The following is a 56,340-nucleotide window of genomic DNA, read 5'->3' on the forward strand; positions in this document are numbered from 1 at the left end:
GGAGACCTCCTCCGACTACGATCGCGAGAAGCTCCAGGAGCGTCTCGCCAAGCTCGCCGGTGGCGTGGCCGTCATCAACGTCGGCGCCGCGACCGAGGCCGAGATGAAGGAAAAGAAGGCCCGCGTGGAAGACGCCCTGCACGCCACCCGCGCTGCGGTGGAAGAAGGTATCGTCCCCGGTGGTGGCGTCGCGCTCCTGCGCACCGCCAAGGCCATCGACGACGTTGCCCTCGAAGGCGACGAGAAGATCGGTTCCACCATCGTGCGTCGCGCCATCGAGGCTCCCCTCAAGCAGCTCTGCGCCAACGCCGGTGTCGACGGTGGCGTGGTCGTTCAGACCGTGCTCAAGAGCAAGGGCTCCAACGGCTACAACGTCGCGACCGACGAGTATGTCGACCTGCTGAAGGCCGGCGTCGTCGACCCGACCAAGGTCACCCGCACCGCGCTCCAGAACGCTTCCTCCATCTCCGGTCTGCTCCTCACCACCGAGTGCATGATCACCGAGATCCCGGAGAAGAAGGACCCGATGCCCGCCGGCGGCGGTGACATGGGCGGCATGGGCGGCATGTATTGATCGCCCGGTCGTTCGACCAACGTATCCAAAATTATTCTACAAACCCGTCCCGCTCGCGCGGGGCGGGTTTTTTTGTGTGGCGGTCGAGTGGGGAGGCGAGAGGCTCAGCGCAGGCTGTCGGCCGCCGCGGCGACTTCGAGGGGCACGGCGGTATGGGCGATCCAACCGCGTGTGGCGTAGGTGGTGAGCCGATCGATCTCGCCGGGCAGGTGGCGGATCAGGTTTTCTCCCTTGGCGGCGAAGAGGCGGTATTCCTCGTCCCAAGTGGTGAGCGGCGGCACGCAGAAATAGCGGCTGCCGGCACCGGGACCCTGTTCCCGCCAGGTGAGGGCGACACGGCGCATGCGGTAGGGGCTGGCCACGAGCACCACGGAGGTGAGCGGCCACTGCAGGGTCTTGGCCTTGAGCGAAAGGTAGCGGATGTTTTCGCCGGTGTTGGTGGACTCGGTTTCGAGCAGCAGTGCGTCGGCGGGAAACTCCGGCAACATATCGTGCAGGGTGGCGGCAAAGGCCCGGGCTTCAGGTTGGCCGAGGTCGGCGGAGCCGGCGCCCACACCGCCGGTGAAGATGATGCGCGGGGCGACGCCGGCGCGCCACAGCTCGCCACATTGGCGGGCGATGCGTTGGTCGAAATGGCCGAATCCAATGATGGCGTCACAATGCTCCGGCGGCGTGCTGGAGCGTTGGTTGAGGTAGCGGAAGACGACTTCGGGGGCGGTGGGTTTCATTGGCAGGAACGACGGAGCCGATGGGAAACCAAGAGGAGGGAGATCGCGGTCGCGAGGAGAGCGGAGGCGACATAGCCGCCGCCGGGCAGGGCGGAAAACAGACGAACCTCGAAGAGTTGGGCGTATTGCAGATTGACCCACGCGGGCTGACCGACGAGCTGCACCCGTTCGATGTCATTAAGATCCGGATACAGCCAGCGCAGCAGCAGCAGGGACTGCACGCCAAAGTGCAGTAGAATGCCCAAGAGCAGATCGATGGACAGACCCGCCACCAGCAATTGCCGGGGGGCGGTGGAGGTCGGCACTCGGGCGGCGATCCAGGCGATCGCCAGCAGCGCTAGCGGGAGGAGCGAAATGTTGGCGACGCCGTCCGGGTTGGGAGTGCTATGGGTGGCGATCCCCAGCACCAGTGCAGTGAGAATCACCACGGCCCAGAATCGTCCGGTGTCGCGCGGCCAGGGGCGGGGCAGTCGGGCGAGCAGCCAGAGGGCGATCGCGAAGCCAGTCGTGCCGGCGAGCAGGGGAAGATTGGATTGAAAAAGAAAAAAGCAGGCATCGCGAAATCGGCCGAGGGAGTCGTGGGCGAAAACGGTGCCGGCACCGTCGCCGCGCAGGAATGCGGGCAGGAGCGTGCTGCGGAAGTTGACCTCCATGAACTCGAGGCGCTGGGACCACGACATCTCCATGCCCGGCGAGAGACTGGTGTTGGAGCCGAAGGTGGTGGTGACGCCAAGCCGCCAACAGGACCAAATAAACCACGGTGCGCTGACCAGCACGGCCGGCACGGCGTCGACGATCCAGTCACGCCACTGGCGCCATGATTTCGGTAGACGACCGGCGACGGCCAGCGCGAGACCCAACGCGGCGATCCACGGTCCGGCAGAAAAGTGAGTGAGGGCAGCCGCCGCCAGGCAGAGGAAGACGATACGGCTCCGCCACCGAGGAGACGGAAACGTTTGGTGGAGGAGGGCGAAGGCCAGCAGGATGAAGAAGGCGGTTTGCAGCTTGGTCCACAGGAAGGTGGCTTGCTGCACGTAGGAGGGCAGGGCCATGAGCAGCACCGCGCTCCAGATCGGGTTGCTGGCGGTGGCGCCGGCGAAGCGACGTTGCAGAAGCACCAAGGGCCAGAAGACCACGCTGGCGGTGAGCAGCATCAGAAGTTGGTAGGTGCCGAACCCTCCGCCGGTGAGATCGAAATAGGTGGCGATCACCACATTCAGCAAAGGGGGGCGCGCCGCCAGCGGATAGCGGTAGAGAAAGAGGTGATCGACCGGCCAATGCTCGGCGAAGAACAGGGCGCGTTCGTAGTGTTCGACCCAGTCACCTGCCCAGCCCGCCCCGGAGAATACCTGCACGGTCATACCCCAACCGCAGGTCCAGGCGGCGACCGCCAGCCAGAGCAGCATCAGGTGCCGGAGATCGGTTTCGCTCCAGAGGGCGATGAGGACGGTGCACCGACGCACCACCAGTCCGGCCGCGATTGCGACGGTGCCGAACAGCGCGGTCGCGGGTAGCGCCAAGGCGTAGGTGGTAAAGCCCACCAGGTAGGTTAGTAGCAGACTGGCGCCGATTCCCATCGTGACTCGAGTGGCGCCATCGCCGCAACGGGCGGGGATGAGCAGAGGACCCACGGCAAAGGTCAAAAAGCCGAACAGAAGGAGGCAGGACAACAGCTCGAGCATCTTAGCAGGCGGGACGGTGGGATAAGCTCGCGCGCCGCGCAACGGGCATCTGTTAAAGGTGCGCTACGCCCGTTTTTGCCCTTTTCGAAGGCGCGGCGGGAGGATTCCGTGGAGCGACATGGAAGTGATCTTTCTCGGCACCGGCACCTCCCAAGGCGTTCCTATGATCGCCTGCGACTGCGCTGTGTGCACCTCTACGGACCCTCGCAACAAGCGCACTCGCGCGTCCATTCACGTGGTGATGGACGGGCTGCACATTCAGGTGGATGCGCCGTCGGAGTTCCGTCTGCGGTGCGTGGCCGAGAAGGTGAACTGGATCGACTTCTTCATTCTTACCCACGGTCACGCCGATCACATTACCGGTATGGACGACCTGCGTCGCTTCTGCGATCTGCTCGGCGGTGAGGCGCTCAAAGTCTACTCCACCGACGAAGGCATCAGCCGCGTGCTTTCGATCTATCCCTACGCCATTCTCGATCGCCCGGTGGTGAAGGGGTATGCGGCGTTTAAGCTCACCGAGATGCCGGAGCGGCTCGAGCTGGAGCAGGGGACCATCGAATCGACGCTCCTGCCGCATGGCGGTATCAACACCCTCGGACTCGTGTTCACCGAGCGCAGCAGCGGCAAGAAGTTCACCTATTACACCGACTGCAAACGGGTGCCCCGCGACGCCGTCGCGCTCGCACTCGATTCGGATGTGGTGGTGCTGGATGGTCTGCGCCCGCAACCGCATCCGAGCCACATGTCGATCAGTGAAGCGGTGGCCGCCGCCCAGGAAATAGGTGCGCCGCTTACGTATCTCACCCACCTGACACACCTTAGCGATCACGCCGAGACCGAGGCCGAGCTGCCCGAAGGTGTGCGCATCGCTTACGACGGACTGCGATTGAAGCTCTGATCCTGCCCTTCGGATAACACTCCGGAAAAAACACTTGCTGAAATCACATTAAATCAATCAAGATTCAGGGGCTGCACAATGAAGCTCTCCAAAAAAGGCGAATACGGGCTCCGCGCCCTCATCGATCTCGGCATGGCGGCCGAGGTCGGTCCCGGTTTGCTGCAGGTCGCGCAGATCGCCGCCAAGGAGCAGATCCCCGTGAAGTTCCTGGAGCAGATCCTGCAGAGCCTGCGCGAGGGCGGTATTGTTGAAACCCAACGCGGGCGCTTTGGCGGTTACCGACTGGCGAAACCCGCCGACCGCATCGGAATGGGCGAGGTGATTCGTCGCATCGATGGTCCGCTCGCGCCCATCGGCTGCGTGAGCCAGTCGGCCTACGAACCCTGCTCGTGTCCCGACGAGGTCCACTGCGGCCTGCGCATGCTCATGCTCGATGTGCGCAACGCCATCGCCGGGATCCTCGACCGCTACACGCTCGGCGACGTCGTCGAAGTCACGCTGCGCAAGATGCGGCGTGATGGCGTGGTGCCCGACTTCGGGCCCGCTCAACCGCTGCGGCGGCAATCCTCCCTCAAAAAGTCGGCCCGGCTCGAGCCGGTGGAGGGCCTGTTGCATCACCTCTTTTCCGAACCTCAATCCGAAGAATCCTCGTCATGAACGCGTCCGCTCACAATCCGCCTGAGACCGCCGTCCTGCCGGACTGGCTGCTCCTGGTGAAGGAGAAAGTGGAATCGCTGCGCTACGGTGTCGTGCAGCTCACGGTGCACGATGGCCGCGTCACTCAGATCGAGCGCACCGAGAAAACGCGGATCGGCGGCTCCGGCCGCGATTGAGTCCCGCGCGGTGACGCACCGCCCCCCTCCTTTTTCCTACCGGCCACCCGCCGGAGGCCTTTGTTCCCTCCCATCCTCACCATCAACTGACCCGACCACGGGAAGTTCCCATGACCAAGCTCCTCCTTGCCTCCCATGTGGAACTCCACTTCCTCCCGCGCCGCCACGATGGCGGTCGCCCTGCTACTGAGCGCGTCCACGCCGTGGACCGCCGCCGCCGCGACTGACGACGGCGAAATCGCCGCGCTGCGCGAACAGATCCGCCAGCTCGACGCCAAGCTTCGTGCGCTCGAAGCACAGCCCACTCCTGCGCCAGTCCCGGTCGCAACGTCCGCGACAGCGACCGCGACCGTCGACCGCCGCGGGCTGGTCGTCACCTCGGCCGATCGCAGTTATGCGTTGCGCATCCGGCCGCGCATTCAAGTCGACGCCCACTGGTTCCCCGATGCGGCTGACGGCGCCACGGACCTGACGCTGCGGCGCGTGCGTCCAGTCGTCGAGGGCCAGGCCGGCCCGCTCAAGTGGCGCTTCATGCCCGAGCTCGCCGGCACCGTCCGCATCCTCGATGCCTGGGGCGACGTGCAGGTGACGCCGCACAGCTTCGTGCGTATCGGGAAAATCAAGACAGCGGTGGGCTACGAGCGCCTGCAGTCGTTTTCAAAAACGCTCTTTCTGGAGCGCGGCCTGCCGTCGACCCTCACCGCCACGCGCGATCTCGGCCTGCAATGGCACGCCACGAGCGGCGGCGTGCTGGATTGGTCGCTGGGCGTCACCTCGGGGGCGCTCGACGACACGGATCTGTCGGCCAACGCGAACCTGAGTTCCGGGGACTTCGATCTCGAGGCCCGGCTCGCGCTCCAACCCTTTCGCCCGTCCAAGGACCATCCCTTGGCCGGACTGACGCTCGGTCTGGCGGCGCAGACGGGCACCGAGCAGGTGACGATCGCCGACGCCGATCGGGACCGCCGCATTCGCTACCGCACCTCGGGGCGCAACACCTTCTTCCGCTACGCGGACGGCGTGACCATCGACGGCGACCGCACGCGGCTGAACGCCTTTCTGTCCTACTACGCTGGGCCGTTTGGCTTTCTCACCGAGTGGGTGCGCTCGTCCTACGACGTGAGCCGCCTCGGTCCCGCACAGACGATCGACACCGATGCCTGGACCGCGCAGTTCGGCTGGGTGGTGACCGGCGAGTCCGCATCCTACGGCGGCTTCCGCCCGGCGCGCCCGTTTGACCCGGCTCAGGGACAATGGGGCGGACTCGAACTCGGTCTGCGCTTCCACACCCTGCGTGGCGACGAGGCGGCCTTTGCCGGCGACGCGACGGAACGCTTCGCCCGAACCGGCTCGGTGCAAAACGCCACCGCCTGGGGCGCCGCCGCCAACTGGGTGCTCACCGACAACCTGCTCATTGGCCTCAACTGGGAAACCACGTCGTTCTCCGGTGCCGGCACCGCCCGCGCCGACGAGCAGGTCATCCTCTCCCGTCTGCAAATCGATTTCTGAACCCGCCTGAACCCTCCCTCTTCCGAACCATGAAAACGCTCCTCTCGATCCTGCTCGCGGCGGCCCTGCTGCCCGCGCTCTCGGCCAAAACGGTCGAACTCCTCAACGTCTCCTACGACCCGACGCGCGAACTCTACGTGGAGTTCAACCAGGCCTTTGCCGCACACTGGAAGGCGCTCACCGGCGACACGGTGCGCGTGCGCCAGTCCCATGGAGGCGCCGGCAAACAGGCGCGTGCCGTCATCGACGGCCTGGCCGCCGATGTGGTGACGCTGGCGCTGGCCTACGACATCGACGAAATCGCGGCGCGCACCGGCAAGCTGCCCGCCGATTGGCAGGCTCGCCTGCCCAACGGCAGTGCGCCCTACACCTCGACGATCGTGTTTCTGGTGCGCAAAGGAAACCCGCTCGGCATCAAAGATTGGGACGACCTCGTGAAACCGGGCGTCGCCGTGATCACACCCAATCCCAAGACCAGCGGCGGCGCACGCTGGAACTACCTCGCCGCCTGGGCGTATGCAGAATCCCGTTACGGCAGTGCCGACGCCGCGCGCGACTTCGTGGCCCGCCTGTTCAAAAACGTGCCGGTGCTCGACAGCGGCGCGCGTGGGGCGACCATCACCTTCACCCAGCGGGGCATCGGTGACGTGTTTCTCTCTTGGGAAAACGAAGCCTTTCTCGCCCTCAACGAGCTGGGGCAGGGCGAGTTTGAAATCGTCGTGCCTTCACTGAGCATCCTGGCCCAGCCGCCGGTGACCCTGGTCGATGCCAACGCCGAGCGCAAAGGCGTGCGCGCGGTCGCCGAGGCCTACCTCGAATACCTCTACTCGCCCGTCGGGCAACGCATCGCGGCCAAGCACTACTATCGTCCGCTCCATCCCGAACAGGCCGATGCGGCCGACGTGGCGCGGTTCCCGGCGGTGCAACTCGTCACGGTCGATGAGGCCTTTGGCGGTTGGCAGAACGCGCAACGCACGCACTTCGCCGATGGTGGGGTGTTTGACCAGATCTACCTGCCATGAGCACCGCCGCACCCACGCTGTCCACGCGGCGGATCCTGCCGGGCTTTCGGCTCACGCTGGGATTCACCGTCGCTTACCTGAGCCTGATCGTGCTCATCCCGCTGTCGGCAACTTTCCTGCAATCAGCCGGGCTGGGCTGGGCCGATTTCTGGGCGGCGATCAGCTCGCCGCGGGTCGTGGCCTCGTATCGGCTCAGCTTCGGAGCGGCGCTGGTGGCCGCCGCGCTTAATGTCGTCTTCGGCGTGATCGCGGCGTGGGTGCTGGTGCGTTACCCCTTCCCGGGCCGGCGCCTGGTGGACGCCTTGGTCGACCTGCCGTTTGCGCTGCCGACGGCGGTCGCCGGTATCGCGTTGACCACGCTCTATGCGCCCAACGGTTGGCTGGGCGCGCCGCTGGCGCAGCTCGGGATTCCGGTGGCCTACACCGCCACCGGGGTCGGCGTTGCGCTGACGTTCATCGGCCTGCCCTTTGTCATTCGCACCGTGCAACCGGTGCTCGAAGAGCTCGAGCCGGAGTTGGAGGAAGCCGCCGCCAGCCTCGGTGCCACCCGCGCGCAAACCCTGCGACGGGTCGTGCTGCCGGCGCTGCGGCCGGCCATCCTCACGGGCTTTGCCTTGGCCTTCGCCCGGGCGGTCGGCGAATACGGCTCGGTCGTTTTCATCGCGGGCAACATGCCGATGAAGACCGAGATCACGCCGCTGCTCATCATCACCAAACTCGAGCAATACGATACCGCCGGCGCGACCGCGCTCGCTGTGGCCATGCTGCTGCTGTCCTTCGCGCTGCTGCTCGCGATCAACCTCCTCCAGGCCTGGGCGCGTCGCCAGGGCCGCTGAACCGTCGTTCCCCGTTCCTCCTCCTCTATCTGTTATGGCAACCTCACTTGTAACCCGAATGGCGGCGAGCCCCGCGACCGCCCAGCGGCGACCGGCGCTGCAGGATCCTCGCTGGCTGCGCTGGTCGCTGCTCGGCACCACGCTCGTCTTCATCGCGCTGTTCCTGCTGCTCCCGCTGTTGATCGTGTTCTCCGAAGCACTGCGGCTGGGCCTCGGAGCCTACTGGGAAAGTTTTCTTGATCCCGACGCCCTGGCGGCGATCCGGCTCACGCTGACTGCGGCGGCCATCGCGGTGCCGCTCAATCTCGTCTTCGGCGTGTGTGCGGCGTGGGCGGTGACCAAGTTTGAGTTTCCGGGCAAGAGCCTGCTCATCACGCTCATCGACCTGCCGTTTGCCGTTTCGCCGGTGATCTCCGGCCTCGTCTACGTGCTCATGTTCGGGCTGCACGGCTGGATCGGCCCGTGGCTGGTTGAGCACGACATCCAGATCATCTTTGCGGTGCCCGGCATTGTGCTCGCCACCGTCTTCGTGACCTTTCCGTTTGTGGCGCGGGAGCTCATCCCGCTCATGCAGGCGCAGGGGAGCGATGAGGAACTCGCGGCGCTCACGCTCGGCGCGAGCGGCTGGCAGACGTTTTGGCGGGTGACGCTGCCCAACATCCGCTGGGGCCTGCTCTACGGCGTGATCCTGTGCAACGCGCGGGCGATGGGCGAGTTTGGCGCCGTATCCGTGGTCTCAGGACACATTCGCGGCGAGACCAATACCATGCCGCTGCACGTCGAGATCCTCTACAACGAATACAACCTGCAGGCCGCCTTTGCGGTGGCCTCGTTGCTTACTCTGCTGGCGCTCGTGTCGCTCGCCCTGAAGGGCCTGGTCGAGTGGCGGCATCGCTCCCAATCCGTGAATCCCTGAACGCCTCCTCCCATGAGTATCGAAGTCACCCACCTCCGCAAAACATTCGGCGCCTACACCGCGTTGGACGACGTCTCGCTCAGCGTGAAGCCGGGCCAGCTCACCGCGTTGCTCGGTCCCTCGGGATCGGGCAAGACGACCCTGTTGCGCATCATCGCCGGTCTGGAGTTTGCCGATCCCGGCAGCGGGGCGGTGTGCCTCGACGGACAGGACGTCACGGCACTCGGGCCGGGCGAGCGCGGCATCGGTTTTGTGTTTCAGCACTACGCGCTGTTTCGGCACCTCACGGTGTTTGAGAATGTCGCCTTTGGCCTTTCGGTGCGGCCCCGGCGCGAGCGGCCGTCGCGGGCGGAGGTCCGCGATCGGGTGCAGCGGCTCTTGCAACTCGTGCAACTCGACGGATTGGCGCAGCGCCTGCCGACGCAGCTCTCGGGCGGGCAACGTCAGCGGGTGGCCTTGGCGCGGGCGCTCGCCATCGAGCCCAAGGTATTGCTGCTCGACGAGCCGTTTGGCGCGCTCGACGCCAAGGTGCGCAAGGAACTGCGGCGCTGGTTGCGGCAATTCCACGAGGAGGTGAACCTCACGACGCTCTTCGTGACCCACGACCAGGAGGAGGCGCTGGAGATCGCCGACGAGGTGGTCGTCATGAACAACGCCCGTATCGAACAGGTGGGCGCCCCGCAGACCGTTTACGACCAGCCGGCGTCGCCCTTTGTGATCGAGTTCCTCGGCAACGTGAATCGGCTGGCGGCGGGCGTGTCGGTCGGCCCGCGGCCCGCCGGCGCGGACACGCTCTACGTGCGACCGCACGACGTGGATATCCGCCGCGGCGCCGATGCAGCCGGCACCCACGCGCTGCCGGTCAAGGTGCTGCACATCTTCGCCGCCGGCAGCACGGGGCGGGTGGTGTTGCGTCGACTCGACACCGGCGAGGCCTTTGAGGCCGAGCTGTCGCGCGGGCGTCTCGCCGAGCTCGACCTGCGCGCGGGCGAGGCGGCCTGGGTGGTGTTTCGGCATGTCCGACTTTTCCCCGATGGCCGTTACACGGAGGCGGATTTGCGCGGATCCGAGATCGCTGTTTCGTGAACTGCAGGGATTTCGCAAAATTCGTTAGACAATGAATCATGAGTAAGTTTAGTAATTTAATTCTAATTTAAACCTCCCCCTACCATGGCCCGTATCCACAACGACATCACTGAAACCATCGGCAACACGCCCCTCGTGCGTCTCAACCGCACGGCCCAGAAGCACGGCGCGGTGGCCGACGTCCTCCTCAAACTCGAGTTTTTCAACCCGCTCTCCTCGGTGAAGGACCGCATCGGTTTCGCGATGATCGATGACGCGCTCAAGAGCGGTAAGATCAACGAGAACACCGTGCTCATCGAGCCGACCTCGGGTAACACGGGTATCGCGCTGGCCTTCGTGGCCGCAGCCAAGGGCCTGAAGCTCATCCTTACCATGCCGGAGACCATGAGCATGGAGCGCCGCAAACTCCTCAAGGTGCTGGGCGCGCGTCTCATCCTCACCGAGGGGCCGAAGGGCATGAAGGGCGCCATCGCCAAGGCGGAGGAGCTCGCCGCGCAGATCCCGAATGCGGTTATCCTGCAACAGTTTGCCAACCCGTCCAACCCGGCCGTGCACCGTCGCACCACCGCCGAGGAAATCTGGAATGACACCGATGGTGCGGTCGACTTCGTGGTCGCGGGCATCGGCACCGGCGGCACCATCACCGGTGTCGGCGAAGTGCTGAAGGAGAAGAAGGCCGACGTGAAAGTCATCGCAGTCGAGCCGGCCTCTTCGCCGGTATTGTCCGGTGGCAACCCGGGCCCGCACAAGCTGCAGGGCATCGGTGCCGGCTTCGTGCCCGACGTGCTCAACACCAAGGTTTACGACGAGGTCATCACGGTGAAGGAGGAAGACTCCGGTCCGATCTCCAAGGAAGTGTCGCAGCTCGACGGTATCCCGATCGGCATCTCCTCGGGCGCCATCACCTGGGCGGCTTTGGAGCTGGCCAAGAAGCCGGAAAACGCCGGCAAGACGATCGTGGCGATCATCCCGTCCTGCTCGGAGCGTTACCTGTCCACTTGGCTTTTCGCCGATGTGAATACGGACAGTGATTCGCTGGACGACCTCATCAACAGCTGATCTAATTTAAACATCCCCGGTTTCGCCCCAGCGGAATCGGGCTTCCTAACCCCAAGCCGGTCCCGGCTCTCGGTCTGCAAATGGCCGGGAGCCGGGACTCTGCTTTTGGGGGGAGGGACAAAATTGACATGATGTGCCGCCGGACCGGATGTCGGGCGTAAAGCCCGACCCACAAATGAGTTACTTTCCTAGGGTGGGTCGGGCTTTACGCCCGACAGCGTTTCCATCTGTAAACTATGCGCTGTGATGTCCGAACCCTCCGCCGCCAACGCCTATTTGGCCGACCATGTCGCGTTGCTGCGCTCCAGCTTTCGGCAGCTGACCGGGCGGGAGTTGCTCTCGCTCGACGCTGCGGAAGCAGAGGCCTCACCCGCGGCGATTGCGGAGGCTTTGTATCGGGCGCCGTTTGTGGTGCTGTCGCATGGCACCGAGGTCGATCCGGTTTTTAACTACGCCAATCTCACCGCGCAGTGCGTGTTTGAGATGAGCTGGGCGGAGATCACGCAGTTGCCGTCACGTTTTTCGGCCGAGCCAGTGAGCCGAGAGGAGCGGGCCCAACTGCTGGAGCGGGTGAGCAGCCACGGTTTCATCGATGACTATCGCGGTGTGCGCATTTCCGCGACGGGGCGCCGCTTTTGGATCGAGCAAGCCACGGTCTGGAATGTGAGCGACGCCACGGGGGCGGCCTGCGGTCAGGCGGCGACCTTTGCGCAGTGGACGCCGCTGGCGGAGTAAAGCGGTGACGTTGGGCGGCGGACCGGCTCAGCCGTGGAAGGGCCAGATGATCGGCACGACCGTGAGCGCCATGCCAAAACACAGCGCGTTCATGGGCAGACCAATTTTGAGGAAGTCGGTGAAGCGGTAGCCACCGACGCCATACACGTAGGTGTTGGTCTGATACCCGATGGGCGTCGAAAACGCGGCGGAGGCGGCGAAGGTGACGGCCACGATGAAGGGGCGGGCATCCACGCCCATTTCGGCGGCGACGCGCAACGCGATGGGCGCCATAAGGGCGGCGATGGCGTTGTTGGAGAGGATCTCGGTCAGCACCATGGTGGTGAGGTAGATCGCGCCCAAGGCCACGAGCGGACGGTAGTCCAGCGGCGCGAGCCCGTTGACGCCATCGACGAGGTGAGTGGCGAGCCAAGACGCGGCGCCGGTGCGTTCGAGGGCGAGGCCCATGCCCAGCATGCCGAAGATCAGGAAGATGAGGTTCCACTCCACGGCGGCGTAGGCCTCCTTGGACTTGAGCACGCCGGCGACGAGCAGCACGACGCAGCCGGTAACGGCGGCGACTTCGATGGGCGCGATGCCGAAGGTGGCGGCGGCGATGACGGCGGCGATCACGCCGATGACGAGGGCGATTTTACCGCTGGCTGATTTGGCCGGCGTGCGGGCGCGATCAAACAGCATGAGGTCATCGCTGTTGCGCAGGCGATCGATGGCTTGGTCGGTGCCCATCATGAGCAACACGTCACCCGGTTCGATGGGCAGGGTTTCGATGGCCGAGCGGACGTTGCGGCCCTTGCGGTGCATGGCGATGGGCACGATGCGGAAGCGCTGGCGGAAGTTCACGCCGCGCACGGTTTGACCGACGAGGGCGGATTGCGGCGTGACGACGGCTTCGACGAGGGAACCCTCCTGAGCGGCGATCTGTTCGAGACCGAGTTGGAGGTCGGCGACCAAGTCGATGCCCTCGACGCTGCGGGTGTGGGCGATGCCCTTGGGGCGGCAGGAAAGGATCATGCGGTCGCCCGGCTGCAGCTTGGTTTCGGTGGGATCCAGCGGAATGGCGACGCCGTTGCGCACGATTTCGAGCACGCGCACGCCGCGGGCTTTTTTGAGACCGGATTCGTTGATGGTTTTGCCGGCGAGCGGGGAGTTGGCCTGAATGAAGGCCTCGGTGATGTATTCGCGGCGTTCTTCGTCGGTGAGGATGTCGGTCAACATCTCGCGCACCGGCAGGACGCGTTTGCCGACGATGGCGAGGTAGAAGGCGCCGATGATGGCGGTGGGCACGCCGAGCCAGGCGATCTCAAACAGGCTGAAGGCGCGCTCGCCGTGGGAGACCGCGATGCCGTTGACGATGAGGTTGGTGCTGGTGCCGACGAGCGTGCAGGTGCCGCCGAGGACAGCGGCGTAGGAGAGCGGGATGAGCAGCTTCGACGGTGCCAGCTTCATCTTGCGGGCGAGGCCCAGCACGACCGGCAGGAACACCACCACGACCGGGGTGTTGTTGACGAAGGCCGAGAGGGTGGCGACGAAGGCCACCATCACGATGATCACGACTGGGTAGGGCAGGTTGCCGGCGCGATCGACCAAGGTGGAGATGCGATCGATGAGGCCGCATTTCACCAGCGCCGCGCTGAGCACAAACATGGCGCCAACCGTGATGGGCGCGGGATTGGAGAAGACCGTGAGCGCTTCCTGAGCCGGCAGGAGCCCGGTCACCATGAGGGTGGCGAAGAGCGTCAACGCGGTGACGTCGGGCGGGAATTTTTCCCACACGAAGCTCGCGAGGGTCAGCACGAGGAGGACAAAGATGAGAGCAATTTCCCAAGTCATGGGCGCGAAGGGCGGAGACTAGGTGGTGCGAGCGAGACGTCCCAGCCCAATTTTCAGGCTACGGAGGCCGCGCGAGCGGAACCTTCACTCTGGCGATACCAGAGGACGAATACCCAGGTAAGGGCGAGAAAGGTCACGAAGACATTGCTCAGTTTCATGATCGCGCCGGCCAGCAACTGGTCGTCCATCGGGGTGAAGCCATCGATGAGGCGCGGGGCAAATTCGTAGGTCGGATAAAGGATGTCGTTCGAGAAGGTGATGAACGCAAAAAGCGGCGTGAGGCCGACCCCCACCGCGAACAGGTAAATCATCCGGCCGCCTAAGCGCATTGCGGGCCAAACTCGGCCGTTGGCCAATACCGGCCACCAATACAGCACGGCGGTGGCAAAAAAGGTGAGGTGTTCCATCACGTGCACAAAACGGTCCTGCAGGGCCAGGTCGTAGAGCGCAGGCACATGCCAGAGGCTTTGGGTGATCACGTAGAGGATGCCGGCGACGACCGGATGCACCAGAAAGCGTCCGAGGGGTCGCAACACGGCGCGATCGGCCACGCCGTCGACCACCCAGTCCGGCAGGCCGATGAGCCATAGCACGGCGCACGGATAGATGAGCACCACGTGCTGCACCATGTGAGCGGAAAAGAGGAAGCGTTCGCCGAGCTGGTCGAAGGGCGAACCGACCGCGAGGTAGAATAGGACCAGCGACCCGTAATAACAGATCGCGCGCCAGCGGGGGAGCCGAGCGCTGGGCGGGGCGATGCACGCGCGCAGCGGACCGGTGAGCATGGCGTAACCCCAGGCCAGCAGCAGCAGGCCGCCGATGAGGTAGGGTTCGTTGTGCCAGTGACGCCAGTCGATCATGGTGGGGTGCTACGAGAAAGGCGGCCCGCAGGCCGCCTCGTCAAGGAAGGGGGGATGGAGCGGGGCGGGCGGAACCGCTTATTCAACCATCTCGTAGGCGGGGCCGACCGGCTGGGAGTCCTTGGCACCGTGCAGGAGCAGGAGCGCCCAAAGGGTTCCGCCACCCAGCGCCAAACCAATGAAGAACAGGATGGTGCAGAAGGCCTTGTCCCACTTCAGGTGCATGAAGATGAAAATAACGGCGAGGAACTTCACCACGGACAGACCCATGAGGATGCTGATGACCAGCCACTCCGGCATGGGAATGTAAATCACCAGCAGCTCCATACCGGTGATGATCGCGAGGATCATCGCCAGCTGGACGAAAACGTGGAACTTGCCGTCGTGGGCGTGGCTGTCAGAGGCGGAAAGCGTGGAGGCGTCGGCAGTAGCGCTCATGGGAGGACGATGTATTCGAGGAGGTAAACGACCGGGAAAATCACGATCCAGACGATGTCGACGAAGTGCCAGTAGAGGCCCATCGATTCGACGTCGATGGCGTTGGCTTCACCAAAATCCACCGGACCCGGCGAGCGGGCGAACCAGATGAGCGCGCCGATGAGCGCGATGGTGCCGCCGAAGGAGATGAAGTGGTGGCTGAAGTAGTAGGCGAGTCCGTGACCTTCTTCGTAGGCGTGGACGAGGGCGAGCAGGGTATACATGCCCACGACCACGGCGCCGGCGAAGGCGAGGAAGTGCAGGGCACCCTTGGCGATCCAGCCCTGGCCATTGGAGTCATCGGTCGGCTTGAAGGTGCGAATATACATGAGCACCAACCACAGCACGCCGATCGCCACGTGGGTGCCGTGGGTGCCCGTGAGGGTGTAGAAGGTGGAACCGAAGACGCTGTTGGAGAGGGTGAGGCCGCCGACCTTTACGAAGTGGTTAAACTCGTAGACCTGGCCGCCGAGGAAGATGAGACCGAAGATGATCGTGCCGAGCAGCATCTTGCGGGTGGTGGCCACGTTGCCCTTCTGGATAGCGTTCACAGCGAGCGCCATGAGCAGCGAGGACATCAGCAGGATGAAGGTGGAACCCGAGGTGAGCTCGATGGAGAACAGATCGCGCGGATCGGGCGACCCGGCGGGCGGGTGCAGGCGGTAGATGAGGTGGGTCGCGATGAGCGAACCGAAGAACATGCAGTCCGACGCAAGGAAGGCCCACATGAAGAGCTTCTTGTTGGGAATGCCCGTCGACGTGGTCGCGTCGTGATGGTGGTCGATGTGGCCGGCGGTGGCGGCGTGAGAACTCATGACGTTGTTTCGCTAAAGGGGGTTGGCTCAGTGCGAAGCGGAAGAGGCGTCGCCATCGGACTTGGTGGGGTGAAGGTGGTAACCACCGGGGCCTTCGACGGACCACATCCACGCGCCGAAGAACGTGATACCCAGGCCCACGATCGCGCCGGGGATGTAGTGGAAGGCGAAGCAGAGTGAACCGATCAGCATGCCGGCCGCGGTGATGAAGGGGAACCAGGAGTTGCTCGGCATGTGGATGCCGCCATGGGCCTCGTCTTCAGCGGCCTTCTTGGCCTTCTCAGCCGCGATTTCGGCTTGGTGCGTCTTCTCATACCAGAAGGCGTCGCGGGCGTGCACGGTGGGCGTGACGTCGAAGTTGTGGGCCGGCGGCGGGTTGGGGATCGACCACTCGAGGGTGCGGCCATCCCACGGATCGCGACCGACCTTCTCTCCCTTGAAGTAGGTGTAGATCATCACGATGAAGTAGTAGGCGATGCCGATACCGAGGATGTAGGAACCGAGCGTCGCGAGCTGGTTGGCGGAGGTCCAACCCATGTTGCCGTCGTAGGTGAAGGTGCGTCGCGGCATGCCGTTGAGCCCGAGGAAGTGCATCGGGAAGAAGGTCAGGTTGAAGCCCACGAAGATGATCCAGAAGGACCACTTGCCGGCCTTCTCCGAAACCTTGCGGCCAAACATGAGCGGGAACCAGTAGTGGATGCCGGCGAGCAGGGCGAAGATGGAGCCGCCGATCAGCACGTAGTGGAAGTGGGCGACGATGAAGTAGGAGTCCTGCTGCTGCGCGTCGGCCGGGGCGGCCGAGTGCATGATGCCCGACATGCCGCCGGTCATGAACATCCAGACGAAGCCGAGGGCGAACATCATGGGCGTGCGCATCATGAGGTGGCCCTTCCAGAGGGTGCCGATCCAGTTGAAGATCTTTACGCCTGTGGGCACCGCGATGGTCATGGTGGCCATGGAGAAGGCCGCGGTCGCGACCGTGCCCATGCCGGTGGTGAACATGTGGTGAGACCAAACGCCGAAACCGAGGAAGCCGATCACCGCGCCGGAGAACACCACGATGGGGTAACCGAAGAGCGGCTTGCGGGAGAAGCAGGGCAGGATCTCGGAGATGATGCCCATGGCCGGCAGGATGAGGATATACACCTCGGGGTGACCGAAGACCCAGAACAAGTGCTGCCACAGAATCGGCAGGCCGCCGCCGGAGACTTCGAAGAAGTTGGTGCCGAAGTTGCGGTCCATCATGACCTCTACCAACGCGATGGTGATGGCGGGGAAGGAGAGGACGATGAGGAAGGCGGTGAAGAGCGTCATCCAAGTGAACACCGGCAGGCGCATCATGGTGAGGCCCGGGGCGCGCATGTTGATGATCGTCACCAGGAAGTTCAGTGAACCGACCACGGAAGAGACGCCGAGCACCTGCAGACCCATGACCCAGAGGTCAGTGGAATTGTCGCCGACAAACTCACTGGAGAAGGCCTTGGCGGTCATCGGCGCATAACCGAACCAACCGACATCCGGCAGACCGGCCTTGTGGAAGAAACCGACGTTGAGGATGATCGCGCCGGCAAGGAAGACCCAGAAGGCGAAGCCGTTGAGGCGGGGAAAAGCCACGTCGCGCGCCCCGATCTGCAGCGGCATGATGTAATTAAAGAACGCGGCCGAGAGTGGCATGACGGCGAGGAAGATCATCGTCGTCGCGTGCATGGTGAACATCTCGTTGTAGGTCTGTGCCGAGATGAAGGTGTTGTTCGGCACGGCCAACTGGGTGCGGATCATCAGGGCCTCGGCACCACCCACGAGGAAGAAGAAGAGGGCGGTGATTCCGTAGAGGAAACCGATGCGCTTGTGGTCGACGGTCGTGAGCCAACTCACGATGCCGGTCTTATGGTCAGGGCGAGCAAACATCCACGAGCGCTTGGCCGCGGGGGCATGGTCGTCGTGGCCGATGAAGTCGGATTTGGTCAGGGATTGGTCCATGGCGGGTAAGCGGGGCGGGCCGGTGGTTATTTCAAACTGTGCAAGTAGGCGACGAGGGCGTGGGCCTCTTCATCGGTGATCTCGATGTTCACCTCGGCCGGCTCACCGGTCGCGGGGTCCGGCGTGGTGTAACCGGGCATGATGACCATGCCGGGCGGGGGAACCACGCGGGTGTGATACATGAAATTACCGGGCTTAACGCGATGGGGCTCGGTGATCCAACGGTAGAGGTTCATTTCGCTGTTCTCGAGCAGGCCGGCGGCGATGGTGGTGCGGGCGCCGATGCGGGTAAGATCGGGGGCGACGACGCCGGCGCCTTCGTGACCGCGCACCGTGTGACAACCGGCGCACTTGTTTTCCGTGAAAGCGTGGCGACCGGCGGCGATGAGAGCGGTGTTTTCCGCGGCGGGATCGATGACCTGCTGAGCGCGCCAGGCGCCGAGGGGATCGGCGTCGAATTCCTCGGTCCAGCCGGCTTGGTTCTCCTCAAATTCGCCATAGGAGGTGAAGGAGGCCGGCAGTTCAGCGCCTTCCGGGGCTTCGACCACGCGAGCGGTTTGCTTCTGGTTGGCGAGCCAGGCGTTAAATTCATCCTCGGCCAGCGCGATCACACGGAACCGCATCACGGCGTGGGAGTCGCCGCAGTATTCGGCGCATTGACCCCAGAAGTAACCGGGTTCGTCGGCTTGCAGCCAGAGGTGGTTGCCGCGGTTGGGCATCATATCGACCTTGCCGGCGAGCTTCGGCACCCAGAAGGAGTGAATCACATCGACGGTGCGGAGTTCGATGCGCACCGGACGACCGGCGGGAATCACGAGCTCGTTGGCGCTCACCAGCGGGGTCTCGCCGCCGAAGGCATCGGTGGCCATCTCGTTCGGGTATTCGAACTTGAACCACCATTGGTAGCCGGTCGCGTTCACGTGGAAGGCGTTCTCCCGCTCCTCCTCCGGCACGTCGTAGGTATACCAGATGCCTTTGAGCGTCGGCACGGCGATGACCACGAGGGCGAGGATCGAGGCGGCGATGAGGCTCATTTCCACCAGCGGGTTGCCGTGACCCTGGGGCGGCGGCTCGGCGTGTTCGTCGCCCGAGTCGCGGGCCTTGAACTTGATCGTGGCGTAGGCCAGCACGGCCGCGACGATCACAAAGATGATGCCGGTGACCCAGAGGGTGACGTAGAAGAGGCCCGTCTGGGCTTCGGCCACCGGACCTTTCGTGTCCAAGGTCGACTGCGGACCATCCAGCCACCCACCGAGCATGACGGGTAAAAGCGCGGTGAGCAGGAGGGCGAGAGTGCGGCTACGGGTAAGTTTGCCGGAGAAAGCAAGAGATCTCATGAGAACAAAAAGACGCGGTCCGTTGGGTAAGGGACGGGGCCGGGAAGCCGCACAGCGTCCCTATGAGTAGAACCATTTCAAGACATTATATTGTCTGCTAAGGGATAACCTGAGGTCGCTTATCGGCGCGTTAAGGAAAATGCATAGGCCGGACCGCAATTCGTTTTCGCTGGCGAAGCCGCCGAGGTGGCATTCCGTGTGCGGCGATGAAACCCTCAGCAATGCTCCCCCTCCTGGCCCTTGGTTTGACGATTAGCCTCAGCGGCTGCGGCAAAAAAGAGGCTCCGGCCGCCGATCATGCCGCCCATGCGGCCGCTCCTGCCGAAGCCGCGCCAGCCGCGGCGGCAACCGCTGCCAACGAGGCCGTGGTGATCGAAGCCAACGATCAGATGAAGTTCAACGTGACCAAGGTCGAAGCCAAAGCCGGCTCCTCCATCACGCTGACACTCAAGAACGTAGGCAAGTTGCCCAAGACCGCCATGGGGCACAATCTGGTGGTGTTGAAGCAATCCGCCAACGCGACCCAATTCGCCACCGCCGCCATGGGCGCGGCCGCGTCGGAGTATATCCCGGCTAATATGGCCGATCAGGTGATTGCCCACACCAAGCTGTTGGGACCGGGTGAAAGCGACTCGATCACCTTCACCGTGCCCAGCGAGCCTGGTGAGTATGTCTTCCTCTGCAGTTTCCCAGCTCACTTCATGGCCGGCATGAAGGGACTGCTGGTGGTAACGGAATAATTTCCGCCGCTTTAGCCATCTGCTTGCGACTGGGGCCCGGCTAGTGCCGGGCCTTATTTTTGGGACGAAACGCGCGCGTTTCGGCGGCTTAAGTGTTCGCGAGCAACGCGGTGATCCACTTCCGGTGCGGTCCGGAGAGCGTGACGTCGTCGAGTTGATCCCGCGGCACCCACACGAGTTCGGCGTTGGCGTCGACCGTCGCGGGAGCGTCGAGACGGACGATGGTTTCCGTGATGGCGTAGCGGGTGATGCCGCGCTTCTTCACTGCCAGCACCGGCGCGGCGACTACGGCGGCGGTCGGCAGTCCGAGCGTGCTGGCATCCGGCAACTCGTGAAGGTTGGCCAAGCGACGCGATTTGGCCGACGCGCGATGCAGCAGCAGCGCGCCATCGCGTTCGCACCACGCGCGGGTGATGGCGATGCGCTCGATCTTTTTGGGTTCGAGCTTGGGAAACTCCTCGGGGGCGCCCGCGGCACAGGCGGCGCAATGTTTCCGCACCGGGCAAATCGTGCACAGGGGCGAACGCCGATGGCAGACGGTCGCGCCGAGCTCCATCATGGCCTGATTGTGGTCGCCGGGTTCGTCGCGATTGAGCACGGATTCGGCCAGCGGCGTGTAGGCTTTGGCCGCCGTGGCGCTGTCGCGGTAGCTCGTGCCGTCGGCGGTGAGGCGGGCGAGGATGCGCACCACGTTGCCATCCACACAGGCCGCCGGATAACCGAGCGCGATCGAAGTGATGGCGGCGGAGGTGTAGGGGCCGATGCCAGGAAGCGCGCGCCAGGCATCCGGCGTGGTCGGCGGTTCAGGCAGGGCGACGTAGGCCCGCGCGAGGCGCTGCAGGTTGCGGGCGCGCGAGTAGTAGCCGAGGCCTTCCCAGAGTTTGAGCACGGTGGCTTCGTCGGCCGCAGCGAGCGCCGCGAAGTCGGGCAAGGCCTCCATCCAGCGGTGGAAGTAGGGCAGGGCGGTTTTGATCTGCGTCTGCTGCAACATGAACTCGCTCACCACCGTGCGGTAGAGCGACGGCTCCTCGCGCCAGGGCAGTTGGCGACGGTTGGCATGATACCACGCGAGCAGATCACGTTGGAAATCGGCGGGTTGTTGCAGAGCGGTCGCGGTCACAAAATATCCAACAGGTGCAAAAAAACCTCCCTGCGCCACCCTAGATTCGTTTTGTGGATACAAGGCGCATCCGGCGCCGCCTCGCATGGCCAAGAAAAAGACACCCGCTGATCCCAACGCTCCGAAGACGCTCTCCTCCTACACGGTGAAGCTTGATGATGCCCAGATGGAGAAGCTCGAGGCGATCTGCGCCAGCCGCGGTTGGAAGGCCTTCGAGGTCGCCTACGCGCGTTTCGCCTTCAAGGGCGAGACGGACAAAGTGAACGTCACCGCCTACACCAGCGGCAAGGTGGTGATCGCGGGCAAGGGCACGCAGGACTTTGTGACCATGACGCTCGAGCCCGAGGTCACGGGCGAACCGCGCCTCGGCTACGACGAGGTCCACCATCCCGAGTGGTTTGAACCCCACGCCGGTCTCGACGAGAGCGGCAAGGGTGACCTCTTCGGTCCGGTCGTGGCCGCCACCGTCATCGCCGATCGTCGCGCGATCGATGCGCTCATCGCCGCGGGCGTGAAGGACTCCAAGAAGATCGCCGACTCCGTCATCCTCAAACTCGACAAGGTCGTGCGCGAAACCCGCGGCGCCACCGTCGAGGTCGTGACTTGTGGCATGACCCGCTACAACGAGCTCATGTCCCGCCCCCGCGCCAACATGAACAAGCTGCTCGCCTGGCAGCACGGCATGGCGCTGATGAACGCGCTGCAAAAGCAGTCGGTGCCGCGCGGCCTGCTCGACCAGTTCAGCAAAACCCCGCTCGTGCAGAATGAGCTCAAGCGCAAGGGCGTGACCGGCTTCAACCTCGAGATGCGCACCAAGGCCGAGTCCGATCCGGTCGTTGCCGCCGCGTCCATCGTGGCCCGCGCCGAATACGTGCGCATCATGCGCAAACTCTCCGACCGATTTGGTGAACCGCTGCAGAAGGGCGCCAGCGCCTTGGTCAAACAGCAAGCCCACACCATCATTGAAAAGTTTGGCGCCCGCGCGCTCGGCGAGTTCGCCAAACTCCATTTCCGCACCGCCTACGAAGTCGTTAAAGAAGCCGGCAAACTTCACGAATTGCCGCTGCCCGAACCCAAGGAGCGCTTCGAGCGCGACTGATCCGGAGGCCCTTCCGCCGCATGCCCAAACGCCGCCAACTCCGAGGCTTTGACCTGAAGCATATTGCCGAAGTCGAGTGCCTCATCGGCGTCGACGAAGCCGGGCGCGGCGCCCTGGCTGGACCGGTCGCGGCGGGCGCGGTGTTGGTCACGCGCGAGTTTCTCGATAGCAATTGGGTGACGCAAAACGCCCGTCGGATCAACGACTCCAAACAACTCACCGCCGCCGATCGCGACGCGCTGTGGTTGGACTTTGAAGCGTTGATGGCAGAGCGCCGGATTCACGCCCACTTCGGCATGGCCGACGTCGCGGAGATCGAACAACTCAACATCCTCGGCGCGACCAAACTCGCCATGCGCCGCGCGCTCGAAGGCATCTACGCTCCGTCGGCGTTTGAAAGTCGTCGCGAGCCCGACCTCTTTGCGTCGGCCGAGGAGGTGGCCGCCTACCAGCCGCGCGTTTCGGCCAAAATCCTCATCGACGGGCTGCCGTTGAAACACTTCCCGTATCCGCACGAAGGTGTCGTGCACGGCGACGGCCGATCCCTCTGCATCGCCATGGCGTCGATCATCGCCAAGGTCTCGCGTGACCGCGAGATGGAGCGTTTGCATGAGGAGTTTCCGGTCTACGGATTTGGCGTGCACAAAGGCTACGGCACCGAGGACCACCGGGCGGCCATCCTCAAGCACGGTCGTTGCCGCTACCACCGCACCAGCTTCCTGCGCAAACTCCTCGCCACCCGCGTCGACCCGGGTCAGCTCGACTTTCTGGGCTGACACGACACGCTGCGTTTCGCTTTTCGCTCCTCTTGCCCATGCCTCCCAAAAAGCACAGCTCTCTGGACCGCGTGCTCGGCCGTCTCGACACTTTGGATACGGTTAACCTGACCAATCTGGTGCAGCGCCTCGCGCGTGAACGCGGTTTGTTCGAAGACATCTTTAACGCCCTGCGCGAGGGCGTGTTGGTGATTACGCCGGACGGTGAGATCGAGTATGCCAACGATGCCGCGCACCGGCTCATCGGGCTCGGTGACGACGAGCTGCCGGGGCAGACCTTGTGGCGCCTGGTGCCGGGCCTGCGTCCCTCCCTGGGCGGCTCGCTCGACGACGGCGCGCTGCCGGTCATGGCGCGCGAATTTGAGCTCACTTATCCGGAGCCGCGCACGGTGCGACTCTACCTGGTGCCGTTCTCCGGTGAAGGGCGCGGCGGTTCACGCCGTTATGCCGTGATCCTGAGCGACATGACCCGCGAGAAAGCCTCGACCGAAGAACGCATCGAGAACGAGCGCACGTCGTCGATTCTGTTGCTGGCGGCCGGCGTGGCCCACGAACTGGGCAACCCGCTCAACTCTCTCAACATCCACCTGCAGCTCATCGAGCGGCGTTTGCGCAAACTCGACGCGCCGACCAAGGCGGTGGAGGGACTGACGGATTCGATCGAAGTCTGTCGCGACGAAGTGCGCCGGCTCGACGGGATCATCAGCAACTTCCTCGAAGCGATTCGGCCGCGTCCGCCGGACCTCCACGAAACCCACCTGCTCGACGTGCTCGATGAAGTGCTGCGGTTCCAACAGGACGAGCTCGCCGACCGGCACATCGAGGTGGAAGTGGAATCGGCCGGTGAGATTCCGTTGGTCATGGCCGATCGCAATCAGCTCAAGCAGGTCTTTTTCAACGTCATCAAAAACGCCATGGAGGCGATGGAGCCGGGCGGGAAACTGCATCTGGTGGCGCGAGCCGACGACGAGTCCGTGTATTTGATCTTTGGCGACACCGGCCAGGGCATCAAGCAGGAGGACGTCCTGCGCATGTTCGAACCCTACCACACGACCAAGCCGACCGGAAACGGACTCGGCCTGATGATCGTGCAGCGCATCATGCGCGAGCACGGCGGTCAGGTGGGCGTAGAGAGCAAAGCCGGTATCGGCACGGTGGTGACACTGGAGTTCCCGCGCAAAGACCGGCGGGTGCGCATGCTGCGCTCCGGCGGGCCCGGGGCGTGAGTGACGGCCGGGCGCGGGGGGCGTCCGAGGAATCCGGTCAGTTGCGATCGCGGTCGCGCGAACGGCGCGGTTCCGGGGTTTCGCGGCGCGTGGAAGAACGATCGTTGTTCGACGACTGCGTGGTGGATTCGGTCCGGGCGGGCGGAGGCGGCGTGTAGGTCGAGCGACGCGTGGTCGAGGTGGACGTCTTGGCAGGCGGCGGCGTCGGCGTGGGCAGGCGGCGGTCTTTCGGCGCGCGCACGCGGTCGAGTGTCTGGTCGCGGTAGTTGATTTTTGGATTCGGCCGGCCCTCGATGGGGAAGCCGGGCTTGGGGCTGATCACCGGGCGGTCCGGGCGGTTGTCGTTGTTGCGATCGCCGCGATCGCCGCGATCACCCCGGTCCCCACGATCCCCACGGTTTCCACCGCGATCACCGCGATCGCCCTTGTCGCCGCGGTCACCGCGATCCCGGCCGTGGTAGCCGCCCCGGTCCTGTCGATCACCGCGGTCGCGCCGACCGTCATGGCGGTCGTAGCGGTCGTGTCGATACGGCGAACCCCAGGTCGGGCCGGGCAGCGGGAAGCTGCCGTAGTAGGGATCGTAAAAGCTGCCGGGATAACCGCGCGGGTAGTAGGTGTCCCAACTTACACCGCCGTTGCTGTAGCGGGGTTGTGAGAGGACCACGGTGGTGGCGTTGCTGACGCTGGGCACACCAGCGATCTCGACCAATACGCCATTCTCGACCTGCGCCCGGTAGAGAAATTGGGCGCGTTCGAGGTCGGAAATCATCTGGTCCTGCGGCGTCACCAAACCCGCCGCGAGCAAGGTGTCGCGAGCCAAGGACAGCGAATGGATGCGAGCGTCCTCGTCCAGGGTCTCGCCGTCGGGCAGGTAGAGCACGATGGCGTAGGTAAAGGGATTGCGCTGGGGCGGCGCCGAACTGGTGCCCCGATAGACGGTGCCGCAGCCGCTGAGCAGGAGAGTGCCGAGGACGCTGAGCAGGCCGAGGAGGGGGAGGGGGCGTTTGAAGTTCACGGTGGTGGTGGGGTTGCGCTATCCGACCCACTTGCCTGACCGCAGTTCCGTAGGCGGGTCAATTCGTCGCACCTGAGCTTGACCGAAGCCGACTCCTGCTCGTGATTAAGCCCATGGTTCCGACGGTTTTAATCGTGGATGACGAGCGCCACACGCGGGAGGGTCTGCAACAAGCGTTGGAGGACAGTTTCGACGTGTCGGTGGCGGGCAGCGCCGATGAGGCGTTCAACTTGATGGGGGCGGAGAGTTACGACGTGATCGTGACCGACCTGCGCATGCCGGGGAAGAGTGGCCTCAAGGTCATCGACAAAGCCCTCACGCTGCCGAATCGCCCGGCGGTGCTCATGATGACGGCCTACGGCAGCATCGACACGGCGGTCGAAGCGATGCGCCGCGGCGCGGTCGATTTCCTGACCAAGCCCGTCAATCTCGAGCGGCTGGAGATCCTCATCAACCGGGCCCTCAAGAGCCGCACCCTCGAGGTGGAGGTGAAGCAGCTCCACGAGCGCCTGGACGAAAAGTTCAACTTCAAAGGCATCGTGGGCGACTCGCCCAAACTGCAGGAGGTGATCGATCGGGTGAAATTGGTCGCGCCGTCGAAGGCCACCATCCTCGTCGAAGGTGAATCCGGCACGGGCAAGGAACTCATCGCCCAGGCGATCCACCAATCCAGTCCGCGGGCACGCGCGCCCTTTGTGGCGGTGCACTGCGCGGCGCTTTCGGAGAACCTGCTGGAGAGCGAAATCTTCGGTCACGAGCGCGGGGCCTTCACCGGTGCGATGGAGCGCCGGGTGGGACGTTTCGAAGCGGCCGACGGCGGCACGCTGTTTCTCGACGAGATCGGCGAAATCTCCGCGTCCACGCAGGTGAAGCTGCTGCGTTTCCTCGAAACCAAAGCCATCGAGCGCGTCGGCGGCACCAAGCCGATCGACCTCGATGTGCGCCTCGTCGCTGCGACCAACCGCCACCTCGAAAACATGGTGAAGGAGGGCAAGTTTCGCGAGGACCTCTATTTCCGCCTCAACGTGGTGAGCATCACCATGCCGCCGCTGCGCGAACGCGTGACCGACATTCCGACGCTGCTGGCGCATTACCTGAAGCATTTTGCCGAGGAAAACGGTCTGCCGGTGCCTACCGTCGAACCCGGCGCGCTGGCCACCCTTTCGAGCTACCGCTGGCCGGGTAACATCCGTGAGTTGCGCAACTTCTGCGAAAATGCCGTGGTGCTGCATCGCGGCGGCAAACTCACCGAATATGATCTGGATCCGCGTTTCCGGGCCGGACCCGGCAGCGATTCCGAGAGCGGCACTTCCGGCGGCAGCAGCGCCGCTGGTGGGGCGGTGAGCGCGATGCCCGCGCCGTCGACCTTGTCGGTGGAGGAGAACGAAAAACGCCTGCTGCGCGAAGCCCTTATCAAGGCCCGCGGCAATCGCACCAAAGCCGCCGAGCTCATGGGCATCTCCCGCCGCACCCTGCATCGCAAGCTGGCCCTCTGGCCCGAGCTCGATGTCATGGATTGATCGATACCGCGCCCGTGCTTTCGCCCCGTAACCGATCCTCCTTCCGCGCCGACGCGCCGCCCGCCAGATGAACGCGCAGGCGTGGATTCATTGGCTGGAGCAAGGTCGCGGTGCCGCCGCCCTCAAAGGGCTCGCGCTGTTGCTCGGCGTCGTCGCGCTGTCGCTGACGGTGGCCTACAAACAGTTTCATGGTCCGCGCACCGAGGAGACCCTGCGGCAGGCCGACCTCGGCCGATCGATCGCGACCGGCGAGGGGTTTACGACCTCGGTGAACTACCCGCAGGTCTACGCCACGATGCGCGCGGAGCAACCGGAGCGGGCGCCGGGTCGACGTCTGCCCGAGGTGTATCATCCGCCCGGATACCCCTTGGTGATTGCCACCGCGCTGAAGCTCCTGCCCGCGGCCCAGCGCGACGCGCTCTTCGCCGAGGCACCGGCGCCGCCGGACGGGTTTGGCGCCGATTATCTTCTGCTCGCGCTCAACGTGCTGCTCTTCTGGGTGGCGGTGATCCAGACTTGGCGTCTCGGGACACGCCTCTTCGACCGCAAAGTGGGCGGCATGGCGGCGATCGCGCTCTTGGTCTCAATGCCCGCTTGGACGCACGTCGTGGCGGTGGACGGCGCGGCGCTTACGATGGTGTTGTTGCTGGGGGTGTTCCAGTGTCTGGCCCGGGCGGATCTCGTGGCGGACGCCGCCAGCGGTCGACCGTCGCCGTGGTGGCTGGGGGCGGGCGCTTTGGCCGGACTTTTGTTTTTAACCGACTATCCCTACGGCATCGTGGTGCTGGCGGTGTCGGGCCACGCGTTGTGGCGACGCCGCTCGTTGGCGGCGGTGTTGGCCGTGGCGGTGGCGCTGGCGGTCGCGACCCCTTGGCTGCTGCGCAACGTCGCGGTCACGGGCAGTCCGCTCGGTCTGGCCGGGCAGGACCTCGCGCTGCGCGCGGGCGATCCGACGGCGGATCCGGCGGTGTGGCGCAATACGCTCTCGGCCGAGACGCCGGCGATCAGCCTCAACAAACTCGGCAACAAGGTCCTGACCGCGCTGCAGAGCGCCTTGCGCGACGGGTTGTGGTCGGGCGGCGGACTCGTGCTCACGGCGTTTTTTGTGACCGGGTGGATCTATCGTTTTCGACGGGAGTCGGCGAATCGGCTGCGCACGCTGTTTGCGGGCGTGCTCGGGTTGCTGATCGTGACGCACGGCCTGTGCAATTCCGGGGAAGGGGAGCGCGTGCCAACGGTGGTGGCGACGCCGCTCATCATCGTGTTTGGGGTGGGCTTTTTTGCGGTGTTGGCTGCGAGCAGTGAGTTCCTGCGCACCTGGCCGCGACTGGCGGTGCTGGGGCTGCTGGGCATGCAGGCTTTACCGCTGGCGCACGACCTCGCGGAGCCGCGGCGCATTCATTTCAGTTACCCGCCATACTATCCGGCGTTCTTCCTGGCGCTGGGGCAGGAGATGGAGCTGCGCGGGGATCCGGTGGCGGGCTGGATGTGTGATGTGCCGGCGGGCGCGGCCTGGTATGCCAGCGACCGGGTATGGTCGCGACCGGCGACGCTGCGGGACTTTTACAGCGTCGATGTGGACCAGCACCAAGTCGCGCTGGTGCTCACGCCGGCGACGCTGGATCGGCCCTTCTTCGCCGAGCTGCTCGACGCCGAAGCCAACGTCACACGGTTTGGCGAATGGGGCAAAATTTACACCGGCCTGATCTCCGGCGAACTGCCCCGCACCTTTCCGCTCAGCGAGTCGCGGGCCTTGGCGCCGAACTTCCAGCTTTTGGTCGATCCGGCCTGGGCGGGAACTACCGGAAAATGAATTGCACCAAGTGCAGCGCGCAGCCTTGCTGGGTAAACTATTCGTGCTGATGACCAAGCGTAGCATTGCCTTTCTCGCCGCCACCCTAGCCAGCGTCCCTGCGTGGGCGGTTTATGCCCCCATCCCGGAGGAAGAGCTCGGCCAAAGCCTGACCGTGCGCGTCGGCGGTGGGGTTTACCACGACAACAACATCTTTGGCGGAGCCACCGGCGAAACGGAGTCGATGGTGTATCGCTTCTCACCGTCGCTGAAGTTCAACGCTTCGCTCACTGCGCAGACCTTTTTCTCCGCTGCGTATGATCTCAACTGGGACCACGTGGTGGACCGCCCGGAAAATCAGGACCTCTACAACCATCGTTTGAGCGCCCGCCTCGCGCACGCCTTCAGCCAGCGCTCGACCTTCGATTTCACCAACACCTACACCATCGCGGAGAACCCCGAATCGCTCCTCGCCGGTGTGCCCCTCAACACCGATCAGTCCTTCAAGAACAACCAGGCGGATCTCGTGTTTAAGAGCGGGATCAACGAGCGCCTCGGTTACACCTTCAAGGCCCGCTCCTCGATCTACGCGTTCGATATCGCCACGCTGTCCGAGCAGCTCGATCGCAGTGAAAGCCTGTTCGGCCTGAGCCTCGATTATTCCGTGAGCGAAGCCTCCCAGCTCCTCGGCGAGTTGCGCTATCTCGACGTGTCCTACGACAGCCTCGGCAACACCAAGGACAAACACTCCTACTACTACCTTGCCGGCTTCGACTACGCGCCCAGCGAAAAGGTCTCGATCAGCGTGCGGGCCGGTTTTGAGGAACGTTACCGCTCGGGCGCGCCGGACGACGATTCCCCGTATGCCGAGATCACCGGTCGTTACGCCTACGGTGAGAAGAGCTTCGTTTCCGCCGGTTACATCCGCACCACCGAGGAAAATTCCAACGTGAACCTCTACACCGACATCGAGGTGAACCGTTTCTTCCTCACCCTGCAGCACGCCTTCACCGCTCAGGTCACCGGCTCGGTTTTCTACAACATCGAGCCGTCGACCCTTAACGGTCGCGCGGGCATCGCGCCGGATGCGGATGAGACCACGCAACGTGGCGGGCTCGCGCTGTCCTACCAGCCGCGACGTCACTGGCTGGTGGCCGCCACGCTGGACATCGACTCCACCGATTCCGACGACAACAACCGCGACCTCGACCGCACGCGCATCGGACTCGATGTGCGCTACACCTTCTGACCCGTCGCCGGTGCCGCGATCACCGGACGCCGTCACCATGGCGACACTCCGGTCTTGCCGCCGTTTTACCCGCCCCGTCTTCTAGCCGCCGATGGCAGCGCCTTCCTCCCGTCCGGAACACAGCACCCTGGCCGATTTTCTCCGCATTTTGCGGCAGCGATGGGTGATGATCGCGGTGCTCACTCTCATCGTCGTTTCGACCGCCGCCGTGGTGACGGCACTCCTGCCACGCTGGTATCTCGCCGCCGCGAAGGTGCGGGTCGAGAAACCCGAAGGCGCGGTGAAGCTTTTCCAATCGCAGGGCAACGTGGGCTACGATCCGATCTTCCTGCAGGATCAGTTCGAGATCATGCAGGCGCCCAAGATCCTGCATCCGGTGATCCAACGCCTCGACCTGCAGGCACGGCTCGCGCCGATGCTCGATGTTGCCGGCGAGCTGCCGCTCGATGTGACCGTGCGGTATCTGGTCGACCAGATGCTGAGCCTCGATACCGAGCGCAACACCTCGATCATCAACATCGGCGTCTACGCGCAGCAACCGCAGCTGGCGGCCGATATCGCCAACGAGATTGCCCGCGTTTACTCCGAGGATCGCATTGCTCTGGCGACGTCCGAGCAGACCGAAGGCCTCGCCAAACTCCGCAACGAGATGGAGCTGCAGGAGCGGGAGGTGAGCGCGCTGCGCGACCGGGTGGAGGAGCTGCGCGACGAACTCGATCTCGCGGGCGTCGACCTCAACGCCCGCTACTCCGACATGGAGATCGAAACGCTGCGCCAGATGCAGAACACGCTCATCGCGCTGCGCGTCGATGCCATCGGCCGCAAGACCCGTTGGGAGCGGTTCCGCGACATCCCGTTCGAGGATCGCATCAATCTCATCAACGCCGAGCTCATCGACGACGGTAACATTCAAAACCTGCTGCAGGCCTACCTCGTCGCCGACCAAACGCTCACGCGCCTGCGCGGCCGGCTCGGAGAGGCCCACCCCGACCTCGTCTCGGCGGTGAACAACCGCGAAAAGATCCGCCAGCAGCTCGACGGCCAGCTTCGCGGTTACGAGAGCGCGCTCGAGATCGCCTACAAGGAAGCCGAAGCCCGCGTCGCCGAATTGGAGCGCCAGCTCAGCCAGGCCAAGGTCGACCAAATCCTCTCCGCCCGCGACCGCATGCGTCCCTTCGAGGAAGCCGTGCAGCAGCTCAATACGGCCAACACCGTGCTCACCACGCTCAAGCTCACGCTGCGCCAGCGGGAGATCGATTTCCAGGTGCCGAAGCGCACCATCGAGCTGCTCGGCGAAGCCACGCCGCCGCGCCGTCCCAGCAAGCCGAGCTGGGTCATCAACCTCGTGCTCGCCTTTGTGGTCGGTTCGCTGCTCGGCACCGGCGTCGCCGTCGCGATCGAGTATTTCGACACCAGTTTTCGCAATGTGGCCGACATCGAAAGCCGCCTCGGCGTGCCGGTGGTGGGCGTGGTGCCGTGGCTGGCCAAAGCCGCGGAGTTTGACCCCGATGACATGGTGGCGTCGGAACCCTTCCGGGTGCTGCAGACCAATCTGAATCTCTCGCTCGATGGCGACCAACCGGCGGCGCTGTCGATCGTTTCCGCCGGTCCGGGCGAAGGCAAATCCACCACCGTGCATCGCCTCGCGCTGGTGATGGGCCGCAGCGGTCAGCGCGTATTGTTGATCGATGCCGACCTGCGTCGTCCGACCCAGCATCGGCTCGGCGACTGGCAGCGCGCCCCCGGCATGGCGGAATACCTGCAAGGCGCGCAGGAGTGGGAGTCGGTCCTGCAGCGCGACGTCGCGCCGGGCCTGGACTTCATCGGTAGCGGCGGGCAGGGCGGTTTTAACCTTGGCATGCTGCACACCAAGCGACTGCAGGAGTTGGTGAACGCCGCCAAGGGGCGCTACGATCGCATCCTCTTCGACTCACCGCCCATCATTGGAGTAAGTGACGCCTCGGTGCTGGCCACGGTCATGGATGGCGCGCTGCTGCTCATTCAGCATCGGCGCAACCCGCAGGCCATGACGCTGCGCGCGCAGCAGACCCTGCGCAGCACACGCACGACCCTCATCGGCGCCATCCTCAACCAGGTGCCCAACGACAGCGGCGAGGATTACGGGTATTACTCTCACAACTACGCCTACTACAGCGATCCGGCGCCGCGGAAAGCGGGTGGCGCATCGAGTCGGACCAAGGCGAAAGGGCCGGGGCGGAGCGATCCGTCGGCTGAAGATGGACCTGAGCGGCTCGATTTTCAGGACCCCCATGCTTAAGCCGCAACGAGCGCGTTCATGGTCGGCGGTGCGGCGACTCGTCGTCGCGATGACTCTGGCGAGCGGATGGATTGCGCCGACACGGGGGCAGGCAGAAGCGGCCGGTCTGCGCATGGCGGGTTCCGATATCCTGGGGGCGCCGGTGGCAGCGGTGTTGCGCGACTACGCGGCCGATTTTGAAGTTCCGATATCGCTGCGCTTTGAAGGTAGTCGTCCGGCCCGGGACCGTGTGATAGCGGGGTCGGCGGACCTTGCGGTGATCGCCGATTTGGGGAATTCTTGGGAACTGCCCGACGGTTGGCGACAGGTGCCGATCGGTTATCTGGTGGCGCGGATCGTGGCTCCGGCCGATGTCGCGTTGGATCAGGTCACGGCAGCGGATTTGGCGCGGGTGTTTGCAGCCTCCAGTGCACAGGCCAGTTTGCGGTGGGCGGATCTTGGTGCGACCGGCCGTTGGGCCAATGAGGCGGTGGTGCCCATGGCCACGGACGCAGCCGCGGGCATGGGCTGGCCGTTGTTCCGTCATGAGGTGCTGCGCGATGGAGAACCGAAAAATTCGTTTCAAGTGTTGCCGTCGCTCACGGCCTTGCTGGGGGCGGTTGATCAGCAAGGTGGAGGCGTGTTGGCGGTGGTTTCACATGCCCTGCCGGAAGGGACCTCGCTGAAGACCCTCGCGGTCGCGGGAGGTGAGGGGGCGGTGGCCTACCGACCGTCGCCGGAGAACCTCTTTGCCGGTGACTATCCGCTGGCGGTCACCCTGCGGCTGGTGTTTCCGCAGGCGCGGGGACCGGAGCTGTTGGCGTGGCTGCGCCTCTGGCACAGTCCGGACATGGTGGAGGCTTTGACGGCCTGCGGCGTGGTGCCGTTGCCGGAGGCCGTGCGGGCGCAACAAGCGTTCGATTTGGAGCTTCTGAATTAATAAAACAAAAGGTCGAAAAAACCTATTGACGGAGGCGCATGGCTCTATTCTTGTCTGCCTCCCTCTCGCGGGCGTAGCTCAGTTGGTAGAGCACCACCTTGCCAAGGTGGCTGTCGAGAGTTCGAATCTCTTCGCCCGCTCCATTTTTTTAAAAAACCTCCGGTTTCTACACCGGAGGTTTTTTTTGTGGCTGGCGGACGGGCAACGTAGCGTGAGAGGGGTCGCAACCTACGTCGTGGTATTCGAAGCCGCACGGTAGGCCGCGAGCTTGCTCGCGCTAGCGATGGAGTGGTGTAGGGCCGGTGCTTGCGCCGGCCGCGGCGGACGGGAAGGAGGACAGGGACGGCCAGCAGGGCGCGCCGTGCCGCCAGCGGCAGCCCTACGGGAGCAGGCGGAGAGGGCAACGTTGCGCGAGCAAGCTCGCAGCCTACATTGTGGTATTCGACGCCGCGCTGTAGGCCGCGAGCTTGCTCGCGCTAGCGATGGAGCGGCGCATCCGGATGGTGGCTGGATCGGTGTAGGGCCGGAGCTTGCGCCGGCCGCGGTGGACGGGGCGGAGGACAGGGAAGCCAGCAGGGCGCGGCGTGCCGCAAGCGGCAGCCCTACGGGAGGAGGCGGAGGGGCACCGTAGCGCGAGCAAGCTCGCAGCCTACATTGTGGTTTTAGACGCCGCACTGTAGGCCGCGAGCTCGCTCGCGCTAGCGATGGAGCGGCCGGTGCTTGTCCCGGCCGCGGCGGACGGGATGGAGGACAGGGGCGGCCAGCAGGGCGCCGCCGTGCCGCCAGCGGCAGCCCTTCAAACGACGGCAGAGGGGCCCAACTTCGTTGCGTTACTGCTCGTCGGGCAGGCGCACGAGCCAGGCGGCGGCGTGGCGGAGGATGGCGGGCGTGGGCAGGGCCAACGCGCCACCGGGGTGACGGACGGTATGTTCGTCGCTCACCCGGCCAGCCTCGGGGTCCCACCAGCTGATGCGCCAGTCGCCGGCGGGCAGGTCGTCCACATGAACGGTGGCGGCGGTGGGCTGAAGTTCGTCGTCGGCGGCCGGGGAGAGCAGGTTGTCGCGGTGGTGGACCCACACGACAGCTCGGGTGGGACTGCGACGAGCGACGGCGGTGAGCGCGGGGACCGGCAGACCCAAGTTAAGGTCGCCGAGGTCAATCCAGTCGGGTCCGGTGGGGTTCTCGATGACGATCTCATGCGCGCCGTAGCCGAGGCGGAAGGGAAAGGAGACGTCGGCAATGGCGGGACGACCGGTGGCGGCAGCCGGGAAACGTTGGTCTACCACGGTCTCGTCATCGACGGTGATGCGCAGGGCGCCGCCGGGATTGCTGACGCGGGCCACGGTGAGGCTGGCGGTGGCGGCGGCGGGGGCGTCGTAGCGCAGCGTGACCTTGCTGGGGAAGGGATGCTCCTGCGCGGCATTGGTGAGGATGCGGCCGAAATCGATCAGGCGGGGCGGCAGGGTGCCGTCGGCCGGGACGTCGATCGTGGGATTCGGACCGCGGTGCCAGTAGTGACCGGGCTCGAGGCGCATGTCGGTGGTGTCGCCGCCGGTGACGAGGGGTTGCTCGATGTGGGGCAGGGGATGGCGCAGGAGGCCGCTGGCGGTGACAAAGTTGCTGAGCGACGCGACTTCGTCCCAACGATCATTGGCGCGCAGGGTTTCAATATACCACATCTGGGCGGGCGCGGTGGCGCGGCTGAAGAGGCCGGCCCACGCGAGGATGGGATGCACGAAGCCGGTGGCGCGTTGCTCGGAGGAGAGACCGGCCATGTTGTCGTCGCCCATCTCGCCGTAAAAGACGGGGCGGTCGATCTCGCGGTCGCTCAGCTCGAGCGCCTGCAGGCCGAGCACCATGTTGGAGGCGTAGAGGTGGGGCTGGTAATAATCCATCGCGCTCCACATGGCGTGGTGCAGGTCGTCGTCACTGGTGGTGATGAGGTGGCCGTGCACGTCGTAGCGGCGCAGGTGGCGGGCCATCTCGTCGTGCCAGGCGGCGACCGCGGCGTTGTCGGCGGCGTCACCGCGGCGGGCGTTGGTCCACATGACTTCGTTGAAGAGCTCCCAGGCCATGATGGATGGCGAGTAACCCCAGCGGGCAGCGATGTAGCGGAACTTGTCGCGGGTGAGTTGGCGGGCGTGCGCGTCGGTGAAGAAGTCGGTGGGGTCGGTGAGGAAGCCGCCCTCGTTGGCCCCGTTCCACGGGTTCTCATCCCAGTCGGAGTTGTTGTAGGTGGTGTATTGGCCGTGGTGCTGCAGGACGAGTTGGAGGCGCAGTCCGGCAGACTCGGCGGCGTTGATCACCTGGTCGAGGCGCTGGGCGACTCCGAGATCGAGCGTGCCGAGCGCTGGCTGCTCGCCGTGCTCGGGCTCCACCCAATCGAGGTTGAGGCGGCCCCAGTGGCACATCCAGACGCGGGTCCAGTTGAAGCCAACCGTGCGAAAGTCGCTGAATGCCGCCGGGTAGTAGTCCTCCGGCTGCTGACCGCTGGCGGCCCAGGGGAGGTTGCCGCCCCACGGGGTGTAGAGTTGCCCGCGTCCATCGACAAAACGGAGGCCGGAGCGCCGGTCGATGCCGATGTAGCCGCCCGACTCATCGGTATCGCGCACGCGCACGCGTCCGCGCCCCTCGGCTTCGATAGCGAGCGGGGTGGAGACGCCGTCGATAAATTCGCTGGCGGAGAGCAGCTCGTAGTTGCCGCGCTCGGCGGCGCGGGTGCGCACGGCCCAGCGGTTGCCGCCATCGTAGTAGGCCGGCAGGTCGAGCACGTGCTCTTCCGGCGTTTCAACCCGAGCCCAGATTTCGCGGGCGAAGGGGTTGCCGTCGGTGCTCGGGACGAAGAAGCCGAGTTCCACCGGCGCGGTGAATGCCAACGTCGGCAGGGTGGCGAGGAGGAGGGCACCGATCCACGCCCGCAGGGCGCGTGGACGCGGTCGGTTAAACGAGGTCGAGGCGGGCATGGCGGTCGAGGCAAACAGGGGCGGGCGCAGGGCACCCGAAACACGGTCTCAATCGGGTCGCGGGTCCGGACAATCGTCAACCCCGCAAGGAGAATGGCGCCGGGCGATTGGGATTCGCGTTTGACCCGCAAATCTCCAATGCCCGACAAGTAATCTCATTACCCAGCGGCCCGCCTTGCCCTAGTTTCTGCGCCTCCGACCGCGCCCAACCCTTTTGCGACTCCTCTTTCCTATGCGTCATCAACTCCTCTCTCGCGCCACCTGGACCTTCCGCGATGCCTCCACCAAGAAGTGGCTGCCCGCCACCGTGCCGGGTTGTGTGCATCTCGATCTGCGCCAGGCCGGGCTCATCCCCGACCCGTTTTTCGGCACCAACGAACTGGAGCTGCAGTGGATCGAAGAACGCGACTGGGAATACCGCGCCCGCTTTAAGGTTGATGCCCAGCTCCTCGGCGAGGAGATCGTCGAACTCGTCGCCGAGGGCCTCGACACCGTCGCCACCGTGACGCTCAACGGCAAGGTCGTCGCCCGCACCGCCAACATGTTCACGCCCTTCCGTTGGGACGTGAAGAAGCTGCTCAAACCCGGCGCGCAAAACGAGCTGCTCATCCGCTTCGACAGCGCGATGGCTTACCTGCGGGAGAATCACAACGCCCACACGTATCGGGAATTCAACGACCCGGTGGGCAACTCCAACCGCATCCGCAAACAGCAATGCCAGTTCGGCTGGGACTGGGGACCGCGTCTCGTCACCGCCGGCGTCTGGCGCTCCATCCAGCTCGAGGCCTGGTCGACCAACCGCCTCGACAACCTCGTCGTCAAACAGGTCCACGATGCCAAGGGCGGTGTGCAACTCGACCTCACGCCGGAACTCGCGCGTCCGGACGCCGATGCTGCCTGCCGCTGGAAACTCCAGCTCGACGGCGAGACCGTCGCCACGGGTGAGGGCGCTTCGATCGTCGTGCCGGATCCTCAGCTGTGGTGGCCGGCCGGGCAGGGCGCCCAACCGCTTTACACGCTCACCGTCGATGTGGTGGACGCCACCGGCACCAAGATCGGTCGCTGGAGCCAACGCATCGGTTTGCGCACCATCACGCTCGACCAGAGCAAGGACGAGTGGGGCGAGGCCTTCCGCTTCCTCGTCAATGGCCGTCCGATCTTTGCCAAGGGCGCCAACTGGATTCCGGCGCACAGTTTTGTCGTCGGTCTCTCCCGCGCCGACACCGAGCGCGACCTGCGCTCGGCCGTCGAAGCCAACATGAACATGATCCGCGTCTGGGGCGGCGGCATCTACGAGAGCGAGGATTTTTACGATGTGTGCGACGAGCTCGGCCTGATGGTCTGGCAGGACTTCGCCTTCGCCTGCACGCTGTATCCAGTCAATGAGGACTTCCGCGAACTCGTGCGCCCCGAGGCCACCGCGCAGATCCGCCGCCTGCGGCACCGCGCCAGCCTCGCGCTATGGTGCGGCAACAACGAGGTTTGGATGCTCAACCGCGAGACGGTGACCGACGAGACCAAGGTCGAGATTCGCAGCGCCTACGAAAAACTCTTCCACGAGCTGCTGCCCGAGGTGGTGGCCGAAAACGACCCGGCCACGTCCTACTGGCCGTCCTCGCCCTGGCGGCGCGACGGCGTGCACGGTCACGAGGCAGGCGAGACCTCCGGCGACTCGCACTACTGGGACGTCTGGCATTCGCGCAAACCGATCAAGTCCTACGAGCTGTGGAAGTTCCGCTTTGTATCCGAATTTGGGATGCAGAGCTACAGCTCGCCTGCGACCAACGCGACCTTCTGTCCGGCCGACGATACCAACGTCTTCGGTCCCACGATGGAGAACCACCAGAAGAACGCCGCCGGCAACCAGATCATCCTCGACTACGTGTCGCGCCAATACCGCTTCCCGCAGACGCAGGACGACCTGATTTACCTTTCCCAGCTCAACCAGGCGCGCTGCATGCAGATGGGCGTCGAGCATTACCGCCGCCTCATGCCGCGGTGCATGGGCGCGCTGTATTGGCAGCTCAACGACTGCTGGCCGGTCGCCTCCTGGAGCTCGATCGAATTCACTGGCCGTTGGAAAGCGCTGCACTACGCCGCCCGTCGCTTCTATGCGCCGGCGCTGGTATCGGCCCACGTGCCCGGCGACGAGCAGGTCACGATCGGCAACTACCGCAAGTCGACCATGGACGTCGCCCACCTTTACACGGTTTACGATGCGCCGGAGCCGACGCGCGGCGTGATGAGCTGGGACCTCATGCACATCGACGGCACCCGGCTCGGCGGCGGCACCAAGAAGGTCGTGCTGCGGCCGGGCGAGGCGGTGAAGCAGAAGACGCTCGATCTGCACAAGCTCTTCAAGAAGACCAGCCACGACGACGTGTATGTGCGCATCGCGCTCGAGATCGACGGCCAGCGGGTGAGCGAAGAAACCGTGTTGTTGGCCTCGCCGCGTTTCATGCACCTGCCACGTGGCAAGGTGCGCTGCAAGGTGAAGGCGCTCGATGCGCATCGCTTCCAGCTCACCTTCACCTCGCCGGTGCTGCAGCACCGTTTCGCCTTCGATCTGGGCAAGCTCGACTACCGCGCGAGCGACAACTTTTTCGAGTTGTATCCCAACGAATCGAAGTCGGTCGTGGTCACCCTCAAGCGCAAGCTCACCGCCGCCAAACTCCGCGAGCAACTGACCTGGCGCTCCCTGGTGGACACCTACTGAAGGCAGTTATTCTGAGGTGGACCGCGACCTCCGGGCGCGGTCGAGTTCGTTGGATGGCTCGTCCTGACGAAGACGCGGCCCGGAGGTCCGCGTCCACCTTCCTAGCTGACCGACTTCACACGATCAGCATGGCGTCGCCGTAGCTGAAAAATCGATACTCGTGGGCGATGGCTTCGGCGTAGATCTCGCGGATCCAGGCGATGCCGTCGGTGCTGCCCGGTGTCAGAAAAGCGGATACGAGACAGAGCAGGGTGGAGCGCGGTTGGTGGAAGTTGGTGATGAGCGCGTCGACGCTGCGGAAGGTGCGCGGCGGGTAGATGAAGATGTCCGCTTCCTCGACGCAGGGATGGCCGAGCGGCGCGGTGTGTTTGCGGCAAAAATCCTCAATCGCGCGCACCGAGGTCGTGCCGACCGCCACCCGGCGGCGGCCGCCGGGATCCAGCACCGTGGCCTGCGTGGTCGGGGGCAGTTCGTAGAGTTCGCGGTGGATGTCGTGGTCGGTGATGTTGTCGACCATCACCGGGCGGAAGGTGCCGAGACCGACGTGCAGGGTGACCTCGGCCGTGGTGATGCCGCGCTGCTCCACGGCGTCGAGGATCTGCGGCGTGAAGTGCAGTCCGGCGGTGGGCGCGGCGACGGCGACCTGACGGGAACGGTCGGCGTAAACGGTTTGGTAACGCTCGAGGTCGGCGGTGCGGCGGGTGTCGTCGGCCGGACGTTGGATGTAGGGTGGCAGCGGCATCTCGCCGAGCCGGTTGGCGACGTCCTTCAGCGTCGTGCCGGCCTGTTCGAGGCGGAAGGCCACGAGCGCGACGCCATCGGCGTGTTTTTCGCGCACCTCGGCGCTGAAGGCGCCAGCGTGGGCGAAGGTGGCGCCGACCGGGAGGCGTTTGCCGGGGCGCAGCAGGCACCACCAGAGCTCGGTCCCGGCATCGTCGGTCGACTCGGCGCGGAGCAGGAAACACTCGACCGCGCCGCCGGTGGGTCGCACCGCGCGCAGACGGGCGGGCAGGACGGCGGCATTGTTGCGGATGAGCACGTCGTTGGCGTCGAGCAGGCCGGGCAGATCGGTGAAGGCGTGGTGCGCGATCGAACGCTCGGCGCGGTTGACCACCAGCAGGCGCGACGCGTCGCGGCGGGCGGCCGGCGACTGCGCGATGAGGTGATCCGGCAGATCGTAGTCGAAGAGATCGGTGGAAAGGGAAGACACGGAGGCGTGATTGATCGAGGCGACAGCCAATCCGGTCAACTCCGACTGCGCGGGGCCGGTCGTGTGGGCTGGCCACGCCGTTGGCACTGGGTTTGCTCGGGTGGGCGCCCAGTGCGGGCCCTTGATGCGAACCTTAACCCCAGGAACTTGTTGTGCGTGAAGACCAAGAAGAGCGTCGGTTGATCGACCGTATTGCCGAATACAAACAGAATTGGGATCAGGCTTTGAATGCGTGGTTCAAAGCGTTGGGCATCGGCGCGGGGGTAAGCCTCCTGCTTATCGTGATCGCGGCGATTTCCGGGAGTGGCTTCATGTGGATACTGTCGTTCGCCGCCATCGGTGGCACGTTCTGGGTCTTGAACGGGATGAACAACACGGTGCAGCGCTCGAAGCTCGACTACGAAGACCGGGTGGAGGAGCTGAACCAGTATCAACGCCGGCGCCGCGGTGACGCCTAGTCGGTCAGCGACCCTCCGCGTCGATTCGTTTCAGAGTTCGGTGACGACTCCCGCCAAGTCGTGGCGTTCTTGCTCCGCCCAGAGCACATTGTGCGGTTCGCAGAGATTGGCCGCTTCGTCGTAGCTCAGGCCAAGTCGCATGAGGGTGCGCACGCCGTCGGGGTCGAAGTCTTCGTCTGTTAGCAAACGGACACCGCCGTAGGTCTCGAAACCCTCGGATCCGATCATCTTGCCGTCGCGGTAGTAGCCCACGCGCAGAGCGTTTTGGGTGGTGCTGGAAAACAGCTCGTCGTTGGCACGGAGGTATTTCAGGAAGCCGTCCAAACCTGCAACCTGTGCGTCGGTCAGCAGGCCCACCATGACTTGTTTACCGGGTGTCCTATCCGGAGCGTCGCGATCCATCTCCGTGACCCGCACCCCTTTCATGCGGCCACCGGAGATCTCAAATTCATGGAGGCTGAAGTTAAAACAACCCGTCGACTCGATCGCAAAGACGACCTTTTCATTTGGTGCCAATCGAGCGATGGAGAGCGTCGCGCCTTCGTCGCGCAGGTTTTGGGCGGACTGCCGGCGCACGACGGCGGCGGTGTTGGCGAGCATCCACACCAAGGCCAACAAGACGGCGGCGAAGCAGGCGGTGGTGACGTTGCGTTTGAGGGAGCTTTGCGGGGTGTAACTCACGGGGAGGGGTTAGTCGAAGCGGCCGACCGGATCAAAAACCTGAGTGACGGCAGCGGCGATTTGCGTAGCAGGGGCGGCGTTGGTCCGGAGGATTGAGGTTGCAGCTTGGAGCCATTGCGGCTCGAGGCCGAGCTTTAAGCAGGCTTCGTGCAGCGGGGCTGGATCGTCATCGGTGCTGAGCCAAGCAAAGGCACCTGCGGAGGACAGGCGGCCGTGGCGCGCGAAGGTCTCGTCGGCCAGAGCAGCCGTCAGGCTGGCGGTGGGGATGACCACGCGGCCGAGGTGGGACGCCCGGGGCAGCGCCCAGCAAGTGGCGGCGTCGCTTTCCGGCAGGGCGCGGAGCTCACCGATGGCATGGCGCAGCGGGGCGACCAACTCATCCAAGGCGGCGCGGGGACCGCTGTGACGCACCAGGACTTCGCGAGCGGCGAGGTCGACGTCGATGGCCTCGGGCAGGGTGGGGCTGTTGGCGAGGCGCGGGAGCAGAGCCTGCAGCTCGGCCGCGTCGGCGAAGGGCACGACGTGGGTGATGCTCGCTTCGGGCAACGGCACGACTTTGAGCGTGATTTCGGCGAGCACGCCGTAGCGGCCGTTGCTGCCGACGAGGAATTTCGGCACATCAAAACCCGCGACGTTTTTCACCACGCGGCTGCCGACGGTGAGGATTTGGCCGGTGCCATCGACGAAGGTTACCCCGAGCACGGCGTCGCGCACCCGGCCGCGACCAAAACTGCCGGGGCCGTTGAGGTTGGCCGCGACGGTGCCGCCAAGCGTGGCGCCGAGTTCGGCAAAGGGCGGATCAAAGGCGAGGCATTGGCCGGCGGCGGCGAGCGTCGCCTGGATTTCCGCGAGCGGCGTGCCGGCCAGGGCAGTGAGCACAAACTCGGCGGGCTCGTAGGCGGTGATGCCGCTCAGGCCGCTCAAGGAGACGCGTTCGCCATCGTAGTCGGCGTTGAGGGCGGGTTTGGTGCCGGCGCCGACGGGGCGCAGGCGGGGCGTGGTGCGGACGATCGCGGCGAGTTCGGCGAGGGATGTCGGGCGAAAAGCCCAACCCACAGTTTCGAGATCAGTAGTCTTTTGTGGGTCGGGTCGACGCTCTGCGGGACCCGACTCCCCTCGGTCTGGCAGGAGCTTGCCGGGGTTGGCGATGCCCGACGGGTCGTAGGCGTGGCGCAGACGATGGAAAAAATCGATCTCGGCCGGGCCATACATGCGGGCGAGGTAGGGGCGTTTTTCGAGACCCACGCCGTGTTCGCCGGTGATGGAGCCGCCGAGCTCCAAGCACATGGTCAGGATTTCGCCAGCGAGGTGTTCCACGCGTTCATGGATGCCCGGTTCGGTGGCGTCGTGCAGGAGGTTGGGGTGAATGTTGCCGTCGCCGGCGTGACAGATGTTGGCCACGGGGATTTGGGCGGCGGCCGAGAGTTCGCCGATGCGGCGCAGCGCGGTGCCGAGGTGACGGCGCGGCACCACGCAGTCCTGCACCATGTTGCTGGGAGCGAGGCGGCCGTAGGCGCTGTAGGAGCTCTTGCGGACCTTCCAAATGGCGGCGCGTTCGGCGGCGTTGCGAGCGATGACAAGCCCGGTGGTTTGGGTGCTGCGCAACACGGCCTCGAGGCGCGGGCGCTCGGCCGCGACGATGGCGCCGGGTCCTTCCAATTCGATCACCAGCAGGGCATCACAATCCGGCGGATAATCGAGGGGGGCGACGGGCCGCACGGCCTGGATGGTGAGGGCGTCGAGCAGCTCGATGGCGACGGGAATGATGCCGGCGGCGATGATGGCGGAAACGGCGTCGCCGGCGGCCTCGGCGGAGGGAAATCCGGCCAGCACGGTAAACACGCCGTCGGTGACGGGTTGGAGGTTGAGGGTGATTTCGAGGGCGACGCCGAAGAGGCCCTCGTTGCCGACGAAGAGTCCGGTCCAGTCCGGGCCGAAGGTGCCGCCGCGGTCGCCGCCCCAGGTCACGACCTCGCCGGTGGCGAGCACGGCTTTGAGGCCGAGCACGTGGTTGGAGGTCATGCCGTGTTTGAGGCAGTGAGCGCCGCCGGCGTTGAAGCCCACGTTGCCGCCGAGGGTGCAGACCGGCTGGCTGGAGGGATCGGGGGCGTAAAAGAGGCCGTGCGGCGCGGCGGCGGCGGTGAGATTGAGGTTCACCACGCCGGGCTCGACGACGGCGATGCGCTGGACGGGATCGAGGCGCAGGATGCGGTTGAGGCGGGTGGTGACGATGGCGATGCCGCCTTCCACCGGGGTGGCGCCGGCGGAAAGACCGGTGCCGCTACCGCGCACGGTGAAGGGCACGCCCTCGGCATGGCACCAGCGCACGGTGCGAATGAGTTCGTCGGTGGTGTGTGGCGTGACGACGGCAATGGCCCGCTGGCGGTAGGCCGTCTGGGCATCGGCGTCGTAGGCGGCCCGGGTGGCGGCGTCGACGGCGACACGATCGGCGGGGAGTTGGCTTTGCAGAGTTTGAAGGGCAGGGGAGGGCACGGTGGAAAAGCTGAAACGCTGAGAAGCTGAAATACGGAAACGGCCCCTAAGGCGATGCGGGAGTGCGGGAGCGATGGTGGTGGGGGGGATTGACCCGCGGGCTACGGGAGGATTGGAGTGGGCGCATGCGAGCCGATGAGTTTTTTGCGCTTCCTCCGTCCCTGCAGGCGTTTGCCGCCCATTTTTCGGCCGAGGCCCCGGTGTGGGACTGGATCAAGGCGATCAAGAGCGCGGTCACGGATCTGAAAGGCAACACGAGCGAGCGCGAGCTGCCCCCAGGGGTGGTCGTTGAGGGCGAGGTCTGGCTCGACCCGACGGTGAAACTGCCGGGGCACGCCACCCTCATCGGGCCGGCCTACATCGGCGCGGGCACGGAGATCCGTCCGGGCGCCTACGTGCGCGGCAATGTGATCGTCGGCGCGGGCGCGGTGCTGGGGAATAGCTGCGAGTTTAAGAACTGTCTGCTGCTCGATGGCGTGCAGGTGCCGCATTTCAGCTACGTCGGCGATTCGGTGCTCGGCAACAAAGCCCACCTCGGCGCCGGCGTGATCCTGTCGAACCTGCGTCTCGATCAGGCTGAGGTGCTGGTGCATCTGCCCGACCGCCTCGCCGCGACCGGCCTGCGCAAGATGGGCGCGATCCTGGGTGACGCGGCCGAAGTTGGCTGCAACGCCGTGCTGCAACCGGGCACCCTGCTGGGGCCGCGGGCGCTGGTGATGCCGACCCTGGCCTTCGGCGGCTACCTGCCGGCGGGGCAACTCGCCAAAGGTCGCACCAGCGTGGTGGTTATCCCCCGTCGCGATTAGGGCGTGCTGCCTAGGCAGCGATATTCCGGGGCCAACAGGCAAATACTGCCGGATGCTTCCCCGGGGGAGGGTCTCGGACGGTGTTCCGAGGCCTTGAATAAAAAATGAAAAATATAAAACGCTGAGGGTCATTGGTTAACATCGTGATGACGGTGATTGGCACATGGGGTGCAATCATTGTCCTCGATGGCAACTTCCACGCTCAAATCCACTCCTGAACCCGGCGCGACCTATCGGCTGGTGGTGCACTCCGCACAGGAGGCGGTGGATACGATTCGGCGTGAGTTGGGGCCCACCGCTCGCGTCTTGTCCGTGCGCAACCTGCCGCACGGCGGATTAAAGAGTCTGTTCTCCCGTCCGCAGATCGAAGTGGTCGCGGAACTGCCCGCCGAGACCGAAGCCGAGCCGTCCACGGCCACCGTTAAAGAAGCTCCGGGCGCCCAGCCCGCCAACCAGACCACGACGCACTCGGTGGCTGGCACCTACGGCCAACCCGAGCGCGACGCCACCGCCGCGCCGTCCTCCCGCCAACCGGCCGTGGGCGTGGAAGCCGAAGATTTCTACACCGGCGCCTCCCGCAAAACCGGTCGTCTGCTGCCGGACGTGCTCCGTCGCGGCGGTTTTTCCGATATCATGATGGCCCGCCTGCAGGGTAGCCCGCGCTGGTCGCAGATCGAGGGCCGTCCGCTGCATGAGGCCCTCAGCGAAGTGGGCCAGGAGCTCCGCCAAGTCGCCACCGCGCCGAAGCGCCGCATCCTCACCGACCGCGTCGCCTTCCTCGGTCTCGCTGGCACCGGCCGCACCACCGCGTTGAGCAAGTGGCTCGCGCATCAAGTTTTCCAAAAAGGCCGCACCGGCTCCGTCGCCAAGGTGGAGTTCGACCGGCCGAATCCGGCGGACGGTCTCGCGGTCTTCTGCGAGGCCCTCGGCGTGAACCTGCAGCATGTCGACGGGACCACGCCGATGGGGCCGCACAACCGGAACCAAGACTTCGTGCTCGCCGACCTGCCGTCCCTCCGCCTGGGCCGTCAGCAGGACGAGCATCTCGCCGACTTCCTGGACCAGAGTGGCTTCACCAGCCGCGTCCTGGTCCTGCACGCCCTGCACGACCGGGCGGCGCTGCAGTCGGCTTATTCCGTGGGGCGAGAACTCGGCGCGACCCATGTTGTTTTCACTCACGTCGATGAGCTCGCCCACTGGGGCAAACTCTGGGACTTCCTGCTCGAGGGCGCGGTCACGCCGCTCTTCCTCGGCACCGGTCCCAGCCTCGTCGGCGAACTCGAAACCGAAGCGGTGGACGCTGTCCTCCGCCACACCATCCCGGGAGCCTGAAGACGATGCGCACCGTCATGCTTTGGGGTGGTTTCACCGGTTTCCTACTCGCGGCTGTCGCCGGCTTTGCTGCCGACCGTCCGCTCGACCTGATCCTGCGCGATGCCGCCTTCGCCTGCCTCGGTGGAGCCTGGTTGCTGCGCTGGTGGTGGTCGCAACTCGAGCGCGCGCTCTCCGAGACCCTGGAGATCCGCCGTCAACGTGCCGAAGCCGAAGCCGCCGCGGAAGCCGCGGCCGAAGCCAACCAAAAGGCCGCCACCTCTCCTCGCACTCCCGGTCGCCGGGAAGCCGCCAACCCCGCGATGGCTCGTTCCGCCGCTTCTCCGTCCCCGGCCGCTCCGGCCCGCCTCTAGTCCGTCAGCCCCCCTTTTTTGAACCCACCTGCCCATCATGAACAACGCCGCCCTCAAACAAGCCCCGGAAGCCGTTAAAGCTTCGTCCGCGTGGCGAGTCTATTCCGGTGTCACCGGTCCCGTTGACGAGTCCGAGCTCATCGAACGTCATCTCCCCCTCGTCCGTAACGTCGTCGACCGCATCAAGATCCACCTCCCCGCCCATGTCGAAGTGGAAGACCTTTACAGCGTCGGCGTCACCGGCCTGATCGCCGCCGTCAACCGCTTCGATCCGGAGCAGGGCCACACTTTCGCCGCTTACGCCACGACTCGCATTCGTGGTGCGGTGCTCGACGAGCTGCGTCGCCTCGACTGGTGCCCGCGCCGTGCCCGCGCCAAGGCCCGAAAGATCCGCACCGCCATCGGTGAAGTGGAGCAGAAGGTTGGCCGCGCCGCCACCGATGAAGAGGTGCGTGAACACCTCGGCCTCGAGCCCAAGGAATTTGCCCGCTGGCAGGAGGAAGTTCGCCCGATCAGCTTCGTGCCGATCGACCAGCCCCTCGAGGATGGTGAGAGCTCCGGCGGCACCCTGCATGACCTCATCGCCGACGATCAGGCCGAGGACGTGTGCGCCAACATGGAGAAGGAAGAGCTGCTCAAGCTCGTGGCCGACCGCATCGAGCAACTCCCCGATGTGCAGAAGAAGGTCCTCGCCATGTATTACTTTGAGAACATGCGCCTCGCCGAAATCGCGGCCGTTTTCGGCCTGACCGAGTCCCGCATCTGCCAAATCCACGGCCAGGCCATCCTCGGTCTGCGCTCCTGGATCCAGCGCGCCCGCAATCGCTAAGCCTGAGGGCTACCCCCGTCCCGTCACCTTTTCCCCTCCTCCTCCATGCTCATCATTATTGGCTCACTTATCGTCTTCGCGTCGACGCTGGGCGGTTTCATGATTGCCGGCGGCAATCCGGTGGTGCTGCTGCACGTATCGGAGTTCGTCGTCATCCTTGGCGTGGCCTTGGGCGTGCTCATCATCGCGTCGCCCGGCCACATCATGAAGGAGATCATCCACAAGGTCATGGGAGCCTTGAAGGGTGGGGGCGCGAGCAAGTCCGACTATGAGGACATCCTCAAATTGCTCTACGAGATCTTCATGGTGGGTCGCCGCAATGGTCTCATCGCGTTGGAAGAGCACGTGATGAGTCCGAACGATAGCGCGATCTTTCAGCGCTACCCCAATTTTACGGCCGATCACGAACGCATGCAGTTCCTGATCAACGGCTTGAAGCCCATCATCGACGGTAAGATCAAACCCGACCAGCTCGAGGAGCTCATGTTCGGCGAGCTCGAAGCCCGTGGCGAAGAGAAGGATCACCCGGTGCACCTGTTGCAGCTCGTCGGTGACTCCCTGCCCGGCATCGGCATCGTCGCGGCGGTGTTGGGCATCATCAACACCATGTCCGCCATCGCCGATGGTCCGGAAGTGGTGGGTGAACGTGTGGCCGCGGCCCTTACCGGCACGCTGCTCGGCATTTTTGTGGCTTACGGCTTCGTCAATCCCTTGGCCAACCGCGTGAAGCTCAACAACGGCTCCGAAATGCAGGTGCTCAACTGCATCCTCGCCGCCGTCGCCGCCTTCGCCAAGGGCCTCGCGCCGCTCACGGCCGTGGAAATCGCCCGCCGCACGCTCGACTCCTCGGTGCAGCCCGACGGCGACGAACTCGAAGAGACCCTCAAGTCCCTGCCGTCCCCGAAGTAACCCGCGGCCATGGCCAAGCGCAAAAAGAAGAAGGGAGATGCCCACCACGGTGGCGCCTGGAAGGTCGCCTACGCCGACTTCGTGACGGCGATGATGGCGCTCTTCATGGTGCTGTGGATCTCCGCGCAGGACGAAAAGATCCTGCTCGCGACCTCGCGTTACTTTCAGTCGCCCTTCAATTCCCCGATGGATGCCACCACCGGCATTCTGCCTTTCGACACCAACCAGCCAACGCGCTCCAAGTCTTCCGACGACGGCGGCGAGGGTGGGGCGGGCCCCAACGAGAGCACCAGCGACGCCCGCAAGATCGACCTCCAGTTCCTCAACTCGGTCGCCAAGGACTTTTACCGCCTGCTCCACCTCGACGAAAACTTCGCCAATCGCCCGATCGACATCCAGGTCACCAGCGACGGTCTGCGCATCACGCTCTTCGATCGCGGGGGGCAGCCGCTCTTCAAAGAGAACTCCGCGGAATTCACCGAGTGGGGCACCTTCGTTATCCAAGGCCTTGCCTGGGTGATAGATAGGCACGAGTTCAACGTCGTCATTGAGGGGCACACCCGGGCCGGACTCGAGTTGCCCACCGAAGATTACACGCCGTGGGAACTCTCCAGCGACCGCGCCAATGCCGCTCGTCGCGCCCTGGTGCATTACGCCGTCGAGGGCGAGCTGATCGAGCGTGTCTCGGGCTTCGCCGACACCCGCGCGTTGCCCGGCTACGCTCCGGAGGACGAGAGCAACCAACGCGTCTCCTTCAGCCTGTCCGTCGGCACGAAGGTGCGCCGCGGCGAACCCCCCGTTTCCTATTCCCAATGAAGTCCTTCCTTTCCGGTCGACCCACCGCCTCCATGCCTGCCCTCAAACCGCTGGCAGAGAAACCGCCGCGCCTCAATGAGCAGGCCATGACGCCGCTGGGTAATGCTGCCGGGGCCGCGGGGCGTCCCGCTCCGCACGGCGGTGGTCACAGCCACCAACCCAGCGTCGAATGCGTCAAACAAGGCGACAAGGTCACCCACCTCGTCGTGACCTGCGCCTGTGGCGAGCGCATCGAGATCGACTGCCTCTACGCCGGCCCGGCCTGATCGGTCCTGCCCCAGCCACCGCGACCTCTCGCCCCGGTCTGCTCCAGCGCGCTACTCGGCGCGCTTTTTTTGTGTCCGGCGGGCCCGGCATATCTTGCCGCCACCCACCACCGATCAGTCCCCGATCGATTGGTGATAGGGAGTATAAACTTTAAAAACCTATCCAGCAGCGAGTTATAATCACTGGCATTCCTCCTGCATAAACTTCGGCCAACATGAACGTCGGTCTCTATCAAAGTGCAGCTTCCCTCTCCGCGCTCGAGCGTTGGCAGGACGCCGTGGCCCAAAACATCACCTCCAACCAGGTGACGGGTTACAAGAAGCAGACCGTGCAACTCGCCTCCTACTACTCCGGCGAAATCCAGGGCGACGAGTCCCAGCGCGTCGGCGACGGTGGCGCGACCCCGGTGTATTACCCGGCGGCCAATCTCGGCATCAGTTTCGCCAACGGTGAGAACATGCCCACCCGCCGCGACTTCGACTTCGCCCTCGGGGGCCCAGGCTTCTTCCAACTTCAAGCCGAAGACGGGCGCACCTTCTACACCCGCAACGGCAGCTTCGCCACCACCCCGGAGCTCGACCTGGTGAACCACAGCGGTTTCGCCGTCCTCGGCGACGGCGGCAACCCGATCAAACTCCAACCCGGCGGCGGGGCCGTCACCGTCGATACCAACGGCCAGATCCGCCAGAACGGTGCGATTATCGGCCAGATGGAAATCGTGCGTTTCGAAAACAACCATGCCCTCGTCGATCTGGGCGGCGGACTCTTCGCCGCCAGCGAGGGTCAGGAACCCGAGGTGCTCGATGAGCCCGACATCCTCCAGGGCCACCTCGAGCAGGCCAACATCCAGCCCCTGCGAGAAATGGTCGATCTGGTGAGCATCGCCCGCGCCTACGAGGCCAACCAAAAGATCATCAGCCACCGCGATGAGCTGATGAAGCAGACCCTTGAAAAACTCGGCTGAGGCCGCCGCCCGGACCCGCCGTATCCACTTTAAACCTACCGTAAGCACGCCATGAACCTCTCGCTCTACTCCGCCGCCACCGGCATGGAAGCCCAGCAGCTGAACCTCAACACGATCGCCAACAACCTCGCGAACGTGAACACGCCCGGCTTCAAGCGCTCCAAGATCGAGTTCCAGGATCTGCTCTACCAGAAGCCCCGCGCTTCCGGCGCCGAGGCCGGCGGCGGCAACGTCGTCCCGACCGGTATCGAGGTCGGTAACGGCACGCGCGTCTCCGCCACCGGCAAGGTCTTCACTCAAGGCCAGCTCAACCACACCGGTGAGCAGATGGACCTCGCCATCCAAGGCGACGGCTTCTTCGAGATTCAGCGCCCCGACGGCACGCTCGCCTACACCCGCGACGGCTCCTTCAAGCTCAACGCGCAGGGCACCGTGGTGACCAACGACGGTATGCCGGTGCTCTCCGGTTTCCAGGCCGTGCCTCCCGGCACCACGTCGATCAACGTCTCGGAGACGGGTGAGGTCACCTACCAAGGCGCCAACGGCAACACCACCTTCCGTCTCAACCTCACCCGCTTCCCGAACCCCGGTGGTCTGCGCTCCATGGGCGGCAATCTCTACGAGGAAACCCAGTCTTCCGGCGCTCCCGAGATCGGGGCTCCCGGCGAGCTCGGCTTCGGCTCGATCATGCAGGGCTACAGCGAGTCCTCCAACGTCAACATCGTGGAGGAAATGGTGAACCTCATCGTCGCCCAGCGCGCCTACGAAATTAACAGCAAGTCCATCCAGACTTCCGACGAGATGCTGCAAAACATCGCGCAGATGAAGCGCTGATGCTCCGCCCCGAACCTTCCCCTTTGTCCGTCCTCGTATTCGCCATGCCACTACTGCCGAACTCCTTTCCCGCCGCTCGCCTGCTCGTCTTCCTGCTGCGTTTGGTCGTGGTCGTGGTGGCGCTGGGCGTGGCTTCGCTGCTGCGCGCCGAGATGGATGCCACGCTGCCGCCGCCGGTTGAGGCGCCGATCGATCCCGACGCTTGGTTGGAAGAGATCGCCGATACGCTGGCCATTCACTACCGCACGGAAGGGGAGTGGTCCCTCGAATTGGTGCGCGACTACACGCCGCCCGCCGAGGCCATCATCGAGGTCACCGAGATGCCGCCCAAGCCGGCCAGCCAGATGATGCTGCGCCTGCAGGTGCACGCCCTCGACGGCACCAGCACCCACCAAACCGTTTTTGTCCGCGCCAAGATCTGGCGCGATGCCTGGATCGCCCGTGAGCCGCTCACCCGCGAAGCCAATATCGACGAGCACATGCTCGAGCTGCGTCGCGTCGACATCCTGCGCCAGCGCGATCTGGTGCCGGTCGATACCCCCTTGGCCGATCTCATGATGAGCCGCTCCCTCCCGGCCGATCGCTTCCTCAGCTGGCGCGATGTGTCGCGCCGTCCGTTGGTGCGCAAAGGCCAGATGATCGAGGTCGCCGCGGTCGATGGCACGCTCGCCATCACCATGAAAGCCCTCGCGCTGCAGGACGGTCTCGCCGGCGAACTCGTCCGCGTGCGCAACACGGAATCCCGCCGCGAATTTGCCGCGGTCGTCACCGCCCAAGGACAGGCCGAAGTCCACTTCTAATCCCTCGATCCCATTTCGCCATGAACCGCCTTTGCCTCCTCCGCCTCCTCGCCCTTTGCACCGCCCCGATCGCGCTCGCCGCCGGGGAAGGTTCGCTCTGGAACGACGGTGCCGCCAAGCCGCGCGCCATCTATGCCGACCGCGTCGCGCGCACCGTGGGCGACATCCTCACCGTCCAGATTTCCGAATCGGTTTCCAACACCGCCAGCACCAACAAGCAGACCGGCAGCGGGGCCAACGTGAGCAATACGGTCGCGCAGTTTCTCTTTCCCGGCAGCAACCTGGGCACCCACAACGGCTCGCTGCCCGGCACCGCGATGTCCGGCTCCAACGACTTCCAAGGCGGTGGCCAGGTGAGTGCCTCGCAGAGCCTGACCGGCCGCGCCGCCGTCATGGTGATCGATGTGCTGCCCAACGGTGTCCTCGTGATCGAAGGCGTGCGCCGCGTGACCTTCGCCGGCGAGACCCAGCATGCCATCCTGCACGGTCTGGTGCGACCCGACGACGTAAACTCGTCCAACGTCGTTTTCTCCAGCGACATCGCCAACGCTCGGGTGGAGTTCGTCGCCGATGGCGCGCTCACCGAAGCCCAGCGCCGCGGTTGGATCACGCGTCTCTACGAGATCGTGCGTCCGTATTAACATTTTCCCTACGTCCAACCTTTACGCTCCCATCATGAAGCCCGTTTTGCCGCGATTCCTCGTCCTGCTGCTCTCGCTCGTGTGTGCCGCGCCGGCATTGGCCGTGCGCCTCAAGGACGTCGCGCAGGTGGAAGGCTCGCGTGAGAATCAGCTGGTCGGCTACGGCATCGTGGTCGGTCTGGCCGGTGATGGTGATTCCAACGCCGAGACCACCCTGCGCTCGGTGGCCAACATTTTGAAGCGTCACGGACTCGACGTCACCTCGGCCGACGTGAAGGCCAAAAACGCTGCCGCCGTCATGATCACGGCCGACATCGGTCCCTTCCTCAAAGAGGGCGCCCGCATCGATGTGGTGGTGGCTTCCATGGGTGACGCCAAGTCCCTCCAGGGTGGCGTGCTGCTCCAGACTCCGCTCATGGGCGCCAACGGCCAGGTCTACGCCGTCGCGCAGGGCCCGATCGCCATCGGTGGTTTCTCCGGTGGTGCCGGTGGTGCCGGTGGCGCGACCGTGCAGAAGAATCACCCGACCGTCGGCGTGATCAGCAACGGAGCCATCGTCGAGCGCGAGATCCCCATGTCGATCGTCAACCAGGGCCGCATCAGCCTGCAGCTCTACAATCCCGATTTCACCTCCGCCGCCCGCCTCGCCACCGCCATCAACCGCGAGTATCCGAGCATCGCCATCGCCGAAGATGCCGCGACGGTTTCGCTCTCCGTGCCGGATGATTTTTACGGGCAGGAAGTCGCCTTCCTCGCCGCCCTCGGCACGATCGAAGTCACGCCCGACACGCCCGCCCGCATCGTGATCAACGAGCGCACTGGCACCATTGTGGCGACCAGCACCGTGCGCATTTCGCAGGTCGCGATCTCCCACGGCGCGCTCACCATCACGGTCGCGCAGACCCTCGGCGTCTCGCAGCCGCCGCCGCTGGCCGGTCCCGGCGCGCAGACCGCAGTCGTGCCTTCGACCGCGACCAACGTCGATGAAGCCAAGGGCGGTTTCACCGTCATTGAAGACGCGCCCTCCATCGAACGTCTCGCTGCCGCGCTCAACGCCCTCGGCGTGAGCACCCGCGAGATGATGGCCATTTTCCAAACCCTCAAACGCTCCGGCGCGCTCCAAGCCGAGTTGATCATCAACTAAGCCCAAACCCGATGAACGTATCCGCCGTCAGTTCCACCTTGGGCGTCGCGACCCGACCGGATGGTCCGCGCGACCGCAACGACGCCGTCTCGCCGCAGGACATCAAGAAAGTCGCCGCGCAGTTCGAGGCGATCATCGTGCGCCAGCTGCTCAAGCCCGCCATCGATCCCATCATGGGTGGCGGCGGCGGCATGGGCGGAGGGCAGGGCGGTGCCGTCGGCGGCGGGGGTGGGGGCGTTTACGGCTACTTGCTCACCGATGTGCTCGCCGGCTCCCTCGCGCAGGGCGGCAAACTCGGTTTCGCCTCCCTCGTCGAACAACAGCTTACCCCCGATGCCCTCAAAGCGGCCTACGCTGAAGCCATGCAGGCCGACGCCAATGCCGCCGCCAACAGCCACGTTGCATCCAACCTTTCCGCCTCATCATGAACGACTCTCTCGACTCCCTCGCCGACGCCTTGCGCGATGAGATCGAACATCTCGGCAACCTGCTCGGTCTCTTCCGCGACCAGCAGGAAGGCCTCGTGCGACCCGACCCCGAAAAGGTGCTCGAGGAAGCCCAGATGATCGAGCAGGCCGCCCGCGTCGCCAACCGCTTCCGTCAGCGCCGCGAACAGCTCGTGCAAACCATCGCCCGCACCTTCGCGCAGCCGCCGTCCATCACCCTGCTGCGCCTCCTCGTGGAGTTCCCCCCGGAAATGCAGCCCATGTTCGAAGCCCTCATCAAAGAGGTGAACCGGCTCGTCCACCAAACCCGTCGCACCGCCCGGCAGAACCAGCGCCTGCTCGCCCGCACCGTCGAGGTGCATCGCGAGACCCTGCGCATCCTGCGACCCGACGTCTTCTCGCCCACCTATGACCGCCGCGGCGGCGTGCGCGAAGGCAACGGTTCCGGTTCCTTCGCCACCGCCGTTTAACCCCGACCCGCCACCCAGCCATGTCCGGACTCTTTGGAGCTCTCAATGGAGGCGTAAAAGCCCTCGCCGCGCACTCCCGTGCCGTCGAGACCGCTGGGCGAAACCTCGCCAACGTCAACAACCCCGACTACGCGCGCCAGCGCGTCGTTTACGGTGACCGCGGCACGGTGCTCACCCCGCTCGGCGCCCAATCGCTCGGTATCGAAGCCAAGCAGGTGGAGCAGATCCGCGACCGTTTGCTCGACCAACAGGTCGTGCGCGAAGTCGCCGTATCTTCCGCCGCCGAAGCCGAAGCCAACGCTTACGCCAAGGGCCAGGCCGCGCTCGGCCAATCCATCGATCGCACCGCCGATTCCTCCAGCTCCGGTTCCAGTGGCAGTCAGGGCGTGGTCGAATCTGTCACCGATTTCTTCACCGCTTTTGAAGGCCTCGCCGCGCGTCCGACCGATTCCGGTCAGCGCCAGACGCTCATGCAGCGGGCCGCCATTCTCACCGACCGTCTCAACTCCACCGACGCGCGTCTCGACCAGTTGGAGAAGGACCTCACTTCGGCGGCCGCTTCCGACGTGGAGGATGTGAACCGCCTGCTCACGGTCATTGGTGAACTCAACGGCCAGATCGGTCGTTTCGAGATCAACGCACCTGGCTCCGCCGTCGACCTTCGCGACCAACGCCAGGCTCGTCTCGAAGAGCTCGCCGGCAAAATCGGCATCGAGACCCGCGCCAACGCGGTCGAGCCCGGCCAGATCGACATCTTTGCCCGTGACGGCGCCGGCAACGAGATCCAGCTCATCAATCTCGCCACGGTGCCGAACCCCGTCGTTTTCGACGGCACCAATCTCACGGTCGGCCCCGATACCATCGCTCTTTCCAGCGGTAGCATCGCCGGCCATTTGAAGGCCCGCGACCAGGGACTCACGCAGCTGCGCAACGACCTCGACGCGCTCGCCAACGAACTCGTCACCTCGGTCAATGCCGCCTACAACCCGACCGGCCTGACCGGCGACTTCTTCGTGGCCGGCGGCACCACCGCCGGGTCCATCAAGGTCGATCCGACGGTCAACGCCGTGAGCCTCAAAGCCTCCGACGGCGGCGCCGCAGGTGATGCCACCATCGCTCGGGCCATCGCCGATCTCGCCTACCGCAATTTCAACACCGGCGGCGGCGATGCCATCGACGGCACCTTCAACCAGTTCCTCTCCCGATCCATTTCCGACTTCGGTGAGGAAGTGGCCGGCGCCGACGCGCGGTTCGATGATCAAAACAACATTGAAAAGCTCGTGCGCGCCCAGCGCGATTCCGTCTCCGGTGTTTCCCTCGACGAAGAGATGGCCGACTTGCTCAAATTCCAACGTGCCTTCCAGGCCTCTTCCCGCGTCATCTCCGTCGTGGACGAACTGCTCAACACCGTCGTCAACGGCCTCGGCCGCTAATTTGATTCTGCTGTCCAGACCGCCTGCCTGAACGCCCCAGCCCGTCACCGCCATGCGAGTTCCCACCTACGCCGCCACCACCACGGTTATCAGCCAGATCGCCGACCTCAGCTCGCGCCAGAACGAGTTGCAGGACCAGGTCTCCAGCGGCCAGCGCGTCAAGCTGCCGGGCGACGATCCCGCCGCGGTCGGCCGCCTGCTCACCCTCGAAGCGGAGAAGCGCCGCGTGGGGCAGTTTGAGCGCAATTCCGACATCGCTCTGGAACTCACCCAGGCGACCTATTCGCACCTCAGTGCGATGAAGGACCTCAACGTGCGCGCCGGCGAACTGGCGCTGCTCGGCACCGGCACTCTCGGCGCGGAGGCTGCCAAGGCCTACGCCGCGGAGGTCGACCAATTGATCGAACAGGCCGTGCGCACCGGCAACGGGCGCCTGCGCGACGACTACCTCTTTGCTGGCACCGCGGTGAAGACCGAACCGATCGCGGTCACCCGTGATGCCAGCGGCAAAATCACCGCCAGCACCTACGCCGGCAATACCGACAAACGAGCCATCGCCCTTACCGAACAGTCGACGCTCGACGTCGGGTCCACGGGACCGACCAACACCGCCATTGCCGATTTTATCAATTCACTCGTGACGCTGCGCGACGCGCTCACGAACGGCGATCGCACCGCGCTCGACACCTCCATCGCGGGATTGGAGGCCTCCGAGGATGTGATCGTCGAAGCCATCGGCACGACGGGCGCCGCGGAGATGCGCATCGAGGTGGGCCGCAAACAACTCGGCACCCGCTCCGATGAGATCGAGCGCCTGGTCTCGGCCGAAGCCGATGCCGATCTGCCCAGCACCATCGTCAAACT

General features: G+C 64.9%; 52 protein-coding genes and 1 tRNA gene (2 of these 53 only partly in view). 39 read left to right on the forward strand and 14 right to left on the reverse strand.

The window, feature by feature from the left end; genetic code table 11:
* Nucleotides 1-574, forward strand: partial view of a chaperonin GroEL gene (gene groL / locus K1X11_RS22305; RefSeq protein WP_221030281.1) — the end only. 1,061 nt of this gene lie to the left of the window's left edge; only the last 574 of its 1,635 coding nucleotides appear in the window; its start codon lies off the left edge, out of view; the stop codon is at nucleotides 572-574.
* 104 nt (nucleotides 575-678) lie between these two features.
* Here groL and K1X11_RS22310 read toward each other — a convergent pair whose 3' ends face one another.
* A complete protein-coding gene (locus K1X11_RS22310) occupies nucleotides 679-1,302 on the reverse strand; it encodes a YdcF family protein (protein WP_221030280.1) in 624 nt (207 codons plus the stop codon).
* Complete coding sequence (locus K1X11_RS22315) at nucleotides 1,299-2,972, reverse strand: hypothetical protein (protein WP_221030279.1); 1,674 nt, start codon at nucleotides 2,970-2,972, stop codon at nucleotides 1,299-1,301. Before K1X11_RS22315 ends, K1X11_RS22310 begins: the two co-directional genes overlap by 4 nt.
* Before the next feature lie 130 nt (nucleotides 2,973-3,102).
* Here K1X11_RS22315 and K1X11_RS22320 point away from each other — a divergent pair, with 130 nt between their 5' ends.
* The 10 genes from K1X11_RS22320 to K1X11_RS22365 all read left to right on the forward strand — a co-directional run bounded on the left by K1X11_RS22320 (nucleotide 3,103) and on the right by K1X11_RS22365 (nucleotide 11,878).
* Complete coding sequence (locus K1X11_RS22320) at nucleotides 3,103-3,882, forward strand: MBL fold metallo-hydrolase (RefSeq protein ID WP_221030278.1); 780 nt, start codon at nucleotides 3,103-3,105, stop codon at nucleotides 3,880-3,882.
* 78 nt (nucleotides 3,883-3,960) lie between these two features.
* A complete protein-coding gene (locus tag K1X11_RS22325) occupies nucleotides 3,961-4,539 on the forward strand; it encodes an RrF2 family transcriptional regulator (RefSeq protein ID WP_221030277.1) in 579 nt (192 codons plus the stop codon).
* Nucleotides 4,536-4,715 carry a YezD family protein gene (locus K1X11_RS22330; protein WP_221030276.1) on the forward strand — a complete coding sequence of 60 codons (180 nt, stop codon included), beginning with the start codon at nucleotides 4,536-4,538 and terminating at the stop codon, nucleotides 4,713-4,715. The genes K1X11_RS22325 and K1X11_RS22330 overlap by 4 nt, the downstream gene beginning before the upstream one ends.
* A gap of 135 nt (nucleotides 4,716-4,850) precedes the next feature.
* Nucleotides 4,851-6,224 (forward strand): OprO/OprP family phosphate-selective porin, encoded by a 1,374-nt coding sequence (locus tag K1X11_RS22335; protein WP_221030275.1) that lies wholly within the window; start codon nucleotides 4,851-4,853, stop codon nucleotides 6,222-6,224.
* A 29-nt stretch (nucleotides 6,225-6,253) separates the two neighbouring features.
* On the forward strand, nucleotides 6,254-7,246 hold the full coding sequence (locus K1X11_RS22340) for a sulfate ABC transporter substrate-binding protein (protein ID WP_221030274.1): 993 nt from the start codon (nucleotides 6,254-6,256) through the stop codon (nucleotides 7,244-7,246).
* Nucleotides 7,243-8,082 (forward strand): sulfate ABC transporter permease subunit CysT, encoded by an 840-nt coding sequence (cysT, locus tag K1X11_RS22345; RefSeq protein WP_221030273.1) that lies wholly within the window; start codon nucleotides 7,243-7,245, stop codon nucleotides 8,080-8,082. Before K1X11_RS22340 ends, cysT begins: the two co-directional genes overlap by 4 nt.
* Nucleotides 8,083-8,116: 34 nt before the next feature.
* The gene (cysW, locus tag K1X11_RS22350) at nucleotides 8,117-8,998 is read left to right on the forward strand and encodes a sulfate ABC transporter permease subunit CysW (protein WP_221030272.1); all 882 of its coding nucleotides are present in this window, start codon (nucleotides 8,117-8,119) and stop codon (nucleotides 8,996-8,998) included.
* Between the two features lie 12 nt (nucleotides 8,999-9,010).
* Nucleotides 9,011-10,084 (forward strand): sulfate/molybdate ABC transporter ATP-binding protein, encoded by a 1,074-nt coding sequence (locus tag K1X11_RS22355; RefSeq protein WP_221030271.1) that lies wholly within the window; start codon nucleotides 9,011-9,013, stop codon nucleotides 10,082-10,084.
* Nucleotides 10,085-10,168: 84 nt separating this feature from the next.
* Nucleotides 10,169-11,143 carry a cysteine synthase A gene (gene cysK / locus K1X11_RS22360; protein ID WP_221030270.1) on the forward strand — a complete coding sequence of 325 codons (975 nt, stop codon included), beginning with the start codon at nucleotides 10,169-10,171 and terminating at the stop codon, nucleotides 11,141-11,143.
* A 246-nt stretch (nucleotides 11,144-11,389) separates the two neighbouring features.
* Nucleotides 11,390-11,878 (forward strand): MEKHLA domain-containing protein, encoded by a 489-nt coding sequence (locus K1X11_RS22365; protein ID WP_221030269.1) that lies wholly within the window; start codon nucleotides 11,390-11,392, stop codon nucleotides 11,876-11,878.
* Nucleotides 11,879-11,905: 27 nt separating this feature from the next.
* On the opposite strand, the gene K1X11_RS22370 is transcribed toward K1X11_RS22365, so the two are convergent.
* The 6 genes from K1X11_RS22370 to coxB form a co-directional block, all read right to left on the reverse strand.
* The gene (locus K1X11_RS22370; RefSeq protein WP_221030268.1) at nucleotides 11,906-13,708 is read right to left on the reverse strand and encodes an SLC13 family permease; all 1,803 of its coding nucleotides are present in this window, start codon (nucleotides 13,706-13,708) and stop codon (nucleotides 11,906-11,908) included.
* Between the two features lie 53 nt (nucleotides 13,709-13,761).
* The gene (locus K1X11_RS22375) at nucleotides 13,762-14,568 is read right to left on the reverse strand and encodes a cytochrome c oxidase assembly protein (RefSeq protein WP_225919349.1); all 807 of its coding nucleotides are present in this window, start codon (nucleotides 14,566-14,568) and stop codon (nucleotides 13,762-13,764) included.
* A 78-nt stretch (nucleotides 14,569-14,646) separates the two neighbouring features.
* Complete coding sequence (locus K1X11_RS22380) at nucleotides 14,647-15,006, reverse strand: cytochrome C oxidase subunit IV family protein (RefSeq protein ID WP_221030267.1); 360 nt, start codon at nucleotides 15,004-15,006, stop codon at nucleotides 14,647-14,649.
* Nucleotides 15,003-15,860 carry a cytochrome c oxidase subunit 3 gene (locus K1X11_RS22385; protein ID WP_221030266.1) on the reverse strand — a complete coding sequence of 286 codons (858 nt, stop codon included), beginning with the start codon at nucleotides 15,858-15,860 and terminating at the stop codon, nucleotides 15,003-15,005. Before K1X11_RS22385 ends, K1X11_RS22380 begins: the two co-directional genes overlap by 4 nt.
* Nucleotides 15,861-15,887: 27 nt before the next feature.
* Nucleotides 15,888-17,840 carry a cytochrome c oxidase subunit I gene (gene ctaD / locus K1X11_RS22390; protein ID WP_221030265.1) on the reverse strand — a complete coding sequence of 651 codons (1,953 nt, stop codon included), beginning with the start codon at nucleotides 17,838-17,840 and terminating at the stop codon, nucleotides 15,888-15,890.
* Between the two features lie 26 nt (nucleotides 17,841-17,866).
* On the reverse strand, nucleotides 17,867-19,177 hold the full coding sequence (gene coxB, locus K1X11_RS22395; protein WP_221030264.1) for a cytochrome c oxidase subunit II: 1,311 nt from the start codon (nucleotides 19,175-19,177) through the stop codon (nucleotides 17,867-17,869).
* Between the two features lie 221 nt (nucleotides 19,178-19,398).
* Here coxB and K1X11_RS22400 point away from each other — a divergent pair, with 221 nt between their 5' ends.
* Nucleotides 19,399-19,917 (forward strand): plastocyanin/azurin family copper-binding protein, encoded by a 519-nt coding sequence (locus tag K1X11_RS22400; protein WP_225919348.1) that lies wholly within the window; start codon nucleotides 19,399-19,401, stop codon nucleotides 19,915-19,917.
* 88 nt (nucleotides 19,918-20,005) lie between these two features.
* Here K1X11_RS22400 and K1X11_RS22405 read toward each other — a convergent pair whose 3' ends face one another.
* A complete protein-coding gene (locus K1X11_RS22405; RefSeq protein ID WP_324726043.1) occupies nucleotides 20,006-21,037 on the reverse strand; it encodes an A/G-specific adenine glycosylase in 1,032 nt (343 codons plus the stop codon).
* Nucleotides 21,038-21,122: 85 nt separating this feature from the next.
* Here K1X11_RS22405 and rnhC point away from each other — a divergent pair, with 85 nt between their 5' ends.
* Genes rnhC through K1X11_RS22420 form a run of 3 tightly spaced genes read left to right on the forward strand, consistent with a single transcriptional unit; the run spans nucleotide 21,123 to nucleotide 24,138 of the window.
* Complete coding sequence (rnhC, locus tag K1X11_RS22410) at nucleotides 21,123-22,136, forward strand: ribonuclease HIII (RefSeq protein WP_221030261.1); 1,014 nt, start codon at nucleotides 21,123-21,125, stop codon at nucleotides 22,134-22,136.
* A 20-nt stretch (nucleotides 22,137-22,156) separates the two neighbouring features.
* Nucleotides 22,157-22,912, forward strand: coding sequence for a ribonuclease HII (locus K1X11_RS22415; RefSeq protein WP_221030260.1), 756 nt, complete (start codon nucleotides 22,157-22,159; stop codon nucleotides 22,910-22,912).
* Between the two features lie 38 nt (nucleotides 22,913-22,950).
* Nucleotides 22,951-24,138, forward strand: coding sequence for a sensor histidine kinase (locus tag K1X11_RS22420; protein ID WP_221030259.1), 1,188 nt, complete (start codon nucleotides 22,951-22,953; stop codon nucleotides 24,136-24,138).
* Nucleotides 24,139-24,175: 37 nt separating this feature from the next.
* Here the strand turns inward: K1X11_RS22420 and K1X11_RS22425 are convergent, their stop codons facing one another.
* Nucleotides 24,176-25,153, reverse strand: coding sequence for a hypothetical protein (locus tag K1X11_RS22425; RefSeq protein WP_221030258.1), 978 nt, complete (start codon nucleotides 25,151-25,153; stop codon nucleotides 24,176-24,178).
* Between the two features lie 113 nt (nucleotides 25,154-25,266).
* On the opposite strand from K1X11_RS22425, the gene K1X11_RS22430 reads away from it, so the two are divergent.
* The 6 genes from K1X11_RS22430 (at nucleotide 25,267) to K1X11_RS22455 (ending at nucleotide 33,054) form a co-directional block, all read left to right on the forward strand.
* Entirely contained in the window at nucleotides 25,267-26,673 is a 1,407-nt protein-coding gene (locus K1X11_RS22430) for a sigma-54-dependent transcriptional regulator (RefSeq protein ID WP_221030257.1), read from the forward strand.
* Between the two features lie 67 nt (nucleotides 26,674-26,740).
* Nucleotides 26,741-28,486, forward strand: coding sequence for a glycosyltransferase family 39 protein (locus K1X11_RS22435; protein ID WP_221030256.1), 1,746 nt, complete (start codon nucleotides 26,741-26,743; stop codon nucleotides 28,484-28,486).
* A gap of 49 nt (nucleotides 28,487-28,535) precedes the next feature.
* Nucleotides 28,536-29,714 carry a hypothetical protein gene (locus K1X11_RS22440; protein WP_221030255.1) on the forward strand — a complete coding sequence of 393 codons (1,179 nt, stop codon included), beginning with the start codon at nucleotides 28,536-28,538 and terminating at the stop codon, nucleotides 29,712-29,714.
* 91 nt (nucleotides 29,715-29,805) lie between these two features.
* Nucleotides 29,806-31,992, forward strand: coding sequence for a GumC family protein (locus K1X11_RS22445; RefSeq protein ID WP_221030254.1), 2,187 nt, complete (start codon nucleotides 29,806-29,808; stop codon nucleotides 31,990-31,992).
* Nucleotides 31,985-32,911 (forward strand): PstS family phosphate ABC transporter substrate-binding protein, encoded by a 927-nt coding sequence (locus K1X11_RS22450; protein WP_221030253.1) that lies wholly within the window; start codon nucleotides 31,985-31,987, stop codon nucleotides 32,909-32,911. Before K1X11_RS22445 ends, K1X11_RS22450 begins: the two co-directional genes overlap by 8 nt.
* Nucleotides 32,912-32,978: 67 nt before the next feature.
* Nucleotides 32,979-33,054 (forward strand) — tRNA-Gly (locus K1X11_RS22455).
* Nucleotides 33,055-33,741: 687 nt separating this feature from the next.
* On the opposite strand, the gene K1X11_RS22460 is transcribed toward K1X11_RS22455, so the two are convergent.
* Nucleotides 33,742-35,874 (reverse strand): cellulase family glycosylhydrolase, encoded by a 2,133-nt coding sequence (locus K1X11_RS22460; protein WP_221030252.1) that lies wholly within the window; start codon nucleotides 35,872-35,874, stop codon nucleotides 33,742-33,744.
* Nucleotides 35,875-36,106: 232 nt separating this feature from the next.
* Between K1X11_RS22460 and K1X11_RS22465 the strand changes: the two genes are divergently transcribed.
* Nucleotides 36,107-38,590 carry a beta-mannosidase gene (locus tag K1X11_RS22465; RefSeq protein WP_221030251.1) on the forward strand — a complete coding sequence of 828 codons (2,484 nt, stop codon included), beginning with the start codon at nucleotides 36,107-36,109 and terminating at the stop codon, nucleotides 38,588-38,590.
* A gap of 115 nt (nucleotides 38,591-38,705) precedes the next feature.
* On the opposite strand, the gene queA is transcribed toward K1X11_RS22465, so the two are convergent.
* Nucleotides 38,706-39,800 (reverse strand): tRNA preQ1(34) S-adenosylmethionine ribosyltransferase-isomerase QueA, encoded by a 1,095-nt coding sequence (gene queA, locus K1X11_RS22470; protein ID WP_221030250.1) that lies wholly within the window; start codon nucleotides 39,798-39,800, stop codon nucleotides 38,706-38,708.
* 152 nt (nucleotides 39,801-39,952) lie between these two features.
* On the opposite strand from queA, the gene K1X11_RS22475 reads away from it, so the two are divergent.
* The gene (locus K1X11_RS22475; RefSeq protein WP_221030249.1) at nucleotides 39,953-40,258 is read left to right on the forward strand and encodes a hypothetical protein; all 306 of its coding nucleotides are present in this window, start codon (nucleotides 39,953-39,955) and stop codon (nucleotides 40,256-40,258) included.
* A 30-nt stretch (nucleotides 40,259-40,288) separates the two neighbouring features.
* Here K1X11_RS22475 and K1X11_RS22480 read toward each other — a convergent pair whose 3' ends face one another.
* Nucleotides 40,289-40,939: a hypothetical protein gene (locus K1X11_RS22480; RefSeq protein ID WP_221030248.1), complete on the reverse strand. Its 651-nt coding sequence runs from the start codon at nucleotides 40,937-40,939 to the stop codon at nucleotides 40,289-40,291.
* A 9-nt stretch (nucleotides 40,940-40,948) separates the two neighbouring features.
* A complete protein-coding gene (locus K1X11_RS22485; protein ID WP_221030247.1) occupies nucleotides 40,949-43,432 on the reverse strand; it encodes an FAD-binding oxidoreductase in 2,484 nt (827 codons plus the stop codon).
* Between the two features lie 125 nt (nucleotides 43,433-43,557).
* Here K1X11_RS22485 and K1X11_RS22490 point away from each other — a divergent pair, with 125 nt between their 5' ends.
* The 16 genes from K1X11_RS22490 to K1X11_RS22565 form a co-directional block, all read left to right on the forward strand.
* On the forward strand, nucleotides 43,558-44,238 hold the full coding sequence (locus tag K1X11_RS22490) for an acyltransferase (protein WP_221030246.1): 681 nt from the start codon (nucleotides 43,558-43,560) through the stop codon (nucleotides 44,236-44,238).
* Between the two features lie 186 nt (nucleotides 44,239-44,424).
* A complete protein-coding gene (locus tag K1X11_RS22495) occupies nucleotides 44,425-45,570 on the forward strand; it encodes a hypothetical protein (protein ID WP_221030245.1) in 1,146 nt (381 codons plus the stop codon).
* A 5-nt stretch (nucleotides 45,571-45,575) separates the two neighbouring features.
* Nucleotides 45,576-45,923: a hypothetical protein gene (locus K1X11_RS22500; protein ID WP_221030244.1), complete on the forward strand. Its 348-nt coding sequence runs from the start codon at nucleotides 45,576-45,578 to the stop codon at nucleotides 45,921-45,923.
* Between the two features lie 37 nt (nucleotides 45,924-45,960).
* Complete coding sequence (locus tag K1X11_RS22505; RefSeq protein WP_221030243.1) at nucleotides 45,961-46,752, forward strand: FliA/WhiG family RNA polymerase sigma factor; 792 nt, start codon at nucleotides 45,961-45,963, stop codon at nucleotides 46,750-46,752.
* Between the two features lie 45 nt (nucleotides 46,753-46,797).
* A complete protein-coding gene (locus K1X11_RS22510; protein WP_221030242.1) occupies nucleotides 46,798-47,661 on the forward strand; it encodes a motility-associated protein in 864 nt (287 codons plus the stop codon).
* 9 nt (nucleotides 47,662-47,670) lie between these two features.
* Nucleotides 47,671-48,477 carry a flagellar motor protein MotB gene (locus K1X11_RS22515; RefSeq protein WP_221030241.1) on the forward strand — a complete coding sequence of 269 codons (807 nt, stop codon included), beginning with the start codon at nucleotides 47,671-47,673 and terminating at the stop codon, nucleotides 48,475-48,477.
* Entirely contained in the window at nucleotides 48,474-48,743 is a 270-nt protein-coding gene (locus K1X11_RS22520; RefSeq protein WP_221030240.1) for a hypothetical protein, read from the forward strand. Before K1X11_RS22515 ends, K1X11_RS22520 begins: the two co-directional genes overlap by 4 nt.
* Nucleotides 48,744-48,958: 215 nt before the next feature.
* Nucleotides 48,959-49,708 (forward strand): flagellar hook-basal body protein, encoded by a 750-nt coding sequence (locus K1X11_RS22525; protein ID WP_221030239.1) that lies wholly within the window; start codon nucleotides 48,959-48,961, stop codon nucleotides 49,706-49,708.
* A gap of 51 nt (nucleotides 49,709-49,759) precedes the next feature.
* Nucleotides 49,760-50,542 carry a flagellar basal-body rod protein FlgG gene (flgG, locus tag K1X11_RS22530; protein ID WP_221030238.1) on the forward strand — a complete coding sequence of 261 codons (783 nt, stop codon included), beginning with the start codon at nucleotides 49,760-49,762 and terminating at the stop codon, nucleotides 50,540-50,542.
* A 44-nt stretch (nucleotides 50,543-50,586) separates the two neighbouring features.
* A complete protein-coding gene (gene flgA / locus K1X11_RS22535) occupies nucleotides 50,587-51,342 on the forward strand; it encodes a flagellar basal body P-ring formation chaperone FlgA (protein WP_221030237.1) in 756 nt (251 codons plus the stop codon).
* Between the two features lie 20 nt (nucleotides 51,343-51,362).
* Nucleotides 51,363-51,983, forward strand: a complete 621-nt coding sequence (locus K1X11_RS22540; RefSeq protein ID WP_221030236.1) for a flagellar basal body L-ring protein FlgH — start codon at nucleotides 51,363-51,365, stop codon at nucleotides 51,981-51,983.
* A 34-nt stretch (nucleotides 51,984-52,017) separates the two neighbouring features.
* On the forward strand, nucleotides 52,018-53,127 hold the full coding sequence (locus K1X11_RS22545) for a flagellar basal body P-ring protein FlgI (protein WP_221030235.1): 1,110 nt from the start codon (nucleotides 52,018-52,020) through the stop codon (nucleotides 53,125-53,127).
* Between the two features lie 11 nt (nucleotides 53,128-53,138).
* Nucleotides 53,139-53,555 carry a flagellar biosynthesis protein FlgJ gene (locus K1X11_RS22550; RefSeq protein WP_221030234.1) on the forward strand — a complete coding sequence of 139 codons (417 nt, stop codon included), beginning with the start codon at nucleotides 53,139-53,141 and terminating at the stop codon, nucleotides 53,553-53,555.
* Complete coding sequence (locus K1X11_RS22555; protein ID WP_221030233.1) at nucleotides 53,552-54,043, forward strand: flagellar protein FlgN; 492 nt, start codon at nucleotides 53,552-53,554, stop codon at nucleotides 54,041-54,043. Before K1X11_RS22550 ends, K1X11_RS22555 begins: the two co-directional genes overlap by 4 nt.
* Before the next feature lie 20 nt (nucleotides 54,044-54,063).
* Nucleotides 54,064-55,476, forward strand: coding sequence for a flagellar hook-associated protein FlgK (gene flgK, locus K1X11_RS22560; protein WP_221030232.1), 1,413 nt, complete (start codon nucleotides 54,064-54,066; stop codon nucleotides 55,474-55,476).
* A 52-nt stretch (nucleotides 55,477-55,528) separates the two neighbouring features.
* A protein-coding gene (locus K1X11_RS22565) for a flagellin N-terminal helical domain-containing protein (RefSeq protein ID WP_221030231.1) crosses the window boundary here: on the forward strand, nucleotides 55,529-56,340 show its 5' portion. It continues 85 nt past the right edge of the window; 812 of the gene's 897 nt are visible here — the first part of the coding sequence; its start codon is at nucleotides 55,529-55,531; the stop codon falls past the right edge of the window.

The sequence above is a fragment of the Actomonas aquatica genome (assembly GCF_019679435.2).
Lineage (GTDB): Bacteria > Verrucomicrobiota > Verrucomicrobiia > Opitutales > Opitutaceae > Actomonas > Actomonas aquatica.

Bases quoted from the DNA above. Each gene is read 5' to 3' on its own strand.
- cysK (WP_221030270.1), top strand. From the start codon at position 10,169: ATGGCCCGTATCCACAACGACATCACTGAAACCATCGGCAACACGCCC.
- K1X11_RS22445 (WP_221030254.1), top strand. From the start codon at position 29,806: ATGGCAGCGCCTTCCTCCCGTCCGGAACACAGCACCCTGGCCGATTTT.
- K1X11_RS22420 (WP_221030259.1), top strand. From the start codon at position 22,951: ATGCCTCCCAAAAAGCACAGCTCTCTGGACCGCGTGCTCGGCCGTCTC.
- K1X11_RS22330 (WP_221030276.1), top strand. From the start codon at position 4,536: ATGAACGCGTCCGCTCACAATCCGCCTGAGACCGCCGTCCTGCCGGAC.
- K1X11_RS22340 (WP_221030274.1), top strand. From the start codon at position 6,254: ATGAAAACGCTCCTCTCGATCCTGCTCGCGGCGGCCCTGCTGCCCGCG.
- flgK (WP_221030232.1), top strand. From the start codon at position 54,064: ATGTCCGGACTCTTTGGAGCTCTCAATGGAGGCGTAAAAGCCCTCGCC.
- K1X11_RS22495 (WP_221030245.1), top strand. From the start codon at position 44,425: ATGGCAACTTCCACGCTCAAATCCACTCCTGAACCCGGCGCGACCTAT.
- K1X11_RS22430 (WP_221030257.1), top strand. From the start codon at position 25,267: ATGGTTCCGACGGTTTTAATCGTGGATGACGAGCGCCACACGCGGGAG.
- K1X11_RS22555 (WP_221030233.1), top strand. From the start codon at position 53,552: ATGAACGACTCTCTCGACTCCCTCGCCGACGCCTTGCGCGATGAGATC.
- coxB (WP_221030264.1), bottom strand. From the start codon at position 19,177: ATGAGATCTCTTGCTTTCTCCGGCAAACTTACCCGTAGCCGCACTCTC.
- K1X11_RS22500 (WP_221030244.1), top strand. From the start codon at position 45,576: ATGCGCACCGTCATGCTTTGGGGTGGTTTCACCGGTTTCCTACTCGCG.
- cysW (WP_221030272.1), top strand. From the start codon at position 8,117: ATGGCAACCTCACTTGTAACCCGAATGGCGGCGAGCCCCGCGACCGCC.
- K1X11_RS22505 (WP_221030243.1), top strand. From the start codon at position 45,961: ATGAACAACGCCGCCCTCAAACAAGCCCCGGAAGCCGTTAAAGCTTCG.
- K1X11_RS22460 (WP_221030252.1), bottom strand. From the start codon at position 35,874: ATGCCCGCCTCGACCTCGTTTAACCGACCGCGTCCACGCGCCCTGCGG.
- K1X11_RS22380 (WP_221030267.1), bottom strand. From the start codon at position 15,006: ATGAGCGCTACTGCCGACGCCTCCACGCTTTCCGCCTCTGACAGCCAC.
- K1X11_RS22520 (WP_221030240.1), top strand. From the start codon at position 48,474: ATGAAGTCCTTCCTTTCCGGTCGACCCACCGCCTCCATGCCTGCCCTC.
- K1X11_RS22540 (WP_221030236.1), top strand. From the start codon at position 51,363: ATGAACCGCCTTTGCCTCCTCCGCCTCCTCGCCCTTTGCACCGCCCCG.
- K1X11_RS22490 (WP_221030246.1), top strand. From the start codon at position 43,558: ATGCGAGCCGATGAGTTTTTTGCGCTTCCTCCGTCCCTGCAGGCGTTT.
- K1X11_RS22465 (WP_221030251.1), top strand. From the start codon at position 36,107: ATGCGTCATCAACTCCTCTCTCGCGCCACCTGGACCTTCCGCGATGCC.
- K1X11_RS22335 (WP_221030275.1), top strand. From the start codon at position 4,851: ATGTGGAACTCCACTTCCTCCCGCGCCGCCACGATGGCGGTCGCCCTG.
- K1X11_RS22550 (WP_221030234.1), top strand. From the start codon at position 53,139: ATGAACGTATCCGCCGTCAGTTCCACCTTGGGCGTCGCGACCCGACCG.
- K1X11_RS22400 (WP_225919348.1), top strand. From the start codon at position 19,399: ATGCTCCCCCTCCTGGCCCTTGGTTTGACGATTAGCCTCAGCGGCTGC.
- K1X11_RS22545 (WP_221030235.1), top strand. From the start codon at position 52,018: ATGAAGCCCGTTTTGCCGCGATTCCTCGTCCTGCTGCTCTCGCTCGTG.
- K1X11_RS22415 (WP_221030260.1), top strand. From the start codon at position 22,157: ATGCCCAAACGCCGCCAACTCCGAGGCTTTGACCTGAAGCATATTGCC.
- K1X11_RS22355 (WP_221030271.1), top strand. From the start codon at position 9,011: ATGAGTATCGAAGTCACCCACCTCCGCAAAACATTCGGCGCCTACACC.
- K1X11_RS22510 (WP_221030242.1), top strand. From the start codon at position 46,798: ATGCTCATCATTATTGGCTCACTTATCGTCTTCGCGTCGACGCTGGGC.
- K1X11_RS22515 (WP_221030241.1), top strand. From the start codon at position 47,671: ATGGCCAAGCGCAAAAAGAAGAAGGGAGATGCCCACCACGGTGGCGCC.
- K1X11_RS22525 (WP_221030239.1), top strand. From the start codon at position 48,959: ATGAACGTCGGTCTCTATCAAAGTGCAGCTTCCCTCTCCGCGCTCGAG.
- rnhC (WP_221030261.1), top strand. From the start codon at position 21,123: ATGGCCAAGAAAAAGACACCCGCTGATCCCAACGCTCCGAAGACGCTC.
- K1X11_RS22365 (WP_221030269.1), top strand. From the start codon at position 11,390: ATGTCCGAACCCTCCGCCGCCAACGCCTATTTGGCCGACCATGTCGCG.
- K1X11_RS22435 (WP_221030256.1), top strand. From the start codon at position 26,741: ATGAACGCGCAGGCGTGGATTCATTGGCTGGAGCAAGGTCGCGGTGCC.
- K1X11_RS22370 (WP_221030268.1), bottom strand. From the start codon at position 13,708: ATGACTTGGGAAATTGCTCTCATCTTTGTCCTCCTCGTGCTGACCCTC.
- K1X11_RS22385 (WP_221030266.1), bottom strand. From the start codon at position 15,860: ATGAGTTCTCACGCCGCCACCGCCGGCCACATCGACCACCATCACGAC.
- K1X11_RS22320 (WP_221030278.1), top strand. From the start codon at position 3,103: ATGGAAGTGATCTTTCTCGGCACCGGCACCTCCCAAGGCGTTCCTATG.
- flgA (WP_221030237.1), top strand. From the start codon at position 50,587: ATGCCACTACTGCCGAACTCCTTTCCCGCCGCTCGCCTGCTCGTCTTC.
- K1X11_RS22450 (WP_221030253.1), top strand. From the start codon at position 31,985: ATGCTTAAGCCGCAACGAGCGCGTTCATGGTCGGCGGTGCGGCGACTC.
- flgG (WP_221030238.1), top strand. From the start codon at position 49,760: ATGAACCTCTCGCTCTACTCCGCCGCCACCGGCATGGAAGCCCAGCAG.
- K1X11_RS22310 (WP_221030280.1), bottom strand. From the start codon at position 1,302: ATGAAACCCACCGCCCCCGAAGTCGTCTTCCGCTACCTCAACCAACGC.
- K1X11_RS22325 (WP_221030277.1), top strand. From the start codon at position 3,961: ATGAAGCTCTCCAAAAAAGGCGAATACGGGCTCCGCGCCCTCATCGAT.
- K1X11_RS22440 (WP_221030255.1), top strand. From the start codon at position 28,536: ATGACCAAGCGTAGCATTGCCTTTCTCGCCGCCACCCTAGCCAGCGTC.
- ctaD (WP_221030265.1), bottom strand. From the start codon at position 17,840: ATGGACCAATCCCTGACCAAATCCGACTTCATCGGCCACGACGACCAT.
- cysT (WP_221030273.1), top strand. From the start codon at position 7,243: ATGAGCACCGCCGCACCCACGCTGTCCACGCGGCGGATCCTGCCGGGC.
- K1X11_RS22375 (WP_225919349.1), bottom strand. From the start codon at position 14,568: ATGATCGACTGGCGTCACTGGCACAACGAACCCTACCTCATCGGCGGC.